51 protein-coding genes and 1 pseudogene (1 of these 52 cut by a window edge) are annotated in these 57,487 nt (G+C 73.3%); 18 read left to right on the forward strand and 34 right to left on the reverse strand.

Annotated features, from left to right (window positions below):
- Both BM414_RS14230 and BM414_RS14235 read right to left on the reverse strand, forming a co-directional pair.
- Window positions 1-269 (reverse strand): transposase (locus BM414_RS14230; RefSeq protein ID WP_139245732.1); only part of this gene is annotated, 269 nt, incomplete at its 3' end.
- 1,189 nt (window positions 270-1,458) lie between these two features.
- On the reverse strand, window positions 1,459-1,998 hold the full coding sequence (locus BM414_RS14235) for a glycoside hydrolase family 6 protein (protein WP_093580157.1): 540 nt from the start codon (window positions 1,996-1,998) through the stop codon (window positions 1,459-1,461).
- Window positions 1,999-2,082: 84 nt separating this feature from the next.
- Here BM414_RS14235 and BM414_RS14240 point away from each other — a divergent pair, with 84 nt between their 5' ends.
- Window positions 2,083-2,391: a hypothetical protein gene (locus tag BM414_RS14240; protein WP_093580159.1), complete on the forward strand. Its 309-nt coding sequence runs from the start codon at window positions 2,083-2,085 to the stop codon at window positions 2,389-2,391.
- Between the two features lie 305 nt (window positions 2,392-2,696).
- On the opposite strand, the gene BM414_RS14245 is transcribed toward BM414_RS14240, so the two are convergent.
- The 4 genes from BM414_RS14245 to BM414_RS14265 all read right to left on the reverse strand — a co-directional run bounded on the left by BM414_RS14245 (window position 2,697) and on the right by BM414_RS14265 (window position 8,463).
- Window positions 2,697-4,475: an ArnT family glycosyltransferase gene (locus BM414_RS14245; RefSeq protein ID WP_093580160.1), complete on the reverse strand. Its 1,779-nt coding sequence runs from the start codon at window positions 4,473-4,475 to the stop codon at window positions 2,697-2,699.
- Window positions 4,472-5,773 carry a glycosyltransferase gene (locus BM414_RS14250; RefSeq protein ID WP_217644726.1) on the reverse strand — a complete coding sequence of 434 codons (1,302 nt, stop codon included), beginning with the start codon at window positions 5,771-5,773 and terminating at the stop codon, window positions 4,472-4,474. Before BM414_RS14250 ends, BM414_RS14245 begins: the two co-directional genes overlap by 4 nt.
- Before the next feature lie 2 nt (window positions 5,774-5,775).
- Window positions 5,776-7,044 (reverse strand): glycosyltransferase, encoded by a 1,269-nt coding sequence (locus BM414_RS14255; protein WP_217644727.1) that lies wholly within the window; start codon window positions 7,042-7,044, stop codon window positions 5,776-5,778.
- A 777-nt stretch (window positions 7,045-7,821) separates the two neighbouring features.
- Complete coding sequence (locus BM414_RS14265) at window positions 7,822-8,463, reverse strand: hypothetical protein (RefSeq protein WP_093580164.1); 642 nt, start codon at window positions 8,461-8,463, stop codon at window positions 7,822-7,824.
- Window positions 8,464-9,314: 851 nt separating this feature from the next.
- Between BM414_RS14265 and mobF the strand changes: the two are divergent.
- From mobF to BM414_RS14290, 5 genes and pseudogenes are all read left to right on the forward strand, one after another.
- Window positions 9,315-12,980, forward strand: a pseudogene (gene mobF / locus BM414_RS14270) (MobF family relaxase).
- Between the two features lie 317 nt (window positions 12,981-13,297).
- Window positions 13,298-13,519, forward strand: a complete 222-nt coding sequence (locus BM414_RS14275) for a helix-turn-helix transcriptional regulator (protein ID WP_093580165.1) — start codon at window positions 13,298-13,300, stop codon at window positions 13,517-13,519.
- 11 nt (window positions 13,520-13,530) lie between these two features.
- Entirely contained in the window at window positions 13,531-13,806 is a 276-nt protein-coding gene (locus tag BM414_RS14280) for a hypothetical protein (protein ID WP_093580167.1), read from the forward strand.
- Window positions 13,803-14,126, forward strand: coding sequence for a hypothetical protein (locus BM414_RS14285; RefSeq protein ID WP_093580169.1), 324 nt, complete (start codon window positions 13,803-13,805; stop codon window positions 14,124-14,126). Before BM414_RS14280 ends, BM414_RS14285 begins: the two co-directional genes overlap by 4 nt.
- Window positions 14,127-14,174: 48 nt before the next feature.
- A complete protein-coding gene (locus BM414_RS14290; protein ID WP_093580171.1) occupies window positions 14,175-15,341 on the forward strand; it encodes a site-specific integrase in 1,167 nt (388 codons plus the stop codon).
- A gap of 6 nt (window positions 15,342-15,347) precedes the next feature.
- On the opposite strand, the gene glnA is transcribed toward BM414_RS14290, so the two are convergent.
- Entirely contained in the window at window positions 15,348-16,784 is a 1,437-nt protein-coding gene (glnA, locus tag BM414_RS14295) for a type I glutamate--ammonia ligase (RefSeq protein ID WP_093580173.1), read from the reverse strand.
- A gap of 168 nt (window positions 16,785-16,952) precedes the next feature.
- Between glnA and BM414_RS14300 the strand changes: the two genes are divergently transcribed.
- Together BM414_RS14300 and BM414_RS14305 are read left to right on the forward strand one after the other, a co-directional pair.
- On the forward strand, window positions 16,953-17,375 hold the full coding sequence (locus tag BM414_RS14300) for an RDD family protein (RefSeq protein WP_093580395.1): 423 nt from the start codon (window positions 16,953-16,955) through the stop codon (window positions 17,373-17,375).
- Complete coding sequence (locus BM414_RS14305; protein WP_093580175.1) at window positions 17,372-17,869, forward strand: GNAT family N-acetyltransferase; 498 nt, start codon at window positions 17,372-17,374, stop codon at window positions 17,867-17,869. Before BM414_RS14300 ends, BM414_RS14305 begins: the two co-directional genes overlap by 4 nt.
- A 60-nt stretch (window positions 17,870-17,929) precedes the next feature.
- On the opposite strand, the gene BM414_RS14310 is transcribed toward BM414_RS14305, so the two are convergent.
- The 4 genes from BM414_RS14310 to BM414_RS14325 form a co-directional block, all read right to left on the reverse strand.
- Complete coding sequence (locus BM414_RS14310; protein ID WP_093580177.1) at window positions 17,930-18,781, reverse strand: DUF4191 domain-containing protein; 852 nt, start codon at window positions 18,779-18,781, stop codon at window positions 17,930-17,932.
- A 51-nt stretch (window positions 18,782-18,832) separates the two neighbouring features.
- Window positions 18,833-19,807: a lipoyl synthase gene (lipA, locus tag BM414_RS14315; protein ID WP_093580397.1), complete on the reverse strand. Its 975-nt coding sequence runs from the start codon at window positions 19,805-19,807 to the stop codon at window positions 18,833-18,835.
- Between the two features lie 82 nt (window positions 19,808-19,889).
- Window positions 19,890-20,957 carry a hypothetical protein gene (locus tag BM414_RS29425; protein ID WP_093580179.1) on the reverse strand — a complete coding sequence of 356 codons (1,068 nt, stop codon included), beginning with the start codon at window positions 20,955-20,957 and terminating at the stop codon, window positions 19,890-19,892.
- 75 nt (window positions 20,958-21,032) lie between these two features.
- Window positions 21,033-23,231, reverse strand: coding sequence for a putative bifunctional diguanylate cyclase/phosphodiesterase (locus BM414_RS14325; protein ID WP_245784727.1), 2,199 nt, complete (start codon window positions 23,229-23,231; stop codon window positions 21,033-21,035).
- A gap of 289 nt (window positions 23,232-23,520) precedes the next feature.
- Between BM414_RS14325 and leuS the strand changes: the two genes are divergently transcribed.
- A complete protein-coding gene (gene leuS / locus BM414_RS14330; protein WP_093580182.1) occupies window positions 23,521-26,412 on the forward strand; it encodes a leucine--tRNA ligase in 2,892 nt (963 codons plus the stop codon).
- A 24-nt stretch (window positions 26,413-26,436) separates the two neighbouring features.
- Here the strand turns inward: leuS and BM414_RS14335 are convergent, their stop codons facing one another.
- The 4 genes from BM414_RS14335 to BM414_RS14350 are packed head-to-tail and all read right to left on the reverse strand — an operon-like array spanning window position 26,437 to window position 29,515.
- On the reverse strand, window positions 26,437-26,820 hold the full coding sequence (locus BM414_RS14335) for a PPOX class F420-dependent oxidoreductase (RefSeq protein ID WP_093580184.1): 384 nt from the start codon (window positions 26,818-26,820) through the stop codon (window positions 26,437-26,439).
- A gap of 7 nt (window positions 26,821-26,827) precedes the next feature.
- On the reverse strand, window positions 26,828-27,487 hold the full coding sequence (lipB, locus tag BM414_RS14340) for a lipoyl(octanoyl) transferase LipB (RefSeq protein ID WP_093580186.1): 660 nt from the start codon (window positions 27,485-27,487) through the stop codon (window positions 26,828-26,830).
- Window positions 27,488-27,509: 22 nt separating this feature from the next.
- Window positions 27,510-28,244 (reverse strand): Type 1 glutamine amidotransferase-like domain-containing protein, encoded by a 735-nt coding sequence (locus tag BM414_RS14345; protein WP_093580187.1) that lies wholly within the window; start codon window positions 28,242-28,244, stop codon window positions 27,510-27,512.
- The gene (locus BM414_RS14350; RefSeq protein WP_093580189.1) at window positions 28,244-29,515 is read right to left on the reverse strand and encodes an NAD(P)/FAD-dependent oxidoreductase; all 1,272 of its coding nucleotides are present in this window, start codon (window positions 29,513-29,515) and stop codon (window positions 28,244-28,246) included. The genes BM414_RS14345 and BM414_RS14350 overlap by 1 nt, the downstream gene beginning before the upstream one ends.
- A gap of 118 nt (window positions 29,516-29,633) precedes the next feature.
- Here BM414_RS14350 and BM414_RS14355 point away from each other — a divergent pair, with 118 nt between their 5' ends.
- A complete protein-coding gene (locus tag BM414_RS14355; protein ID WP_093580399.1) occupies window positions 29,634-31,307 on the forward strand; it encodes a serine/threonine-protein kinase in 1,674 nt (557 codons plus the stop codon).
- Between the two features lie 14 nt (window positions 31,308-31,321).
- On the opposite strand, the gene BM414_RS14360 is transcribed toward BM414_RS14355, so the two are convergent.
- The 4 genes from BM414_RS14360 to BM414_RS14375 all read right to left on the reverse strand — a co-directional run bounded on the left by BM414_RS14360 (window position 31,322) and on the right by BM414_RS14375 (window position 37,317).
- Window positions 31,322-32,233, reverse strand: coding sequence for a TIGR01777 family oxidoreductase (locus BM414_RS14360; RefSeq protein WP_093580191.1), 912 nt, complete (start codon window positions 32,231-32,233; stop codon window positions 31,322-31,324).
- 70 nt (window positions 32,234-32,303) lie between these two features.
- Window positions 32,304-34,229, reverse strand: coding sequence for a 2-oxoglutarate dehydrogenase, E2 component, dihydrolipoamide succinyltransferase (gene sucB / locus BM414_RS14365; RefSeq protein ID WP_093580193.1), 1,926 nt, complete (start codon window positions 34,227-34,229; stop codon window positions 32,304-32,306).
- 54 nt (window positions 34,230-34,283) lie between these two features.
- Complete coding sequence (gene lpdA, locus BM414_RS14370) at window positions 34,284-35,663, reverse strand: dihydrolipoyl dehydrogenase (protein ID WP_217644728.1); 1,380 nt, start codon at window positions 35,661-35,663, stop codon at window positions 34,284-34,286.
- Window positions 35,664-35,805: 142 nt separating this feature from the next.
- Window positions 35,806-37,317 (reverse strand): leucyl aminopeptidase, encoded by a 1,512-nt coding sequence (locus BM414_RS14375; RefSeq protein ID WP_093580197.1) that lies wholly within the window; start codon window positions 37,315-37,317, stop codon window positions 35,806-35,808.
- Window positions 37,318-37,397: 80 nt separating this feature from the next.
- On the opposite strand from BM414_RS14375, the gene gcvT reads away from it, so the two are divergent.
- Window positions 37,398-38,507, forward strand: a complete 1,110-nt coding sequence (gcvT, locus tag BM414_RS14380) for a glycine cleavage system aminomethyltransferase GcvT (RefSeq protein WP_093580401.1) — start codon at window positions 37,398-37,400, stop codon at window positions 38,505-38,507.
- Window positions 38,508-38,519: 12 nt separating this feature from the next.
- On the opposite strand, the gene BM414_RS14385 is transcribed toward gcvT, so the two are convergent.
- The 4 genes from BM414_RS14385 to BM414_RS14400 are packed head-to-tail and all read right to left on the reverse strand — an operon-like array spanning window position 38,520 to window position 40,897.
- Window positions 38,520-39,656, reverse strand: coding sequence for a YihY/virulence factor BrkB family protein (locus BM414_RS14385; RefSeq protein WP_093580199.1), 1,137 nt, complete (start codon window positions 39,654-39,656; stop codon window positions 38,520-38,522).
- Window positions 39,657-39,687: 31 nt separating this feature from the next.
- Window positions 39,688-39,966 carry a DUF4235 domain-containing protein gene (locus BM414_RS14390; protein WP_093580201.1) on the reverse strand — a complete coding sequence of 93 codons (279 nt, stop codon included), beginning with the start codon at window positions 39,964-39,966 and terminating at the stop codon, window positions 39,688-39,690.
- Entirely contained in the window at window positions 39,963-40,460 is a 498-nt protein-coding gene (locus BM414_RS14395) for a DUF3618 domain-containing protein (protein ID WP_093580203.1), read from the reverse strand. The genes BM414_RS14390 and BM414_RS14395 overlap by 4 nt, the downstream gene beginning before the upstream one ends.
- Complete coding sequence (locus BM414_RS14400; protein WP_093580205.1) at window positions 40,457-40,897, reverse strand: phage holin family protein; 441 nt, start codon at window positions 40,895-40,897, stop codon at window positions 40,457-40,459. Before BM414_RS14400 ends, BM414_RS14395 begins: the two co-directional genes overlap by 4 nt.
- Before the next feature lie 138 nt (window positions 40,898-41,035).
- On the opposite strand from BM414_RS14400, the gene BM414_RS14405 reads away from it, so the two are divergent.
- Entirely contained in the window at window positions 41,036-41,248 is a 213-nt protein-coding gene (locus tag BM414_RS14405; RefSeq protein WP_093580207.1) for a hypothetical protein, read from the forward strand.
- A gap of 36 nt (window positions 41,249-41,284) precedes the next feature.
- Here BM414_RS14405 and BM414_RS14410 read toward each other — a convergent pair whose 3' ends face one another.
- Window positions 41,285-42,268, reverse strand: coding sequence for an aldo/keto reductase family protein (locus tag BM414_RS14410; RefSeq protein WP_093580209.1), 984 nt, complete (start codon window positions 42,266-42,268; stop codon window positions 41,285-41,287).
- Between the two features lie 37 nt (window positions 42,269-42,305).
- A complete protein-coding gene (locus tag BM414_RS14415; protein WP_093580211.1) occupies window positions 42,306-42,917 on the reverse strand; it encodes a DUF3043 domain-containing protein in 612 nt (203 codons plus the stop codon).
- 155 nt (window positions 42,918-43,072) lie between these two features.
- Between BM414_RS14415 and BM414_RS14420 the strand changes: the two genes are divergently transcribed.
- A complete protein-coding gene (locus BM414_RS14420; RefSeq protein ID WP_093580213.1) occupies window positions 43,073-43,429 on the forward strand; it encodes a HesB/IscA family protein in 357 nt (118 codons plus the stop codon).
- Between the two features lie 82 nt (window positions 43,430-43,511).
- Here the strand turns inward: BM414_RS14420 and asnB are convergent, their stop codons facing one another.
- From asnB to BM414_RS14435, 3 genes are read right to left on the reverse strand one after another with little or no spacing between them, the layout of a single operon-like run.
- Window positions 43,512-45,446 carry an asparagine synthase (glutamine-hydrolyzing) gene (gene asnB, locus BM414_RS14425; RefSeq protein WP_093580214.1) on the reverse strand — a complete coding sequence of 645 codons (1,935 nt, stop codon included), beginning with the start codon at window positions 45,444-45,446 and terminating at the stop codon, window positions 43,512-43,514.
- Window positions 45,447-45,503: 57 nt separating this feature from the next.
- Window positions 45,504-45,851 (reverse strand): DUF3817 domain-containing protein, encoded by a 348-nt coding sequence (locus BM414_RS14430; RefSeq protein ID WP_245784728.1) that lies wholly within the window; start codon window positions 45,849-45,851, stop codon window positions 45,504-45,506.
- Window positions 45,841-46,206 (reverse strand): metalloprotease, encoded by a 366-nt coding sequence (locus BM414_RS14435; RefSeq protein ID WP_093580216.1) that lies wholly within the window; start codon window positions 46,204-46,206, stop codon window positions 45,841-45,843. Before BM414_RS14435 ends, BM414_RS14430 begins: the two co-directional genes overlap by 11 nt.
- A gap of 255 nt (window positions 46,207-46,461) precedes the next feature.
- Here BM414_RS14435 and ctaC point away from each other — a divergent pair, with 255 nt between their 5' ends.
- Both ctaC and BM414_RS14445 read left to right on the forward strand, forming a co-directional pair.
- A complete protein-coding gene (gene ctaC / locus BM414_RS14440; RefSeq protein WP_093580218.1) occupies window positions 46,462-47,334 on the forward strand; it encodes an aa3-type cytochrome oxidase subunit II in 873 nt (290 codons plus the stop codon).
- Window positions 47,335-47,388: 54 nt separating this feature from the next.
- Window positions 47,389-47,793, forward strand: a complete 405-nt coding sequence (locus tag BM414_RS14445) for a cytochrome c oxidase subunit 4 (RefSeq protein WP_093580220.1) — start codon at window positions 47,389-47,391, stop codon at window positions 47,791-47,793.
- Between the two features lie 588 nt (window positions 47,794-48,381).
- Here the strand turns inward: BM414_RS14445 and qcrB are convergent.
- Genes qcrB through ctaE form a run of 4 tightly spaced genes read right to left on the reverse strand, consistent with a single transcriptional unit; the run spans window position 48,382 to window position 52,706 of the window.
- On the reverse strand, window positions 48,382-50,100 hold the full coding sequence (qcrB, locus tag BM414_RS14455; protein WP_093580224.1) for a cytochrome bc1 complex cytochrome b subunit: 1,719 nt from the start codon (window positions 50,098-50,100) through the stop codon (window positions 48,382-48,384).
- Window positions 50,100-51,212: a cytochrome bc1 complex Rieske iron-sulfur subunit gene (gene qcrA / locus BM414_RS14460; RefSeq protein ID WP_093580226.1), complete on the reverse strand. Its 1,113-nt coding sequence runs from the start codon at window positions 51,210-51,212 to the stop codon at window positions 50,100-50,102. The genes qcrB and qcrA overlap by 1 nt, the downstream gene beginning before the upstream one ends.
- Window positions 51,209-52,084, reverse strand: a complete 876-nt coding sequence (qcrC, locus tag BM414_RS31380; protein ID WP_093580228.1) for a cytochrome bc1 complex diheme cytochrome c subunit — start codon at window positions 52,082-52,084, stop codon at window positions 51,209-51,211. The genes qcrA and qcrC overlap by 4 nt, the downstream gene beginning before the upstream one ends.
- Window positions 52,085-52,091: 7 nt before the next feature.
- Complete coding sequence (ctaE, locus tag BM414_RS14470) at window positions 52,092-52,706, reverse strand: aa3-type cytochrome oxidase subunit III (protein WP_163476726.1); 615 nt, start codon at window positions 52,704-52,706, stop codon at window positions 52,092-52,094.
- 143 nt (window positions 52,707-52,849) lie between these two features.
- On the opposite strand from ctaE, the gene BM414_RS14475 reads away from it, so the two are divergent.
- Together BM414_RS14475 and trpD are read left to right on the forward strand one after the other, a co-directional pair.
- Complete coding sequence (locus tag BM414_RS14475) at window positions 52,850-53,269, forward strand: hypothetical protein (RefSeq protein WP_093580231.1); 420 nt, start codon at window positions 52,850-52,852, stop codon at window positions 53,267-53,269.
- Entirely contained in the window at window positions 53,266-54,324 is a 1,059-nt protein-coding gene (gene trpD / locus BM414_RS14480; protein WP_093580233.1) for an anthranilate phosphoribosyltransferase, read from the forward strand. The genes BM414_RS14475 and trpD overlap by 4 nt, the downstream gene beginning before the upstream one ends.
- A gap of 4 nt (window positions 54,325-54,328) precedes the next feature.
- Here the strand turns inward: trpD and BM414_RS14485 are convergent, their stop codons facing one another.
- Together BM414_RS14485 and BM414_RS14490 are read right to left on the reverse strand one after the other, a co-directional pair.
- The gene (locus BM414_RS14485) at window positions 54,329-54,616 is read right to left on the reverse strand and encodes an Lrp/AsnC family transcriptional regulator (RefSeq protein ID WP_093580235.1); all 288 of its coding nucleotides are present in this window, start codon (window positions 54,614-54,616) and stop codon (window positions 54,329-54,331) included.
- Window positions 54,613-56,541 (reverse strand): DEDD exonuclease domain-containing protein, encoded by a 1,929-nt coding sequence (locus BM414_RS14490; RefSeq protein ID WP_245784729.1) that lies wholly within the window; start codon window positions 56,539-56,541, stop codon window positions 54,613-54,615. Before BM414_RS14490 ends, BM414_RS14485 begins: the two co-directional genes overlap by 4 nt.
- 175 nt (window positions 56,542-56,716) lie before the next feature.
- Here BM414_RS14490 and BM414_RS14495 point away from each other — a divergent pair, with 175 nt between their 5' ends.
- Window positions 56,717-57,487 carry the 5' end (the start) of an NlpC/P60 family protein gene (locus BM414_RS14495; protein ID WP_139245852.1) on the forward strand. The gene runs 972 nt beyond the window's last position, so the window shows 771 of its 1,743 coding nt (coding positions 1-771); it begins with the start codon at window positions 56,717-56,719; its stop codon lies beyond the right edge, outside the window.

Raw genomic sequence — 57,487 nt, forward strand, 5'->3', positions numbered from 1 at the left:
GCCAGTAGCTGTTCGTGCAGCGCCGGCCAGACACCGGCCTCGGTCCAGTCCCGCAGCCGCCGCCAGCAGGTCACCCCCGAGCAGCCGACCAGCGAGGTGGGCAGCTGGTTCCAGGTGATCCCGGTCTTGAGCACGAAGACGATGCCGGCCAACGCGGCGCGGTCATCGATCGGCCGGCGGCCGGGATGGCGATAGCGGCGTGGCCTTGGCGGTGGGAGCAGTGGTGCGATCCGCTTCCACAGCTCATCCGGCACGAGCTCCTCGATCACCCACCACAGCCTCGGCAGGTCGGGCAGATCACCGCGGGAGGCACGCCGAGCTCATCTTGAAACGATCTCTTAGTCAGCGAAGATCATCGGCGCTGAGAGCAGATTGAGAGCACGAGAAGGGCCGGTGACCTGTCCACGCAGGTCACCGGCCCAGTCCGGATCAGATGTCGTAGTACATCGCGAACTCCCCCCACGTGATTGGTCAACCGCGACTGTTGGTGGATATGACGCTTGACCTGCGCTTTTGTGTTGGCCAGCCTTGGCTGAGAATGGTCCGAGCTGAGCGTCTTGGGGACTGGACGGGGACTGGCGGCAGGTCTCCGAGGATGACGCGGTGGCGATCGGCTGTCTCGCGGACTGGCTTCCGACCGGCGTCCTCTGCTCGTCCGTCGGCCCACTCTCGGAGTGGGTGACCCGCTTCCCACCCCGTTCAGCCTGCCGGCTGTCTCGGTCGCCGGAAGGGCGCTGCGCGTCCCTGCGGAATGGGCCTCCGGCCCACCCTTCCCCCGCCCTGCGACAGCTAGAGGAGCGCCGGTTGTGGGGAAGCAGACAGGGATGGGGACGCGCCTAGTAGTGCTTCGTTAGGACGCTCGGGCGTGGCTGCTGATGCGTTGTCCCGGTAGGTGCGACCGGGATGTTCTGACTAGCACGATCAAGGCAGACTTGTGGCCTGAGCTGCGAAGACACACATTGGCCAATCAGTGCCGAACAGGACCGATCACAAGGTCGTGTGCCCCAAATGTGCCCCAGCGGAGTCAGACCTCACGAAGGGGCAACGCAGCAACCGGCCGTCAATGCCGTCTCTGACCCAGGCCTTCGGCCTCTTGTCCCTTGGGTCTCGTCCGTCGGCCCTGGCTGCCAGCCGGATGTGTTGCGCTTCCGGGTGGGCGTGCTGCAGGTTGTCCCGGCACCTGCCCGCGGAGGCGGCACCCGCCCCCACCTCACGGGAGCGTCTCCGACTGCGCTGGCCGCCGGAAGGGCGCTGCGCGTCCCTGCGGGATGAGCCTGCGGCCCACCCTTCCCCCGGCTGGTGCAGCCGGAGGGGAGCTGGTTATGGGAAGCGAGGTGAAGCCTCGGCTGACTTCCAGCGTCCTCCGTGACGCGGCAGGCCCGGCGCCCGCCTCCGGAGAGCGGGAGGAGGTGGAATGATCATGCTTGGCAGCTGCTGGCTGGCCCCCATCTATCCAGGTCAGTCACCTGGGGGCGGTCCAGTCGGAGTGCCCGGCGTCGAGGTACGTGCGGTCCGACGATTGGCCTCGAGGGCGTCGACCGCGTCCTGCAGCATCCGCACGCGCTGTGCCGGGTCGCCGCACAGGAGCGCCAGCGTGTCGGGCTCCACGATCACAATCGCGTCCGCGGTACCGATCGCGGCCGCCACCGCCCGGATCCAGCCGGCGTACGCCTCCGGTGAGGGCGCACCCCCCGCCGAGTACCCGCCGCAGTCGAGGTCGGGCACGTTGTAGACGACGAAGACCGGGACGCCACCGGCCGCTCCGGCCTCGGCCATCCGCTGCCGGACCGTCGCCGCAACGTCACCGCTCCAGTTCCCCAGCCAGGTGGCCGTCGGCACCTTCGCCAGGTCAGCGAGCAGCCTCGCGTCCTCGGGGCTCCTGGCCTGCCACTCGGCCGCCGCCCGGGCCGCGCCGGTGTTCGTGCCGACGAGGGTGACCCTGGCCAGGGGGTTGCCGGTCGGTGCGCCGTGCGACTGGCCGTCATCGGCCACCGGCACGGACGGCGGGGCACCTGCAGCGCCTCGGCCGTCGAGGACGGAGACACCGACGGGGACGGGTCGGTCGTCGGCGCGGGAGAGTCGGTGGGAGTCGTCGGCGTCGCGGAGTCCCCGGCCGGCCGGGGTGTGCTGCTGCCGGCGTCCGGGCCGGTCGGCGTCGGGGACGGGGCCTCAGCCGATCCGGACGACGCGACCGGCGCCGCCGCCACGACTTCGACCCCGGTCGCGTCCGGCGGCGCGCTCACCAGCGGGGTGCACGCCATGAGCGTGGGAGCGATCGCCGCCGCGGCCAGTGCGGACCGCCACGACCGCCGCCCGGTGGGCCGGTGGCTGCCCGCGCCACCGCAGGAGGTCCGCGGCCGTGTCGCCTGGGCGCGAGCCGACGGCGGCTGAGGGAGGCGACGGAACGGCAGCTCGAGCGGATCGAGCCGATCGAACGATGAAGAGATCACCGATTGTGACGCATAGAGCATGAGCGAGGAGTAATCAGTCAAAGTCTTTAAGTTAGTACATTATGGCCAGCGGCTCACCCCGCCTGTACCGCCGGCCGCTCGATGGGCACCGTCTTCCGCACGGTGGCGGAGCCGGTCCCGGCGCGGTGTGCGCCCGGACCGGCTCCTCCCGACGCCCTACGCGGCCGGCACGGCGCGGAGTCGGCGCCGTGACGGTTCTCCGCGGCGCACCGCCGCGGGGAGTCCTCACTCGTCGAGGATGGTGAGGATCGTCTCCTGCGACGTCACGTACTTGGCCGCTAGTTCCGGGACGGACAGGGTGGCCTGGTCCACCTTGATCCCCTCGATCTGGCCGTTGGTCAGGTCGGTGAACTCGGCACTGGGCGCGGTCAGGAACGCCTCGAGCCGCTGCCGCTCGGCCTCGTCCTCTACTGCCTGGATGCGGGCCTGCTCCGCCAGGGGCAGCACGCGGCGCACCTCGATGCGCGCGTCCCCCTCGCCCGCGGTCCGGAGCAGCTCGCTGTGGTCGTAGGCCTCGACGACGATCGGGCCGGCGTTTCGGGCGACGTTGTCGGACCACACGAGGTAGTCGATGCCGAGGTAGTCGCCGCCGAGCTGCTCCATGACCGCTCCGTCGGAGTCGACCTTGTAGAACCAGACGACGTCCTCGGTCGCCCAGCCGGCGTCCACCAGGTCGTTCCACAGGGTGTTGTCGACCACGATCGTCGCGTCTCGCGGGAGGTCGTCCTCCACGTAGGCCGCGGTCGCCGACCGGACGTCGTTGGTGTCTGCGGTCCAAGCCGTCGCGTAGTCGTAGCGCCAGTCCGCGAGCGGCACCGTGGCCGCGGCCAGCGCGGCCAGCATCGACGCAGCGGAGATCACCCGGACCGGGGCGGTCCGCGCCCGCATGAGCCACCGCCACGCCACGTCGAGGAGCCCGGCGAGCGCCAGGGCGCAGAACGGGAGGACGGCGACGACGTACATCTGCGGGAGGTATCCGGACGGGCGCAGTGCCACCAGGGTCACGACGAGGACCGCGATCCCCACGGGACGCAGCCGTCGCACGGCGAGGGTGACCAGCGCCGCTGCGACGCCGCCCACGACCAGCACGCCATCGTCGAAGTGCAGCCACCCGCTTAGGGCGTCGTATGCGCCGTCGCTCGGGCCGTCGGGGTCCAGCAGCCAGCCGGAGCCCTCCCGACCGCCGAGCTGAAAGGCCAGGGCGTCCCAGATCGAGACGTGGTCCGGGCCGGGGAACAGCTCGTCGCGGATGAGCGCGTACAGCAGGTACGTCGAGCCCGAGATCGCCACGACGGCGGAGAAGCCCATGATGGCGAAGGGCCGGGTCGGGCGGTAGGCGGACTGCCAGAGCGCCACCAGGAGCGCCGGCAGGAACACCAGGACGGTCTCCTTGCTCAGCACCGCGACGCCGAAGCACAGTCCTCCCGCCATATGGTGGCCCAGGTGCCGCCTGCGGTCGAGGACCAGGACGAACGCGCCCACCAGCCACGGGAGGGCGATGTTGTCGAGGAAGACCTGGCGGCCCTCGTAGACCACGAGCGGGTTGAGTGCCCACAGCAGCATGGCCGCCAGCGCCCAGCCCCGTGCCATCCCCAGGCGCTTCGCGAGCACGTACAACAGCAGTGCTGTGACCAGCGTGTAGGCCACCATGAGGATCCGGCCGGCCAGCAGGTCGGAGTTGACGTCGTCAGCCAGCAACGCCTCCGGCAGCCAGGAGAACAGGGCCATCTGCAGCCAGCCGGCCGGCGGGTGGTCGTACCAGTAGGTGTAGGGCGCGAGGGAGCCCATGTTCAGGACCGACCACGCCTGGGAGTAGTAGGTCCCCTCGTCGTCGAAGTACCGCGGCCAGCCGGCCAGGTTGAGGGAGTGGGCGACGCCGATGACGATCAGCGCGAGGCCAACCCGGAGTCGCTCGCTACCTCGCCGTGGCGCCGCGTGCGCGGGCCCGGCCGGCCGTGCCTCGTCTGGTTCGACGACGTCGATGTGCTCGAGAACCGTGCTCACGCGGCCTTCTCCTGCTGTCCGACCAGCGTCAGCTGGGGCGTGATGTGGGAGCCGGCATGGGCTGTCTTCTCCCAGGCGAAGTCGCCGGTGAAGTACTTCCAGGCTGCCCGCAGGACCGCGACAGCCAGGAGCAGTTGGTAGAAGGGCAGGGACAGCACCAGGCGGAGGTAGTCCCGCGGCCGCACGTCGAGGTGCATCTCCCGGCTCCACTCGCGCAGGATGAGCATCTCGAAGCCGAGCATGGTCAGCGTCGGCGCCAGCGGCAGGAAGGTGATCAGCACCACCAGCGGCGGCACGTCGACGAGGAACCCGGTGAGGACGGCCAGCGGCAGGGCGATTCCCGAAAAGGCGACCGCGTGCTGTTGCACCAGCGTCCACCAGGCGTGGAAGCGCTGCGACCGCGTCGGCAGCTTCTTCCACTCACCCTTGGCGAGCACCTGCATGAAGCCCAGGGCCCAGCGCGTGCGCTGCTTGATCAGCTGCGGGATGCGCTCCGGGGTCTCCTCCTGCGTAGCGAGCCGCGAGTCGTAGCCGACCACGATCTTCTTGCCGAGGCAGGACAGCCGCACGCCGATCTCGCAGTCCTCGGCCAGGCAGTCGCCGTCCCAGCCGCCGACTTCCTCCAGCAGCGCCCGCTTCATGAACACGGTGTTGCCGCCGAGGGGGATGAAGCCGGACAGGGCGTGACCGTGCAGCCGTGACCGGAACCAGATCCGGTACTCCATGCAGTTGCGGAGGCTGAACCAGGAGTCGCGGTAGTTCATCAGGTGCACGGCGCCCTGGACCACGTCGGCGTCGGTTCCCTGGAAGGTCGCGTCGACGTGCCGGAGCAGTCCCGGCTGGGTGAGGGACTCCGCGTCGATGATGCCGACGATCTCCTTGGTGCAGTCCAGCAGCGTGCTGTTCAACTGCCGCGGCTTGTTCTTGACCGCGTCGTGGTTGATCGAGACCTTGACCCGGGTCGGCCAGCGCCGGGCCAGCGCCTGGGCGATCTCCACCGTGGAGAGGCCGTCGGTCATCGGCTTGGCGTCGTCGTGGCCGACCGACAGGATGACCTCCAGATCCGGGTGGTCCTGGGCCAGCAGGCGCTGGACCGTCGCCCGCATGACCGGCTCGGTCTCCTCGCGGCACGGCACGATGAGGCTGAAGGAGTACCTCGCCCGGACCGGGACCTCGAAACCCACCGACCGGAACGAACGGGGGGAGGACCAGGCGTGCATCTGCCACCACAGGGTGGCGCCCGCGATCACCAGCAGGGCCACGGCGACGAGGGTGAGAACGGCGGAGACGAACACCACGGTCAGACCTCCACGGTCGTGCGCAGGGGGCGGGCGGACGGCTCGGACCGCGGGGACCGGTACACCACACGGGAGGCGAAGAGGAACCGCGCCAAGAAGGCGACGGCGAGGGTGATCCCCTGCGCGAGCACCGCCCAGACGTGCACGGTCTCGACGAGCAGGACCAACAACGGCAGGCGAATCAGCGCCTCGACGCTGTTGAACGCCAGGTGGTGCGCCAACCGGCGTGGCCAGCGGTAGGTGCCGTCTCGCAGGTCGCTGAAGACGAACCGTTCCTGGAGGACGAAGTTGTGCAGCATCGAGACCTCGGCGGCCACGATCGCGGCGAGGACGTAGCCGACCTCCAGCGGCCCGTTCACCAGCAGCGCCATGGCCCCGAGGTTGACCAGCGTGCCGAGCGCTCCCACCGCGGCGAACCGGCTCATCCGGCCCATTCGCAGGTTGACCATCTGGTGGACGAATGCCACCCCGTTCCGCCATGAGGCCTTGCTCTCACCGGCCAGTCGCTCGGCGAAGGTGAAAGGCAGCTCCCGGACCCGCAGGTCATGCCGCGCCAGGATCTCGAGCAGGATCTTGAAGCCGCGCGGACGTAGACGTGACATCTCGATCGCCGACCGGCGGAAGCAGAAGAACCCGGTCATGGGATCCGTGCAGACCCGTCCCACCCGGCGCGGGAAGCAGGCCTGGACGATGAGCGTGCTGGAACGTGACACCCAGCGCCGGTAGGTGCTGGCCAGGCCGGAAGGCCGGCCGTCCCCCGCGTAGCGCGAGGCCACGGACAGGTCCCCGTGGCCGACGGCATCACGCAGGGCGGGCACCAGCTCGGGCGGGTGCTGGAGGTCGCCGTCCATGACGACGACGAAGTCGCTGTCGGAGGCGAGGATGCCGGCACTCACCGCGCCGGACAGGCCGCCGACCCGCTCGGCCGGCTCCCGGTGGATCATCCGTACCGGGAGCTCGGCCCAGGCGGCCGCCCGGGAGACCTGCTCGGGAGTGTCGTCGGTGCTGTCGTCGACGACGACGATCTCGGCGCTCCGCCCGCGCAGGGCGGCACAGAGGCGGGTGACCAGGGAGACGACGTTGGTACCCTCGTTGAACGTCGGGACGACGACGGTCACGTCGAGTCGGGAACCGGCCCGCGCGTCCTCGTCGTCGGCGGGCGGTGCCCAGATGGTCGCAGTCGCGCCTGCGATGTGGTTCCCGGTCATGACGACCGGCCGATCGAGGATCGACGACACCCCGGAGGGGTCGCGATCGGATCGCAAGTGCATGGAAGTCCTCGTCTGGAGAAGACGCACGGCGCAGGTCGACGCCTAGGAGGCAGCCGGTGGGCGCGCGAACGTCGGGCCTGCGGGCGGAGATGGAGCAGGGCTGTCGGCGGGAGAGCGGCGACAGCAGCGCTGCTGTGGACCTCCGCCGAGGTGGCGGCTCTCCTAGGTGTACGCGCCGATCGCAGGATCGCAGTCTGTCAATTCGTGATAATCCGACTGCTTTCGGTAAGGCTTGATCCACTGTGTGTCTGCAGCGGGTATGAGCATGGCCGGCGGGTCGACCGAGCTTGCGAGCCGTCGCTGTCCGGACCCCTATAGGCACATGCTGTGTAATGGCATCAAGTGCTACACCTCACGCGGATTGCATCTATCCCCGAGGACACGGCTGCGAGCTCATCGACTTGCGCGACCCGCAGGCTCCCGGCTGGGCGACCGCAGCGACGGGTCACCGGCGGCCGCGTCCTCTACTCCCAGCAGACCGGCACCAGCTCTGCTCTGCTGGACGAGGCCGCGCTGACTGCCCTGTACGAGCAGGCGTTCACCACCTGCAGCAGGGTTGAGCCGACGGCCGACGACACAGCTTCGATGACGACCTGTCGTCACATCTCGGCCCGCCACCTGAATTGCCAGGCCGGGCTGCTCGGCTTCCTGGAGTGATGACAGGACGGAGCCCCGGCCCCGTGGCCCGGGGCTTCGCCCGGTCGTCGGGGTCGGCGGTGAGGCCGTCGACCCCGACGGGTGTCAGCGGGCGGAGCCGCTCTCGCGGCTGCTGTCGCTTCAGCCGTTGGTCCACTTGATCGTGATGTCGTCCTTGACCCGCTCGTCGCGGCAGCCGTTGGCGTCGGCATCGGCGCACCAGACGACGTACTGGGTGCCCGCCGTGGTGTTGTTGTTGAGCCGGGCGTGGAACTCGAGGTCACCCGCGGCGCCGGTCATCTGGTAGCTGGACTGGAAGCACAGGTCGTTGCGGCCGTCACGGTTGGTGTCGCTGAGCCGGGAGTACTCCGGTCCTGCGCCGTCGGGGTCGGGGCAGGCGCTGATGAACCCGACGCCGGAGCTCTGGAAGGAGGCGGGCCCGTTGACCTTCTGGCCCTGCCGGTCGAGGAAGCAGGCGTCGTTGTGCACGTTGCGGTTCGCGGTGCCGGGGTCGCTGAGCCGCTGCCGGTCGTACTGGTCGGGGTTGGCGCAGGAGGAGCCGCGGTTGACGTCGGGGTTCTCCGTCGTCGCTCCGGTGTCGCGGTTGATGTAGGAGGCGGCGCGGACGCCGTCGCGGCCGTCGCCACGGTCGTAGCTGGCGCCGTAGCTGCCCCCACTGCTGGCGCTGCCTCCCTCGCCGTGGGCGAGGGCGAGGGGGGTACCCAGGCCCATGGCGGTCACGCTCAGGGTGGCGATGGCTGCGGTGCGGACGGCTGCTCGCATGAGGAACTCCTGGTGATGTCGGCCGTGGCCGGACCCGGCTCTGCGAGTCACCTGTACGTACGGGGCGCCGGTGTGGTCCGTTCAACACCGCGCAACCTTTTTCACCGAGCTGGCTGCCCTCGCGCTCCTCATCCCGCACGCGGATGGGCACCCGAGCCGCCGAGGACGCGGCAGGATCGACCCTCCCGGGCCGGAGTCGGGGGAGAGACCGGTCCTCGAGGTCGACGTCTCCGTTCAGCGCCACAGGCGATGACCGCGAGCGGATCACCGAGCGGCCCGCCCGATGAAGGATCCAGACGCGGTCGAGGGGCTCGTGAGGGCCCTCGGGCAGCTCGACCGTTATGACGTCATTGTGGCGACGTCCCCACCAGCCGCCACGACGCTCAGATCCCGGCCTGGCGCACAATGGATTTGTCAGCGACGCGATGAACAACCAATCTCAGTAGTCGTGGCCTGAGCGTGTCGATCTGCGCGCACGGGTTGCGTAGCCCAGTCACCTCGACGACGGCCGTTGCGCCGATCTGTAGCCGGGTACCGAGAGGCAGGGCCAGCAGCTCGCGGTCGCGCGTAGTGGTGTTATGGCTGAGCTGAGCTCACGTTGTCAACACGAGCAGCCAGGCAGTCCGCATCCTGCATCGAATCAGTGATTGCCAACAATGACCAATGAGATAGCCCTACAACGACTGCCGCTCGTGATATTCAACCCCTGTCAATAACCCCCAGGACTTTGCTGAACAACGGCACGCATGCTACCAATGGCGGTAGTCCGGGCCCCGCTTCGCGGGGCCCACTGCCGTTTCTGGGGGTGACGTGTTGGTCGTTGTTGGCAGGTATTGAAAATGCGCGGCGGAATGAAGATCTACGCTGGCGCCCCTGCCGCGGCCCGCCACTACGTAGAGGCCGACCGGGGCCGGGCCGATGACTACTACCTGACCGAGGGCACCGGGCTCGCCCGCCGCTACACCGCCACAGACGGCAGGGTGGCCGAGCTCGCGCCGCTCGCCGGGGACGGCTACCAGGAGTGGGTCGCCGGCACCGATCCCGATACCGGTGAGCTACGCGGTTGGCTGCGCACCGATGACCGGGCGGTGCGGTTCGTCGAGGTGATCGTCAACGGGCCGAAGTCCTGGTCGCTGGCCGCCGCCCTGCACCCGGACATCGCCGTCGTCTACGACGCCGCCCAGGACAGCGCCGCGGTCCAGATCATCGGCTGGCTCGCGCAGCACGCCACCACCCGGGTCGGCCCGCGCGGCGGGCAGGTGCAGGTACCGGTCGAGCGCCTGGAGGCGGTGACCATGCGGCACCACACCTCCCGGGCTGGGGATCCGCACCGGCACCTGCACCTGCAGATCAACGCGCGGGTGTTCGCCGCCGGCCGGTGGCGGGGGCTGCACACCGTCGGGGTGCGCGACTTCCTTGCCGCGATCAACGGCATCGGCCACGCGGCAGTGGCCACCGATCCGCAGTTCCGGGCCGCGCTGGCCGCGCACGGGTACACGATGGACGCAACCGCAGATGTACCGGAGCTGGCCGCCTACGCTGCGGCGTTCAGCGCCCGCGCGGCCCAGATCGGCCGCAATATCGACCGTTACGAGCGGCAGTGGGCGGCCGCGCACCCCGGCCAGACGCCGGGTCCGGGGCTGCGGCGGGCCTGGGACGCGCGGGCGTGGGCCGAGGGCCGCCCGGACAAGGTCACCTCACGACCGGGCGCCGACTTGACCGTCCGCTGGGTGGGCGAGTTGGCCGCCCTGGGCTACCGCGACCCCGGGCGACCGGTCGACCTGACCCCGGCTCCGGTTGGCGGGCTGGACCGAAATGACGCGGTCGAGCGCGTGCTGGCCCGGTTGGCCGCCGCCCGCTCGGCGTGGAACGCCGCTGACGTCCGCGGGGAGGTCGAGCAGCTGCTCGCCGCCGCCGGCGTTGTCGCCGACGCCGGCGTGCGCGCCGAGCTGGCCGAGGACCTCACCGCCCGGGCCATGGCCCGGTGCGTACCGCTGCTGGACCGGGACGGCGCCGGCGTTCCCGAGCACATCCGGGCCTGGACCTCCCAGCCGGTGCTCGATGTCGAGGCCGACCTGACCGACCGGTTGGCCGCCCGCAGCACCCCGGCACCAGCCGACAAGCGGCGAGACCTGGAGCCGGAACTGCCTGACGCGGTGCGCGGACGGCTGGATGCCGGGCAGGCGGCGGCGGTCACCGCACTGGCCGGGAACCGGCCGCTGGTGGTGCTCGAGGGGGCGGCCGGGGCGGGCAAGACCACCACCCTGGCCGCCACCCGGACGCTGCTGCACGCGAACGGCCGCGGCCTGGTGGTCGTCACCCCCACACTCAAGGCGGCCAAGGTCGCCTCCCTCGAGGTCGGCGCGCACACCGGGTCGGCGGCGGGGCTGGCCTATCAGCACGGCTGGCGCTGGAGCGATCACGGCGCCTGGACCCGACTGGCCCTCGGCGAGGTCGATCCGGTCACCGGCGTGCCCTACGCCGGCCCGCGCGAGGCGGCGCGCCTGGGCGCAGGAGACCTGCTGGTGGTGGACGAGGCCGGGATGCTGGACCAGGACACCGCCCGCGCGCTGCTGACCGTCGCCGACGAGACCGGCGCCCGGCTGGCGCTGCTGGGCGACCGGCACCAGCTGGCCGCAGTCGGCCGCGGCGGCGTGCTGGACCTCGCCGTGCGTCAGGTCGACCCGGCAGCCCACCTGGTGCTCGACGGGGTTCATCGCTTCGTCCGCACCGACGACGCCGGCCGGGCGACCCCGGACACGGAGTACGCCGAGCTGACCCTGGCCATGCGCACCGGGGAGGATTCGAGCGCGGTGTTCGACGCCCTGGTTGCCCGCGGCCAGATCCGCGTGCACGCCGACCCGCCGGCGCTGCGGGAGGCGCTGGCCACAACCGCCGCCGCCCATCACCGCGACGGCGAGCAAGTGGCCTTGGTGGTCGACACCCGCGAGCAGGCCACCGAGCTCAGCGACGCCATCCGCGAGCGGCTGGTCGCCGACGGCCGCGTCGGCGACACCCGGGTCGCGGTCACCGGGGCCGGGCAGCGGATCGGTGCCGGGGACCAGATCGCCACCCGGCGCAACGACCGCGACCTCGGCGTGGCCAACCGCGACACTTGGACCGTCGTCGCCGTCGGCTGCGACGGGGCTCTGGCCGTCGTCCCGACCGAGGTCGCCCCAAGAAATGCTCTCCCTGCCCCTGTCACCACGACCGGCACCGCTCCTGGTGCTGTCACCCCACCGGAGGCGGGGCAGCGGGTGCTGCCCGCCGGCTACGTCAGCTCGCACGTCGAGCTGGCCTACGCCTCCACCGCACACGGCGCGCAGGGTGACACCGTGTCGACCGGACACCTGGTGGTGGGTGAGCACACCGGCGCGGCGGCCGCCTATGTCGGGATGACCCGCGGCCGCACCGCCAACACCGCCCACCTGGTCGCTGCCGACCTGACCGAGGCGCGGGAGCAGTGGATCGCCGTGTGCGCCCGGGACCGGGCCGACCTCGGACCCGCCCACGCCGCCGACCTGGCTGCCGCCGAGGCCGCCCGATACGCCGCACCCCGCCCGTTCGAGCAGGTGCTGGCCGACCTGCAGCAGGTCTGGACGGTCGAGCAGCGCAGCCTGGACCGGCTGGCCGTCCTGCAGCCCTGGTGCGAGGACCTGCGCCGGGCCGTGGCGCTTCAGGCCGCCCACGGTGGCGAACTGACCCGGCTGGAGGACCACGCCCGCCGGGCAACCCACATTGCTGAGCAGGCGACGCAGCGGGTGCAGGCCGCCGACGCCGTCCTCGCCGAGGAGGCCAAGCGGATCCGCGAGGGCCTGCTCACCGCCTGGGACGACGACCGCGGCGCCGCCCGCGCCGCGGCGAAGGTGGTGCTCGACGGGCCCGGCTGGTGGAGGCTCAAGCGCGCACGGGTCGCCCGGGCCGAGGAGCAGTTGGCCGGCTGGGCCGACCGGTGGCGCCTCCACCTGCCCGACCTGCCCACGAATCCCGAGCAGCTGGCCCGGGTGGCCGACCGGTTCGACGACTGGCCGGCGCTGTCCCGAGCATTCAATGCCACCGCCCACCACGCCGCCGAACGAGACCACCCCGACCGCGCCGGGCTGCACGCCGCCGCCGAGGCCGCCGTCCGGGCCGGCGAACAGGCCCAAGCCGCCCTGACCAAGGCTTAACGCCAGCAGAGGGAGCGGCTGACCGCGCTCGGACCGCTCGCCTTCACATCCGACCCGACCGGGTCGCTGGCCCACTTCGAGGGCTACGCCGCCACCGCTCGGGACGCGCTGGCCGACGCACAGACGCGCATCACCAATCTGCGGGCCGAGCCGGCTCTCCTCGGTCAGTCGCCCGACCTACTCACCGCAGCCAAAGACGCCTGGTGTACCCGGTACGCCGCCGAGCATCAGCAGCGCCCAGCCGTGACGCCGAACCCGGCCGGCTACCCGGCGGGTATCCCGCGGCCCGGGGCCGAGCGCTATGGGCCACGGAGCGCGCGGGATGTCACCCCGAGCGTGGGGCGGTGAGCCGGGCTGTTCGCCACCGGACCGCTGTCAGCCAGGTGAGCGGGCACTGCAGGAGAACTGAAGCACCACCGCAGGCCCGCCGACCTCGGGCAGGTCACCGCCGCAGCGAGCCTCCAGGACGCCCTCACCGGCGCCGGTCTCGGCGCCGAGCGGTGACCTCAAGCGCTCCCGTCCCGGCGACGCTCGGAGGGTGTCAACAGGAGGAAAACAGGAGCTCGACTGAAGAACTTGGCTGTGGGCTGTCAGCAACGACCACGAAACGGCGCCTTCTAGGGCTGGGCAGCCGCCCCCATCCGTCGAGCCTCCGGAGACAAGCCATGACCGACCCCACCCCCGGCCTTGAGCACCCCGCCGAGCTGCTCACCATCGGCGAAGCCGCTCAGCTGCTGCGCGCCCCGGTCGCCACACTGCGGTACTGGCGCCACCTGGGCACCGGTCCGCACTCCTTCCGGCTCGGCCGCCGCGTCGTCTACCGCCGGGACGACCTGCACGCCTGGATCGACGCCGAGCGCCGGCAGACCGCTACCGACCACCCTTGACCGAGCCAGTTGTGTCACACAATACTGAGTCCTTAGAGATCCGGTTCACCCAGTCGGCGCGCAAGCACCGCATCGGCCGGGCCTCCGCCCGGTACGTCCTGGCCACCGCCGAACCGACCGCCGTCACTACGACCAGCGGTGCCGACGCCTGGCTGTACGTGGGACCCGACGAACGGGGGCGGGAACTGGAGATCATCGCCCTCGAGGTGCACCCGGCCGACGGCCGGCAGCCCTACCTGCTGGTCATCCACGTCATGCCGACCCAGCTCCGAGGAGACCGCTCATGAACGACGAGCACCGGCCCGCCGTCACTCCTGACTCGCCGATCGGCCCGGACGTCGACCTCGACGCCGAGGACGTCCGGCTGGCCGACGGGACCCGGCTGACCGAGCAGCGCGCCGCCGAGATCGTCGACGAAGTCCGCCGCCGCGGCGGCCGGCCCTCCCTGACCGGAGAGGCGGCCCCTTCTCCGCGGATCGTCTTCCGCGTCACCCCCGCCGTCCGCGACCGCGCCGCCGAGATCGCCGCCCGCGAGGGCAAGACCATCTCCCAGCTCGCCCGGGAGGCACTCGAGGCGCGAGTCGCAACCGAACCGCACGCCACCTGACGGAGCTCGACAACCGCCCCGCCCTTGTGCCGGAGATCGGACAAGCTCGTGACCTTTCGCAGCATCCAGGACCGGTGGTACGTCACCGACCCTGCCACGGGGAAGCGCATCCCGAGCGCCCGGCACGGGGAGGGGATGCGCTACCGCGCGCGCTACAAGGACACCGCCGGCAACGAGGTCACCCGAGCGTTCTCGGACAAGGAGAAGTCCAAGGCGCAACGGTGGCTCGACGAGGTCACGACCAGTCAGGTGACCGGCACCTACGTCGATCCGAAGACCGCCCGGACGACGGTCGCCGAGTGGTGCGAGACGTGGACGGCCGGCTACGCCACCCGGCGTCCGAGCACCGTGCGGCAGGCGCAGGTGCACCTCGCCCAGATCACCGCCGCGTTCGGCTCGCTGCCGCTCTCGGCCGTTCGACCGTCAGCGATCCGCTCGTGGACGGTCAAGCTCAAGGCCGACGGCCTGGCCGACAGTTACGTCTACGCCCTGCACTCCAGGCTCTCGCAGGTCATGAGCGACGCCGTGCACGACGGGTTGCTGGCGCGCAACCCGTGCTCCCGCCGCACCTCGCCCGGAGCCGGTGGCCAGCGCCCGTACGTCGCCACGACCGAACAGGTCTGGGCGCTGCACGACACGGTCGCCGAGCACCTGCGCCCGGCGATCCTGCTCGGTGCGTTCGTCGGGCTTCGGACCGCCGAGGTGGTGGGGCTGCGGGTCGCGGACGTCGACTTCATGCGCGGCGTCGTCCGGCCGGTGGAGCAGGGCAACGGGGAGCCGCTGAAGAGCGAGACGTCCTGTACGGCTCTGCCCATCCCGCAGGAGCTGGCCGCGGTGCTGTCGGCTGCGGTGGCTCGGTGGGGCGGGGACCACGTCGTCACCGATGGCACCGGCCGGCAGACCTCGACGTGGGCCATCGAGCGGGCGATCCGATCGGCTCGGCCGAAGGTCGCCGGGCTGCCCGCTGCGTTCCGCTTCCACGATCTGAGGCACTACCTGGCCAGCCTGCTCATCGGCAGCGGCCCCGACGTCAAGGTCGTCCAGCACCGCCTCCGGCACGGCTCGGCCAAGACGACGCTCGACACCTACGGGCACCTGTGGCCCGACAGCGACGAGTCCGCACGGGCGGCCGTCGGTGCTGTGCTCGCCGCTCGTGGGGACTGGTTGGGGACTGAGCGGGCTGACCTGCAGCAAAACCGCAGGTCAGCCCGCTAGTCGACATCAGATGTCGTAGTACATCGCGAACTCGTGCGGGTGCGGGCGGAGGCGGATCGGGTCGATCTCGTTCTCCCGCTTGTACTCGATCCACGTCTCGATCAGGTCGGGGGTGAACACCCCGCCGTCGATGAGGTAGTCGTGGTCGACCTCGAGCCGGTCGAGGACGGCGTCCAGCGACGCGGGCACCTTGTCGATGCCCATGGCCTCCTCGGGCGGCAGCTCGTAGAGGTCCTTGTCCACCGGTGCCGGCGGCTCGATCTTGTTCTTGATGCCGTCGAGGCCGGCCATCAGCATCGCCGAGAAGGCGAGGTAGGGGTTGGCCGACGGGTCGGGCACGCGGAACTCGATGCGCTTGGCCTTGGGGTTGTCCCCGGAGATCGGGATGCGGCAGCAGGCCGAGCGGTTGCGGGCCGAGTAGACGAGGTTGATCGGGGCCTCGTAGCCGGGCACCAGGCGGTGGTAGCTGTTGACCGTCGGGTTGGTGAAGGCCAGCAGTGACGGCGCGTGGGCCAGCAGACCGCCGATGTAGTGGCGGGCGGTGTCGGACAGGCCCGCGTAGCCGGTCTCGGCGTGGAAGAGCGGCTCGCCGTCCCGCCAGAGGCTCTGGTGACAGTGCATCCCCGAGCCGTTGTCGCCGAACAGCGGCTTGGGCATGAACGTCGCGGTCTTGCCGTGCGCCCAGGCGGTGTTCTTGATGACGTACTTGAACAGCATCAGGCTGTCGGCCGACCGCAGCAGCGTGTCGAACTTGTAGTTGATCTCGGCCTGGCCGCCGGTGCCGACCTCGTGGTGCCCGCGCTCGAGCTGCAGCCCCACGCCGGCGAGGTTCTTCATCATGTCGGCGCGCAGGTCGCTCTGCTGGTCGTAGGGCTCGACCGGGAAGTAGCCGCCCTTCATCCGCGCCTTGTAGCCGCGGTTGGCGCCCACGCCGTTCTCGCCGGTCAGGGAGCCGGTGTTCCAGGAACCCTCGACCGAGTCGACGTGGTAGTAGCCCTCGTTGATGCCGGTGTCGTACCGGACGGAGTCGAAGACGTAGAACTCCGCCTCCGGCCCGAAGTAGGCGGTGTCGGCGATCCCGCTGCTGGCGAGGTACGCCTCGGCCTTCTTCGCCACGTTGCGCGGGTCACGGCTGTAGGCCTCGCGCGTGATCGGGTCGTGGATGAAGAAGTTGACGTTCAGCGTCCGGTGCTTGCGGAACGGGTCGAGGAAGGCGCTGTTGGCGTCGGGCAGCAGCAGCATGTCCGACTCGTTGATCGCCTGGAAACCGCGGATCGACGAGCCGTCGAAGCCGAGCCCGTCGGAGAAGGTGTCCTCACCGAACGTCGACGCCGGGATGGTGAAGTGCTGCATGACGCCGGGCAGGTCGCAGAAGCGGACGTCGACGAACTCGACGTCGTTGTCGCGGATGTAGGCGGCGACCTCGTCGGGACTGGTGAACATCGATCCTCCGGGAGTGGGCGGACAGCCACAGACGAACCTATGGCCGGGGGGTTGCCCCGGGGTGTCCCGTCTGTTTCGGGGCGGTAACAACGGCTCCGGCGTGTCGGGCCGGGCGGCGTCGTCGCTGGTCGTACGGGTCCGCGGCGGGCGGGTCCTACGCTGGTGGACATGGTCGGGGACGCGCAGCCACCCTCTCAGGAGCGACGGCGGGGCGCTTCGCTGGGCCTGCCCGGGAGCGGCCCCGGCTCGCTGGCGCCCTTCGGCACGCGGGTGCTCGCCTTCCTGGTCGACGCCTTCCTCTCCGCCGTCGTCGCGGGCTTCTTCACCGCGCCGGACCTGCCGGGCAACTGGAGCCTGCTGTCCTTCGCCGTGGTCTACGTCCTGTTCCTCGTGGCGATGGGGCAGACGCCGGGCATGAAGGTGTTCGGGCTGCGGATGGCGCACCCGCACCCGGCGGCCCGGCTGGCGCCCTGGCGCGCCGTCGTCCGCACGGGGCTGCTCATGCTGCTGGTGCCGGCGCTGGTCGTCGACGCCGACGGCCGCGGTCTGCACGACCGCATCACCGACACCGCCGTCGTCCTCGACCGGTGATCGTCCGGCGCGAGCGGCCGGCCGACTCCCGCGGCGTCGACGCCGTGCACCGCGCGGCGTTCCCCACGGACGTCGAGGCCCGCCTGCTCGCGGAGCTGCGGGAGGACACCGGTTTCCTGCCGCACCTGGCGCTGGTCGCCGTCGACGGCGGGGACGTCGTCGGCTCCGTCGTAGCCACCCGCGGGTGGCTCGAGCCCGTCGGCGCCGCGGCGCTCGGGCTGGGCCCGGTCGGCGTCCTGCCGACCCAGCAGGGGAGGGGCGTCGGGACGGTGCTGGTGCACGCGTTGCTCGCCGTCGCCGAGGCCGCGGGGGAGCGCCTGGTCGCACTGCTCGGGGACCCGGCGTACTACCGGCGGTTCGGCTTCGTCGTCTCGACCGAGCTGGGGGTCGACCCGCCCGACCCCACCTGGGGCGTGCACTTCCAGGCGCGGGCGCTCGCCGACCCCACGCCGCGCGGCACCTTCCGCTACGCCGTGCCCTTCAGCCGCCTGTGACGGCCCCCCTGCAGGGGCCTGCCGCGAGTTCGCGAGCGGCAGGGACAGGGGGGTCCTCTCTCAGCGGCGGCGGACCTGTCGCTGGCTTACCGACATCTGCCGGCCGCCGGGCAGCGGGCCACCGGGGACCGGGGGACGCGGTCCGCCGAGGGCGGCCAGGCGCCGGCCGAGGGTGTTGACCTCACCGGCGGAGAGGTTGCGCGGCAGCTTCATCACGTGGGTGCTGAGCTTGCGCAGGGGCACCTGTCCCTCCTCCTCGCCGACGACGATGTCGTAGATCGGGGTGTCACCGACGACGCGGGCGATCCGCTTCTTCTCCTGCGCGAGCAGGCCGCGCACGCGGGCCGGCGAGCCCTCGGCGACCAGGACGACGCCGGGGCGGCCCAGGACCCGGTGCACCGAGTCCAGCTGCGCGGTCCCGGCGACGCCGGCCGACACCCGCCAGTCACCGCGCATGCCCTCGAGCACCCAGGCGGCGGCGCCGGGCTGGCCCTCGACCTGGCGGTAGGCCGAGCCCTGCGCGCGGCGGCCGAACACGATCATCGCGGCCATCAGGCCCAGGACGACCGCGATCGGGATGAACAGGAACGGCGCACCGAAGAGGATCGCCAGGAGCTCGATCAGGCCGGCCACCACCACGAAGGCGATGAGCATGAGCCAGGGCAGCCTGGGGTCGTTCTTCTGGGTGAGCGTGTACGCCTGCTTGATCAGGCGGACCTGGTTGCCGACCTTCTTCAGCCGGCCGACCTTCGGCTGGCCGTCCTTGCCGACCTTCGCCGACTTGCCGGCCTTGATCTTGCTGACCGCGGTGGCGCCGGCTGCAGCCCCCGAGGACCGGCCGCGTCCCGCGGCGGGGCCCCGCCCGGCGTTGCCGGAGGGAGCGGGGGAGTCTGTGGGCTTGCTGCGTGCCATGCCCCCAGGATAGGGGCGCGGCGCGACGGTCCCGGGGAGCCGGCGGGCCGGTCAGCCCCGAGTGGTGAGGCCGCGGGCCTCGACGGCCTGCTGGTAGAGCCGCCCGGCCCGGTAGGAGCTGCGCACCAGCGGCCCGGCGAGCACACCCGGGAAGCCGATCTCCTCCGCCTGCTGCTGGAAGCCGACGAACTCCTCGGGCTTGACCCAGCGGACGACGGGGTGGTGCCGCGGCGAGGGCCGCAGGTACTGGGTGATCGTCAGCAGGTCGCAGCCGGCGTCGTGCAGCGCCCGCATGGTCTCGACGACCTCACCGGGCTCCTCGCCCATCCCGAGGATGAGGTTGGACTTGGTGACCAGCCCGGCCTCGCGGGCGGCGGTGATGACCGACAGGGACCGCTCGAAGCGGAAACCGGGCCGGATGCGCTTGAAGATCCGCGGCACCGTCTCGACGTTGTGCGCGAGGACCTCGGGCCGGGAGGAGAAGACCTCGGCGAGCTGGGCCGGGTCGGCGTTGAAGTCGGGGATCAGCAGCTCGACGCCACAGCCGGGGACGGCGGCGTGGATCTGGCGGACCGTCTCGGCGTAGAGCCACGCACCGCCGTCGGGCAGGTCGTCGCGGGCGACGCCGGTGACGGTCGCGTAGCGCAGCTGCATCGTTGCGACGCTCTCGGCCACGCGGCGGGGCTCGTCGGCGTCGAAGTCGGCGGGCTTGCCGGTGTCGATCTGGCAGAAGTCGCAGCGCCGGGTGCACTGGTCGCCACCGATGAGGAAGGTGGCCTCCCGGTCCTCCCAGCACTCGTAGATGTTGGGGCAGCCGGCCTCTTCGCAGACGGTGTGCAGACCCTCGCGGCGGACCAGCGACTTGAGCTCGGTGTACTCCGGCCCCGTCTTGAGCCGGGTCTTGATCCACTCGGGCTTGCGCTCGATCGGGACCTGGGCGTTGCGGACCTCGAGACGGAGCAGCTTGCGGCCCGAGGGGCCGATCTGGGACGGGTCGGAGGTACTGGTCGTCACCGTCTCGCTCATGATCCCCACGGTACCCCCGGACGCAGACCGCCCCCGCTGCCTCGAGGGGCGGCGGGGGCGGTCTGGGGAGTGCCGGGTCGGCTCAGGCCTGGCCGGCCGCCGGACCTGCGGTCGGGCCCTCGTCGGACCCGCCGCCCGCGGTGAACGGCTCGGGAGCGGTCTGGGTGGGGTCGGTGGCGCCGGCGTCGTCGTCACCGGCGACGAGCTGGGCATCACGGATGCCCATGTCGGACTCGGCGGGCGCCGAGTCACCGGCCACGAACATCGCGTCGGAGACGGTCTTGCCGGAATCGTCGTTGCTCGGGGAGCTGGGCACGGGGTCCTCTCGGTAGCTCGGCACGGGCCCGTCACCGGCCGGGGCCGGCGTCCACGGGTCCGCCTTCTTGCGACGCGTGAGCACCGTCGCAGCGGCGACCGCCGCGACCATGGCCAGCAGCCACGGCCAGCGCCGTGACCCCTGCTCGACAGCCACCTTCCGCTTCGCCTTCGCGGCCTTGCTCGCGGTCCTCCGCTTGGCCTTCTTGCCCGCCTTCGTGGTCCCCGACACCAGTTCGGCGCGGCGGCTCTCCAGCTCACCGAGCGCGGTGCTGATGCCGGCCACCAGGGTCCCGCGCGCGTTGTCCAGCGCGGGGACCACGGTGTCCCTCGCGGCGGCCACGCGCGGCGCGACGTCGGCGGCCAGCTTGCGGCTGGCGGCCGAGGCGGCCTCGACGCGCGGCGCGAGGTCGGCGGCGGCCCTGGCGGCGGCGGCACCGGCGGCGGTCAGGGCCGTGGTGACGGTGGGACCGGCGGCCTCGCGGGCCGCGACGACGCGCGGCGTCAGCGCGATGACGGCGGCGTCGACCCGCTCGCGGGCGGCCTCGAGGACGGGGCTCGTCGCGTCGCGGGCGGCGTCCACGCGGGGCGTGAGGGCCTCACGGGCGGAGGCGACGGCGGGCGCGGCCACGGCGACCGCGGCGGCGACCTTGGGGGCGACCGCCACGCGGGCGGCGTCGAGCACCGGTCCGGCCGCCTCGAACGCGGCGTCCAGCCGGGGGCCGAGCTGCTCCGCGGCGGCGCGGCCCGCCTCGGTGACGGCGGCGCCGAGGTGGCTCAGCCCCTCCTGGAGCTCGGCCTGGATGACCTGGCCGCGGGACTGTGTGCGGAACACGTGAAGCACCTCCGGGTTGATCGACTCCGGCCATCCTGCCCGCTGCCGCTGGCCGGCACACCCCCGGGCAGGCGCTCAGACGGAGCGGAGCAGCCCGCTGCGCTCGCCCGCCAGCCAGCGCAGGAGGTCCTCGACGGGCATCGGCCGGGCGACGGCGTAGCCCTGCGCGACGTCGCAGCCCAGCGCCGCGAGCCGCCGGGCGGTGGCGACGTCCTCGACGCCCTCGGCGACCAGGCTCAGGCCCAGGTCGTGGGCGAGCGCGACCGTGTGCCGGACGATCGCCGCGGCCCGCTCGTCGGTGTCGACGTCGGCGGTGAGGCTGCGGTCGAGCTTGAGCTCGTCGGCGGGCAGCCGGCGCAGGTAGGCCAACGAGCTGTAGCCGGTGCCGTAGTCGTCGATGGAGGTGCGCACGCCGAGGCGGCGCAGCTCGCCGAGCACGGAGCGGCCGCGCTCGGGATCGGCCATGAGGGTGTCCTCGACCAGCTCCAGGGTGAGCGCGGCGGCCGGCAGCCCGCGCCGGGCCAGCTTCGCGGCGACCTTGCCGGGCAGGTCGATGTCGGCGACGTTGGCCGCGGACAGGTTCACCGACACCGGCACCCGGTGCTCGTCCCACCACTGCGCCACCGCGTCGAGCGAGCGCTCGAGCACGGTGTCGGTGAGCGGGCGCATCAGGCCGGCCTGCTCGGCGGCGGGCAGGACGTGCCCAGGGGAGAGCAGCCCTCGCTCGGGGTGGTGCCAGCGCAGCAGCGCCTCGACGCCGACGACGCGGCCGTCGTCCATGGCGACCTGCGGCTGCAGGTGGACGTCGAGCTGGTCCGCGACGAGGGCGGTGCGCAGCTCCTCCATCGTGCGCAGCCGCTCGCCCGAGCCGCTGTTCGGGTCCGGGACGTAGACGTGCACGCCGGTGCGCTCGGTCTTGGCGGCGTACATGGCGACGTCAGCGCAGCGCAGCAGCTCCTGGACGTCGTCCGCGGGCACCGGCGCGGTCGAGACGCCGATGCTCACACCGACGTGCAACCGGATGCCGTCGACCTCGAAGGGCTGCCGCAGCAGGTCGTGCACGATGCCGGCGCGCTCGGCGGCGGCGTCGAGGTCGACGTCGGGCAGCAGGACGGCGAACTCGTCGCCGCCGAGCCGGGCGAGCACCTCACCCGGGCGCAGCGCCGGTTCCAGCCGCGGGCCGACCTGGCACAGCAGCTGGTCGCCGGCGCCGTGCCCCAGGCTGTCGTTGACCTCCTTGAAGCCGTCGAGGTCGAGCAGCAGCAGCGCCGCCGGGGAGCCGGTGGTCGCCCCGGCGACGACGACCCGGGCCCGCTCGAGCAGCGCACGCCGGTTGGGCAGCCCGGTGAGCTCGTCGGTGCGCGCCTCCTGCCGGACGACCGCGAAGAAGCGGACCTCGCGGAAGGTGACCGCGGTGCGGGTGAGCGCGGCCAGGACGCAGCCGACTGCCAGCCACCCGGCGGAGTCGGGGAGGTCGTCGCCGTAGCCGGCGGCGAGGACGGCGAGGGCGGCCAGCGTGCCGGCCAGCGGCAGCGCGACCAGCCGCCAGGTGATGCGGACGCCCTCCTGGCCGTCGCGGGGCTGCGGGTCGCCGGTCGTGCTCCGCGCGGCGAGGGCGGCGAGCAGGATGCCGGCCTGCCACAACAGCTCCAGCGGCCCGCCGTCGGCGTAGCGGCCCTCGGCGCTCAGCACGAACAGGGTGGCGTCGGCGACGCAGAACAGCGCGACCGCACCGCCGACGCACAGCAGGGTGCGGTCGAGGTGCACGCCGAGGATGGCGCTGACCCCGACGAGCAGCGAGAGCAGCAGGACGTCGGCGCCGGGCCAGGCGAGCTGGGCGACCGACACGTGGCCGCCGGCGGTGAGGTAGGGGCCGAGCAGGAAGCCGGTGCCGACCGCGGTGGTCCCGAGGACACCGACGACGCCGTCGAGCCACATGCTGGGCAGGAAGCGGGGGACGCGGGCGCGGATGAGGACGAACAGCGCGACGTAGAGGCTCGCGTAGGCGACGGCCACGCAGGTGTCGGCCACCGGCGCCGGGGTGGTGCCGGCCTGGCCGGTCTCGATGATCCGGGCGACGTTGCCCGCGGCACCTGCGACCAGCGTGGTCGCCAGCGCCCGCCAGGCCAGGGCCTCGCGGGGCGCCCGGCGGGCGGTCAGCCAGCACGCGGTGCCGGCCGCCAGCCAGGCCACGTGGTAGAGGACGACGTCGTACAGGACGTCCCAGGCCGCGCCGGCCGGGCGCGGGCCGACGCCGGTGGCGAAGGCGGCCACGGCGAGCACCGCGACCCCCAGGAGGAGGTCACGGGGATCGGTCCCCGGAGGCCGGGGGGACTGCGGACCGCGTCGCACGCTTGCGACAACGGCAGATGCGGCCCCGGAGTGCAGTCCGGAGCCCCGCGACGACCCGTCCGGGTGAGCCGCCGGGCGCTAGACTCGCGGTGTGACCGGCGGGCAGCTGCTTCTCCGGCCGTGCTGACCTGATCTCTCAGGCAGCACGGCGACCCCTCCTGCGTGAGGGGTCTTTTCATGTCCGCCGACGGATGACCCCGGGAGCACCGCGATGAGCCAGACGGCCAGCCAGCCCACCACCGAGCCGGCCGAGGAGGGCGTCCCCCCGCACCGCTACACCCCGGCCCTCGCCCAGCGCATCGAGCTCGAGTGGCAGGACCGGTGGGAGCGGGAGGGGACCTTCCACACACCGAACCCGGTGGGCCGGCTCTCGGCGGGCTTCGACCGGGTCGCCGACCGGCCCAAGACCTTCCTCATGGACATGTTCCCGTACCCCTCGGGCGCGGGCCTGCACGTGGGGCACCCGCTGGGCTACCTGGGCACCGACGTCACCAGCCGGTTCCGCCGCATGGACGGCGACAACGTGCTGCACCCGATGGGCTACGACGCCTTCGGCCTGCCCGCCGAGCAGTACGCCGTCCAGACCGGGCAGCACCCGCGGGTCACCACCGAGGCCAACATCGCGGCGATCCGGGCGCAGCTGCGCCGCCTCGGCGTCGACCACGACGAGCGCCGCACCTTCGCCACGATCGACCCGGGCTACTACCGGTGGACCCAGTGGATCTTCCTGAAGATCTTCGGCTCCTGGTTCGACGAGGAGGCCGGGCGGGCCCGCCCGGTCGAGGAGCTGGTGGCCGAGCTGGACGCCGGCACGCGCGAGCCCGCGCCCGGCACCGACCCGTCGGGGCGGCCGTGGGCGGAGCTGTCCGACGTCGACAAGCGGAAGGTCGTCGACGCCCACCGGCTGGCCTACCTGCACGAGGCGCCGGTCAACTGGTGCCCGGGCCTGGGCACGGTGCTCTCCAACGAGGAGGTCACCCCCGACGGGCGCTCCGAGCGCGGCAACTTCCCGGTGTTCCGGCGCCCGCTGACCCAGTGGATGATGCGGATCACCGCCTACGCCGAGCGGCTGCTGGCCGACCTCGACCGGCTGGACTGGTCGGACTCGGTCAAGCAGATGCAGCGCAACTGGATCGGCCGCTCGACCGGTGCCCGGATCCGCTTCGCGGCCGGCGACTCGGCGATCGAGGTCTTCACCACCCGCCCCGACACGCTGTTCGGCGCCACGTACATGGTGCTGGCGCCCGAGCACCCGATGGTGGCGGAGCTGACCGCGGACGCGTGGCCCGACGGCACCGACCCGCGGTGGACCGCCGGCGCGGCGACCCCGCGCGAGGCGGTCGAGGCCTACCAGCGGCAGGCGTCGCGGCGCTCGGAGCTCGACCGGCAGAACGAGAGCCGGGAGAAGACCGGCGTCTGGCTGGGCGCGACCGCCGTCAACCCGGTCACCGGCCGGGAGCTGCCGGTGTTCATCGCCGACTACGTCCTGACCGGCTACGGCACCGGCGCGATCATGGCCGTCCCCGGCGAGGACACCCGCGACTGGGAGTTCGCGCAGGCGTTCGGCCTGCCGGTGGTGCGCACGGTGCAGCCGCCGGCCGACTTCGACGGCGGCGCGTACACCGGCAGCGGCCCAATGATCAACTCGTCGAACGAGCAGGTGTCGCTGGACGGGCTGACCGACAAGGCCGATGCCATCGCGGCGATGACCGACTGGCTGGTCGCCTCCGGGCACGGCGAGGCAACGACCACCTACAAGCTGCGCGACTGGCTGTTCAGCCGTCAGCGCTACTGGGGCGAGCCGTTCCCGGTCGTCTACGACGCCGACGGCCTGCCGCGTGCGGTGCCCGAGTCGCTGCTGCCGGTGCTGCTGCCCGACGTCGACGACTACTCGCCGAAGACCTTCGCCGACGACGACGCCACGTCCGTGCCCGAGCCGCCGCTGTCGCGGGTGAGCGAGTGGACGACCGTCGAGCTCGACCTGGGCGACGGGCCCAAGCCCTACCGCCGCGAGACCAACACGATGCCCAACTGGGCCGGCTCGTGCTGGTACTACCTGCGCTACCTGGACCCGGGCGACGACGCGCAGATGGTCGACCCGGAGCTGGAGCGCTACTGGCTGGGGCCGCGCACTTCGGGCGACGTCGGCGGCGTGGACCTCTACGTCGGCGGCATGGAGCACGCCGTCCTGCACCTGCTCTACGCGCGCTTCTGGCACAAGGTGCTGCACGACCTGGGCTACGTGTCCAGCGAGGAGCCGTTCCGGCGGCTGGTGAACCAGGGGTACATCTCGGCCTACGCCTACACCGACGAGCGCGGCTTCTACGTGCCCGCCGCCGAGGTGGTGGAGGAGGGCGGGCAGTTCCTGTTCGAGGGCAAGCCGGTCAACCGGGAGTACGGGAAGATCGGCAAGTCCCTGAAGAACATGGTCACGCCCGACGAGATGATCGGCGCCTACGGGGCCGACACGTTCCGCGTCTACGAGATGTCGACCGGTCCGCTGGAGCAGTCGCGGCCGTGGGACACCAAGGCCGTGGTCGGCTCGCAGCGGCTGCTGCAGCGGATCTGGCGGGTCGTCGTCGACGAGGGGACCGGCGCGGTCCGGGTCTCCGACGAGGCCCCGGGCGAGGACGTGCTGCGGGCGCTGCACAAGGCGATCGCCGGCGTGCGCGACGGCATGACGACGCTGCGGTTCAACGTCGCGATCGCCCGGATCGCCGAGCTGACCAACGTGCTGACCGCTGCCCACGGTGCCGACGTCCCCGTCCCGCGGTCGGTGGCCGAGCCGCTGGTGCTGCTGGTGGCGCCGCTGGCCCCGCACCTGGCCGAGGAGCTGTGGGCGCGGCTGGGGCACGGCGAGTCGGTGGCGTGGGCGCCGTTCCCGGTGGCCGACGAGCGCTGGCTGGTCGAGGACACCGTGCAGGTCGCCGTGCAGGTCAACGGCAAGGTGCGCGCGCAGGTCACCGTGCCGGCCGACGCCGACGCCGACGCCCTCGAGGCGGCGGCGCGCGACGAGGACAAGGTCGCCGCGCAGCTGGCCGGCAAGACCGTGCGGCGCGTCATCGCGGTGCCCGGCCGGCTGGTCAACTTCGTCGTCTCGTGAGGCACCCCCCTCCCGACCCGGGGGTCAGGAGGGGCTTATGCGCAGGAGCTCGTGGCGCTCGGTGCCCGGCTTCGTGAACCGGGTCCACAGCCGCGAGGTGACGTACTCGGCCTGGAAGCGGAAGCCGTAGGTCCGGCGGAGCGCGGCGAGCGCCTGCGGCCAGTCGGCGTGGTCGACGAAGTCGGCGGTCGCCTCGACGGCGGGACCGCGCACCCGGCCCCGCATGTCGCACGGCGCCACGGTGACCCGGGCGGTGTGCCGCAGCCGCTTGACCTTGTCGGAGTCCGCTCGGGTCCACACCACCAGGTCCTCGCCGTCGGGCGCGGCCCACACCGGCGTGGGCACCGGCTGCCCGGTGCGGCGGAAGGTGGTCAGGCTGACGTAGGTGCTGCGCGGGAGGTCGGCCACCGACCGGTCAGACGGCCGGCGCCATCGTGAGGACCCGCCGCATCGCGGCCTCGACCGCGTCGATCACCTCGGCGACGGGGACGTCGCGGCCCAGCTCGGCGGAGAGCGAGGTGACGCCGGCGTCGGCGATGCCGCACGGGACGATCGCGCCGAACGCGCCCAGGTCGGGGTCGCAGTTGAGCGCGAAGCCGTGCATGGTCACTCCGCGGGCGACCCGCACGCCGATCGCGGCGATCTTGCGTTCTAGCCGGGACCGGCTGTCCGGTCCGGGAGCGTCGGCGGGCAGCCAGACGCCGCTGCGGCCGTCGACGCGCTGCGTCTCGACACCGAGGGAGCCGCAGACCTGCATGAGCGCGTCCTCGAGCCGGCGCACGTGCGCCACGACGTCGACCGGGTCGGGCAGCGCGATGATCGGGTAGCCGACCAGCTGGCCGGGACCGTGCCAGGTGATCTTGCCGCCGCGGTCGACGTCGACGACCGGCGTGCCGTCGAACGGGCGCTCGTGCGGCTCGGTGCGCCGGCCGGCGGTGTAGACCGACGGGTGCTCGAGCAGCAGCAGCGTGTCCGGCCCCTCTCCGGCGACCCGGGCGGCGTGGACCTCGCGCTGGCGCGCCCACGCCTCCTCGTAGGGGACGGTGCCGGCCCGGACGACGCGCAACTCGGTCACGGTGCCCAGCCTAGGCCGGTCCTCAGCGGAGCCGCCGCGGCTCGATGCGGGTCTCGACGGCGGTGCCGTCGGGGCCGCGTTCGACCCGGTAGGCGGCCGCGCCCGGCCGGTCGGCGACGGCCTCGACCAGCGCGGTGCCGCGGTAGAGGAGGCCCACGCCGTCGTCGGTGGCGTGCCCTGCCGGGAGCGTGCCGTCGGCGACCAGCCGGTGGTACAGCGGCCGCCGCTCCCGCTCGGAGTCGTAGTGCACGCCGTTCGACGTCGGGATCAGCCCCAGGCCGTTGGTCACCGGCCGCAGGTCGGGGCCGAAGGAGTCGGTGGTGCCGCCGACGTGCCAGCACAGCGACCCCGCGGACACCCCGCCGAGCACCACCCCGGCGCGCCAGCACTCGGCGAGCACCTCGTCCAGGCCGTGCACGCGCCAGACGGCCAGCAGGTTGGCGACGCTCCCGCCGCCGACCCAGACGACGTCCTGCGCGAGCAGGTGGGCCCGCACGTCGGGGACGGTCGGCATCGGGAACAGGCTCAGGTGGCTGACCTGCACCCGGCTGCCGGCGAACGCGCCGTAGACGCCGGCGATGCGGACCGGGTCGTCACCGGTCGCGGTACCGAGGTGGCACAGCCGCGGCCGCTCCGGCGCCCCGGCCAGCTCGACGGCCAGGTCGAACACCGGGCCCGGCGCCCAGTCGTGGGGACCGCGGCCGCGGGAGTCGAAGCCGATGCTGGTGGCCAGGATGGTCGGCGACGCCGCGGGCATCAGGCGGCTCCCGGCCCGGCGGCCGCCCGGCCGCCGGGCGCCGGAGTGGACCGCAGCGCGCGCAGCACGGCCGCGGCGGTGCGCCGGCCGCTGGCCATGGCCCCCTGGATCGACGGGGTGTCCCGGTGGTCGCCGCAGACGTAGAGGCCGCCGCCGAGGTCCACCGCACGGCGGTGCCGCAGCGGGGGGAGCGCGGCCGGCTGCGCGCCGGTCACCGTCACCGTGGTCAGGTGCTCGAGGTCGCCCGTGGCGACGTCGTGCAGCCGGGCCACCTCCTCGCGCACCTCGGCCTCCCGCGTCGGGGCGAGGGTGTTGCTGGCCAGCAGGGCGCGTCCGTCGGGGGAGTAGGCGGGCTGCGCGTCGCTGAGCACGACGCTGTTGACCAGGCGGCCCTCGGGCGTCCCGAGCACGATGAGCGGCTCGGTCCAGGGCGAGGCCGGCAGCACGTGGTAGTGCGTCGTCACCTGCCGGGGAGCGGCGGCCTCGACGGCCGGGACGAGGTCGGCGGCGGTGCCCGGGTCGGTGGCCACGACGACGGCGTCCGCGCGCACCCGGCCGGTGCCGCTGTCGACCGAGGTCCCGGAGACGGCGGTGACGCGCACGCGGTGGTGGACGCGGCCCTCGCCGACCCGGGCGGCCAGCTGCTCGCCGATCGCCTGGATGCCCCGCGCCGGCAGGGCCGTCCCGCCGCGGGCGAAGCTGCGCCAGAGCAGGTCGAGGTAGCGGCTGGAGGTCTCGAGCCGGTCCTCGAGGAGCACCCCGGCGAGGAACGGGCCGAAGAAGCGCTCGAGCGCCACCTCCCCGACCCCCGCCTGCTCCAGGTGGGCGGCGGCCGAGGTCTCGCGGGCGGCGAGCAGGCGGGAGACCGGCCAGTACCCGGCCCGCGCGGAGAAGGCGGCGATGGCCACCTTGTGCGGCAGGGAGCCGAGCGGCGCGCGCAGGGTGTCCACCAGCGCCGACGGCCGGCGGCGGGGGTCGGCCACCCGGTGCGCCCGGTCCCCGACCCGCACCACGGCTCCCGGCGTGAAGAACCCGAGGTCGAGGGCGGGCAGGTCGAGGTCGGCGGCGCGGGGGTAGCCGGTGTTGAACACCTGGAAGCCCCGGTCGACCACGAAGCCGTCGACCTGCTCGGTGGCCAGCCGGCCACCCGCGTGCGTGGAGGCCTCCAGGACGTGCACGTCGCAGCCGGCGGCTGCCAGCCGGGTCGCCACCGAGAGCCCGGCCAGCCCCGCGCCCACGACGACGACCTCGGCACGGGCGGGGAGCGGCATGCTCCGAACCTAGGCGCAGCCGGGCGGGCGCACCCGTCCGGGACCGCGCCTGTGGACGCCTCCCGCGCCTGTGGACGGACGGCACGCCAGCGGCGCCCGGCGGCATACGGTCCCCGCCGTGCCCGCCTCTCCCGAGCCCAACGACGCGCCCGCAGACGCCCCGCCCGGTGCCGGTGCAGGTGCCGCGCCGGTGCCGCCCGTCGTGCCCGGCTACCGGCTCGAGCGGCTGCTCGGCCGCGGCGGGTCCGGGGAGGTCTGGCGGGCCCGCCCGCGGGACGGCGGCGCGCCGGTGGCCGTCAAGTTGCTCGTCGCCGGCGACGGCGAACGCCAGGCGCGCGAGGCGGCGCTCCTCGGCGCCCTCGACCACCCGCACCTGGTCCGGCTGCACGAGGTGGTCCACCAGCCGCGGCGTGGCGGTCCGGCCCGGGTCGCCCTGGTGCTCGACCTGCTCGAGGGCGGCAGCCTGGCCGCGTTGCTGGCCCGGCGTGGGCGGCTGCGTCCCGGCGAGGTGGTGACCGCGCTGGCCCCGGTGGCCGCGGCGCTGGCGTGCGCGCACGAGCAGGGCGTCGTCCACGGCGACCTGTCCCCGGGCAACGTCGTCTTCACCGCCGAGGGGCGCCCGGTGCTCACCGACCTCGGCGTCGCCCGGGTGCTGGGGGAGGACGCCGACGGCGAGGTGACGCCCGCCTACGTCGACCCCGCCGTCGCGCGCGGCGGTGCGCCGGGGCCGGCCTCCGACGTCTTCGGCGTCGCCGCGGCCGCCTTCCACGCGCTCACCGGCGTCCCGCCGTGGAACGCCGCCTCGCCCGCCGACACCCTCGCCGTCGCCGCCACCGGGGAGCTGCCCGACCTCGCCGGGCTCGCGCCCGGCGCGCCACCGGCGCTGCTCGACGTGGTCGCCCGCGGCCTGGCGGCCGATCCGCACGCCCGGGGGTCGGCCGCGGCGTTCGCGCTGGACCTGCGGCACGCCTGCCGGCCGGAACCCGTGCGGCTGCCCACCCCGGGGATCCCGGATGCCGAACTCGCCGGGACCGGCCGTGGGCACCGGACCGAGCTCACCCACCAGGTGCCCGCACGGCACCGCCGCGAGGCGCCACCGGAGGTGCACGTCCGGTCCGGCCGGTCCTGGGCGTGGGCCGGGTTCCTGGCGCGGCGGGCCGCCGCCGGGATCGCCGTCGCGGCCCTGGTGCTCGGCGCGATCGCACTCGGGCTGGCGCTGACGCGGTCGGGGCCGGGTGGAGGAGCGGTCCCCGCGGCGACGGGCAGCGCCGCTGCGACCGAGGCCCTGACGCCCCCCGCACCGACTGCCCCGACCCCGACACCGGCCCCGACCCCCACCTCGGCCCCGGGCCCGGCGCCGACCCCGGCTCCCGCGCCACCGGCCGAGGCCGATGCCGTCGACTGGACCGCCGTCCTCACGGAGCTCTACGCGCGCCGGGCCCGGGCCTTCACCACGGGTGACGTGGCGCTGCTCGGGGAGGTCTACACGGCCGACAGCCCACTGCTGGTCGCCGACCGCGCCTACCTGCAGGCGCTCACCGCGGCCGGTGAGGTGCTGCGCGGCTTCGCCCCGTCGGTGTCGGCAGTGTCGGTGGCCGCCGGTCCGGCCGGCGACGGGACGGTGCAGGTGCAGCTGGTCGACAGCCGGCCGGAGTGCGCGGTCGTGTCCGCGGCGGCTCCGGACGGCACGCCGCTGCGCACCGAGCCCGGCCGAGGAGAGGTCGCGGTGGCGATGGTGCTGGTGCCCGGGCCCGGAGGCTGGCGGATCGGGACCGCGGGACGGCTGGCGTGAGACCCGCGGTGCCGTCAGCGGCGGCCCAGCGCTTCCCGCAGGGCGGAGGGCAGGTCCCCGTGACGGAACTCGTAGCCGGCGGCCTGCAGCCGCGCGGGCACGGCCCGCTGCCCGGCCAGGACGCTGGAGCGCCCGAACTCGCCGAGGGCCAGCCGGATGGCCGGAGCGGGCACCGGCAGCACCGCCGGCCGCCGGACGGCGCGGGCGAGCTCGCGCACGAACTCGCTGTTGCGCACCGGCTCGGGGCCGGTGAGGTTCACCGGGCCGGACACGTCGTCGGCGGTCAGCAGGAACTGCAGGGCGCTGATCTCGTCGGCCAGGCTCACCCAGGGCCAGAACTGCCGGCCCGACCCCATGCGGCCGCCGAGGCCGAACCGGAAGATCGTGCCGAGGATCTGCACCAGCATGGCGCCCCGCCCGATGACCAGGCCGGTCCGCACGGTGACCACCCGGACCCCGGCGTCGGAGGCGGGCCGGGTGGCCTCCTCCCACTGCACGCAGACCCGGGCGAGGAAGTCCTCCCCGGGCGGGGCGTCCTCCTCCACGACCCGGTCGCCGGTGTCGCCGTAGTAGCCGACCGCCGATGCCGAGACCAGCACCCGCCGGCGCCTGGGGTCGACCGCGGCCGCGGCGGCCAGGGCCTCGCTGATGGTCGTGGTGCTGTCGAGCCGGCTGGTCAGCAGGTCCCGCCGGTAGCCCTCCGTGAAGGGCCGCGGCCGGATCGGCGTGCCGGCGAGGTTCACCACCGCGTCGACGTCGAGCAGCAGCGTCGGGTCGATCCGCCGGTGCTGCGGGTCCCAGCGGTCCTCGTCGGCCGTGCGCGGCGTGCGGCGCACCAGCCGGACCACCTCGTGCCCGTCGGCGCGCAGTGCCGGGACCAGCGTCGACCCGATGAGGCCGGAGGCCCCCGTGACCGCGATCTTCATGACCCTCCTCGTCCCCTGCCCACTACGACGTCGGGCCCCGGCGCACGCGCCGGGGCCCGACCGGGGGACGTCAGCCCAGCCCGAGCTCGCCCTCGAACTGCCCGGCCTCGAGCCGCTCCTTCACGGTGCCGAGGAAGCGCGCGGCGTCGGCGCCGTCGACGATCCGGTGGTCGTAGGTGAGGGCCAGGTAGATCATCGACCGCACCGCGATGACCTCGCCGAGGTCGGGGTCCTGGACGACGACCGGCCGCTTGACCACGGTGCCGGTGCCCAGGATCGCCACCTGCGGCTGGTTGATGATCGGCGTGTCGAACAGCGCGCCGCGGCTGCCGGTGTTGGTGAGCGTGAAGGTGCCGCCACCGAGCTCGTCCGGCGTGACCTTGTTGAGCCGGGTCCGCTCCGCCAGGTCGGAGATCTTGCGGGCGAGCCCGCCGATGCTCAGGTCGCCGGCGCCGCGGATGACCGGTACGAGCAGGCCGCGCTCGGTGTCGACGGCGACGCCGAGGTTCTCCGCGTCGTGGTAGGCGACCGTGCCTGCCTCCATGTCCACCGAGGAGTTCACGGCCGGGTGGGCCTTGAGCGCCTCGACGGCCGCCTTCGCGAAGAACGGCAGGAAGGACAGCTTCACGCCCTCGCGGGCCTCGAAGTCCCGCTTGGCCCGGTCGCGCAGCTTGGCGATGCGGGTGACGTCGACCTCGACCACGGTGGTCAGCTGCGCACTGATCGCCAGGGACTCGACCATCCGCCGGGCGATGACCCCGCGCAGCCGGGACATCTTCTCCGTGCGCCCGCGCAGCGAGGTGTCGGCCTGGGCCGCCGGGGACGGCGTCGTGGGACGGCCGGCGGTGGCCGCGGGGGCGGGAGCGGCGGCCGGAGCCGGAGCGGCAGCCGGAGCGGCGGACTCGGCGGCGGCGAGGACGTCCTGCTTGCGGATCCGCCCGCCGACCCCGGTGCCGGTGACGCTGGACAGGTCCACGCCGTGCTCGGTGGCCAGGCGGCGCACCAGCGGCGTCACGTAGGTGCCGGAACCGTCGGCCGGGGAGGCGCTCGGCGCCGGAGCCGGTGCCGGCGCCTGGGCCGGTGCCTGGGCCGGTGCCTCCGCCCGCGAGGGCTGCGAGGGCTGGTTGCTCTGCTGCGCCCGGACGGTCTCGGCCTCACCGGACCCGTAGTCGGCGCCGGCGGGCACCGACGGCGGGGCGCCCGGCGGCTGCGACGCGGGCTGCTGCTCCTGGCGCGGCGCCGGAGCCGGAGCGGGCGCCGGCTCGGGAGCGGGGGCCTCCTGCGGGGCGGGCGCCGGAGCGGCCGCAGCGGGAGCCCCGCCACCGGCCGCGCCGGAGCCGATCACGGCCAGCTGCGCGCCGACCTCGACCGTCTCGTCCTCGTTGACGCTGATCGACAGGAGCGTCCCCGACACCGGTGCCGGGATCTCGGTGTCGACCTTGTCGGTCGAGACCTCGAGCAGCGGCTCGTCCGCGGTGACCTCGTCGCCGACCGCCTTGAGCCAGCGGGTGACGGTGCCCTCGGTGACGCTCTCGCCGAGCGCCGGCATGGTCACCGGCGTCCCCTCGCCGCCACCCTGACCGCCGCCCTGGTCGCCGCCCTGGTCGCTCTGGCCGTCGGATGCGGGGGCCTCGGCGGCGGGCGCGGGCGTCGGCTCCTCGGACGGACCGGGGCCGGCGTCCTCCACCTGGTCGACCGGGGTCTGCGGGGTGGTGGCGTCGTCGGCCGACGCGGGCGTGCCCGCGTCCCCACCGTCGCCGTCCCCGCCGATCACCGCAAGCTCGGCGCCGACTTCGACGGTCTCGTCCTCGGACACGAGGATCTTGGTGAGCACGCCCGCGGCGGGCGAGGGGATCTCGGTGTCGACCTTGTCGGTCGAGACCTCGAGCAGCGGCTCGTCGACCTCGACCTGCTCACCCTCCTGCTTCAACCATCGGGTGACCGTGCCCTCGGTGACGCTCTCGCCCAGGGCGGGCATGGTGACGGAGGTCGGCATCGGGGCAGGGCTCCTTCGTGGCGGCGCGGGTGGGGGAGAGCGGACCGGGCGGGGTCAGCTGTGGGCGTGCAGCGGCTTGCCGGCCAGGGCCAGGTGGGCCTCGCCGATCGCCTCGCTCTGCGTGGGGTGCGGGTGGATCAGGGCGGCGACCTCGTCGGGCAGCGCCTCCCAGTTGAAGATCAGCTGCGCCTCGGCGACGAGCTCGCCGACCCGGCTGCCGACCATGTGCACGCCGACGACCGGGCCGTCCTTCTGGCGGATCAGCTTGACCGCGCCCTGCGTCTTGAGGATCTGGCTGCGGCCGTTGCCGCCCAGGTCGTACACGAGGGTCTCCACCTCGCCGTACTTCTCGCGGGCCTGGACCTCGGTGAGACCGACGGAGGCGACCTCGGGCTCGGAGTAGGTGACCCGGGGGACGCCGGCGTAGTCGATCGGGACGACGGGGAGACCGGCCAGGCGCTCGGCGACGAGGATGCCCTCGCCGAACCCGACGTGCGCGAGCTGGAGGGTGGGGATGAGGTCGCCGACGGCGGAGATGGTCGGGACGTTGGTCTGGCAGTACTCGTCGACGAGCACGTAGCCGCGGTCCATCGTGACCCCGGCCTCCTCGTAGCCGAGGCCCTGGCTGACCGGGCCGCGGCCGACGGCGACCAGGACGATCTCGGCCTCGAAGTCCTTGCCGTTCTGCAGGCTGACCTTGACGCCGTTCTCGGTGTGCTCGACGGAGGACACCAGGTTGCCCAGCTCGAAGTTGATCTTCCGGCGGCGGAACGCCCGCTCCAGGAGCTTGGAGGAGCTCTCGTCCTCGAGCGGCACGAGGTGCTTGAGGCCCTCGATGATCGTGACGTCGACGCCGAAGGACTTCCAGGCGCTGGCGAACTCGCAGCCGATCACGCCGCCGCCCAGGATGATCGCCGACGTCGGCACGCGGTCGAGCTGCAGCGCCTGCTCGCTGTCGATGACGCGGACGCCGTCGAGCTCGACGCCCGGGATGCTGCGGGAGTAGGAGCCGGTGGCCAGCAGGACGTGGCGGCCCTCGTAGGTCTGGCCGTTCACCGACACCGTCGTGGGGGAGACCAGCCGGCCCTCGCCCTCGATGTAGTTGATCTTACGGCTCTTGATCAGGCCCTGCAGGCCCTTGTACAGCCGCGAGACGACGCCGTCCTTGTAGGCGTTGACGCCGTCCATGTCGATGCCGGCCAGCGAGGTCTTGACGCCGAACTGCTCGCCCTCGCGGGCCTGGTCGGCGATCTCACCGCTGTGCAGCAGGGCCTTGGTCGGGATGCACCCGCGGTGCAGGCAGGTGCCGCCGACCTTGTCCTTCTCGATCAGGACGACCGACAACCCGAGCTCGGCGGCCCGCAGCGCGGCGGCATAGCCACCCGAGCCACCACCGAGGATGACCAGGTCGGCGGGGGTGGTGGGTGCGCTCACGACGTGCTCCTCGATGCTCTCGGCCTGCCCCACCCGAACGGGTGGGGGATGGTCCTCGTCCATCCTGCCACTCCGCGGAGCAGGGGGAGCCGAGGGCGGCTGTGCGCCGTGCGCGACCGGGCGTCCCGGCCGCGCACGGCGGTCAGCGGGCGAGCAGGTCCTCGATGGTCGCCAGCAGAGTCCGGACCGGCACCCCGGTGCCGCCCTTGGGCGTGTAGCCCCAGGGTGCGCCGGTGTTGTAGCTCGGGCCGGCGATGTCGACGTGCGCCCACGGCAGACCGGCGGGCACGAACTCGGCGAGGAAGTGCGCCCCGACGAGCATCCCGCCCATGCGGTCGGCGTTGGCGTTGACGAAGTCAGCGACGGGGGAGTCGATGCCGCGCCGCAGCTCCTCGGGCATGGGCATCGGCCACATCGGCTCGCCGCTGCGACGGCTGGCCGCGACGACGGCGTCGCGCAGGTCGTCGCTGCCCATGACGCCGGCGGTGCGCGACCCCAGCGCGACCAGCTGCGCACCGGTGAGCGTCGAGGTCTCGAGCAGGAGGTCGGGGGAGTCCTCGGCCGCCCGGGCGATGGCGTCGGCCAGGACCACGCGGCCCTCGGCGTCGGTGTTGGTGATCTCGGCCTTCTTGCCGTTGCGGAAGGTCACCACGTCGGCCGGCCGGTAGGCGGTGCCGCTGGGCAGGTTCTCCGCGATCGGCACGGTGGCGGTCACCTCGACGGGCAGGCCGAGCCGGGCGACCAGGCACGCGGTGGCGATCACGGCGGCGGCGCCGGCCATGTCGCTGGTCATGTGGTGCATGTTCGCGGCCGGCTTGATCGACAGGCCGCCGCTGTCGAAGGTGATGCCCTTGCCGACGAGGGCGACCTTCTTCTGCGCCTTCTTGCCGCTGTAGCTCAGCCGCAGCAGGCGCGGGCCGCGGGCCGAGCCGCTGCCGACGGCCAGGATGCCGCCGTAGCCGCCGGCCACGAGGTCGTCCTCGTCGAGCACCTCGACCGACAGGCCGGCCGCCTTGCCGGCGGCCGCCCCGCGGGCGGTCAGCTCGGCGGGGTGGAGGTCGTTGGGAGGGGTGTTGACCAGGTCGCGCACCAGCGTGACGGCGTCGACGACGGCACGGACCCGCGCCAGCGGCGCCTTGGCCGCACCGGCGTCGGGGACGACGACGGTGAACTCGCGCGGCGGCGCGGGCCGGTCCGCCGGCAGGTCGGACTTGTACTCGGTGAACTCGTAGGCGCCGAGCAGCGCGCCCTCGCCGACGGCGTGCAGCCGCTCGGCGTCCGGCGTCCCGCCGACGGCGGCGAGCAGCGTCACCACCGAGGTCCGGCCGGTCAGCGCGCGGCTGGCAGCTCCCGCGGCGCGGCGGACCGTCTCGGGGGAGTACCCGCCGGTGGCCTCGGGAGCGCCGAGCCCGACGGCGGCGACCACGGGGAACGGTCCCTGGCCGAGGGTGGCCACCCGGGTGACCTCGTCCTGGCCGCCGCGCGCGCCGAGGTCGGCCAGCGCGGGGAGCAGCCGGCCGCCGAGCAGCCGGTCCACGGCCTCCGCACCTGGTGTGAGCAGCGGGCCGGAGGCACCCTTCCCGATCCCGACGACGACGGCGTCGGCGGGCGTCTTCTCGAGCGGGCGGTCGGTGGCGGTGATCGTCGGCGGCACCGCTCGATCCTAGGTGTCCGGTTCCGGACGGTAGTGAGGACGGCGAAGGGTCGGGGGCCGCCGTCGCTACGGTGCCCCGTGTGACCGCGCGGACCTCGCCCCTGCACGACCGCCACGTCGCGGCCGGCGCCAAGCTGGCCGACTTCGGTGGCTGGTCGATGCCGATCGAGTACGCCGGCGGCGGGGTGCTCGCCGAGCACGCCGCCGTGCGCGAGGCGGCCGGCCTGTTCGACGTGTCGCACCTGGGCACCGGCACCGTGCGCGGCTCCGGGGCCGCGGCCCTGGTCGACGCCTGCCTCACCAACGACCTGGGCCGGATCGGTCCCGGCCAGGCGCAGTACACGCTGTGCTGCGTCCCTGACGACGAGGACGACGCCGGCGGTGTGGTCGACGACCTGATCGTCTACCTGCACGGTCCCGACGACGTGCTGCTGGTGCCGAACGCGGCCAACGCGGCGGAGGTCCTCGCCCGGCTGGCCGCCGCGGCGCCGGCGGGGGTCACGGTGACCGACCGGCACGAGGAGGTGGCCGTCCTCGCCGTGCAGGGGCCGTGCTCGGCCGCCGTCCTGGAGGCCGCGGGGCTGGCCGCCGACCTGGCCTACATGGCCTTCGCGGGCGGGGAGCGGCGGGAGATCACCGTCTGCCGCACCGGCTACACCGGCGAGCACGGCTACGAGCTCCTCGTCGCCGCCGACGAGGCCGGTGCGCTGTGGGACCGGCTGCTCGAGGCCGGTGCCGCCGAGGGCATCCGGCCCTGCGGGTTGGGCGCGCGCGACACCCTGCGCACCGAGATGGGCTACCCGCTGCACGGTCACGAGCTGTCCCGGCACATCACGCCGAACCAGGCGCGCAGCGGCTGGGCGGTCGGCTGGCGCAAGCCCGCGTTCTGGGGACGCGAGGCACTGCTGGCGGAGAAGCAGGCCGGCCCGTCGCGGCTGCTGTGGGGTCTGCGGGCACCGGGCCGGGGCATCCCGCGCCCCGGGATGGCCGTGCTCGACGGGAACGGCGCGCGGGTCGGCGAGGTCACCAGCGGCACCTTCTCGCCGACCCTGCGCACCGGCATCGCGCTGGCCCTGCTCGACACCGGTGCCGGTGTCGCGGAGGGCGGCGAGCTCGCCGTCGACGTCCGGGGCCGTCCCCAGCCGGTCGAGGTGGTCGAGCCGCCGTTCGTGCCCTCGCACGTGCGCTGAGGCAGGGTCCTGCTACTGCTTGGGGTGCGACTCCTTGGTCGGCTCCGGCGGGTCGGGCAGCTCGTCGGCCATGGTGGCGTTGCGCTCACCCATCGGGACCGGAGGCCCCTCGGTGGTGTCCTCGGCCGTCTGGTGCTCGGACTCGGAGTTGATCTCCGCGCCGAGCAGCACCAGGTAGCAGGTCAGGTACAGCCACAGCATCAGGACGATGACGCCGGCGATGGTCCCGTAGGTCTTGTCGTAGGACCCGAAGTTGTTGACGTAGAAACTGAAACCGAGGCTGACCAGCGCCCAGATGACGGTGACGAAGATCGCGCCCAGGCTCACCCATTTCAGCTGCGGGGCGTCGCGGTCGGGGGCGACCCGGTAGAGGACGGCCAGCGACCCGGCGAAGACGCCGAGCAGCAGCACCCACCGCAGCACCTGCGCCAGGACGCTGCCGACCACGCCCAGCGGCAGCATGTCGAGCACCGCCGGCACGACCGCGACCAGGGCGAAGGTCACGAGCACGAACAGGATCGCGCCGAGCGTCAACCCGAGGGCCAGCGCCTTCCGCTTGACGAACGAGCGGGTCTCGACCTCGTCGTAGGCGATGTTGACCGCCGTGAGGAGGTTGCCGGTGCCGCCGGAGGCCGACCACAGCGCGCCGAGCACGGAGATCGCCAGCGAGATCGACAGCGCCCCGCCGCTGTTCTGTGTGATGGAGGTCAGCTGGTCGCCGATGAGGCTGGCCGCGCTCTCGGGCAGCTGCGCGGAGAGCTCGGTGATCTGGCGCTCGACCGTCTCCGGGGAGGCGACGAGGCCGTAGATCGAGATCGTCGCGATCAGCGCCGGGAAGATCGCGAGGAAGGCGAAGAACGCGACGCCGCCGGCGATGATCGGCATGTTGTCGGCGTTGTTCTCGGCCCACGCGCGCTTGACGATCTGCTTCCAGCCCCGCGCCGGGATCTGTGTGGGCGCCTCCGCGTGGACGCCGGGCAGATCCGCGTGACTCGGGCCGCCGGGCGGGACCCTGCCGGGGTCGGCTGTCCGCTCCCCGCGCTCGGCCCGCTCGGCCGCCTCCCGGGCGGCGGCCCGCCGGGCGGCCTTCTCCTCGACCCGTTCCCGGATCCGGTCGACGGCGCTGTCGCGCTGCCTGGTCCCTGCCATGCCCGGCCCCCTCTGTCCCGTCGCGGTCGCGTCAGTCGCCCGGCCAGCTGCCGGTGAGCTTGGTGAACCCCCGGGCCCCCGCCCGGTCGATGGCCGCCTTCGTCGCGGCGAAGAGCGCGCCCTGGATCGCCGCGGCGAGGACCACCTCGCGCATGCCGTACTCGCTCTGCAGGGCGTCCGGGGCGTCGTCCTCCCCGGAGACCCGCTTCCAGACCTGCTTGAAGATCGCGCCGGAGACGACACCGGCGAGGACGCCGCCGATCAGTCCGACCGGGCGGTAGACCAGCTTGGCGCCCTTGCTGCCGCTCACTTCCGCACCTTCCTCGTGGCCTTGCGCGTCCGCTTCCTGCTCCGCTGGGCGTTCCGCGCCACCGCCTTGCGTGCCCGGGCCGCCTCGCGTGCCGCCTTCTTGCGGGCGACGCGGGCCTCCGCACGTGCCTGGGCCAGTGCGGCGTTGCTCCCGGCGGCGGTGGCGGTGGCAGCGGCCCGGCGGCGCTTGCGGCGCCGCCGCCACACCACGAGGCCGATCAGCCCGACCAGCCCGGCACCCGCGCCGACGACGGCCGGCGGGCTCTCCCGGTAGGTCTCCACCGCGGTGTCCTTGGCGCGGGCCGCGCCTTCCTTGGCCCGGGCCGGGACGTCGAGTCGGTGGCTCAGCTCGTCGACGGTGCGGCCCAACTGCTCGCGGGTCGCCTCGATCTCGGCCTTGATGGCGTCGGGGTCGGTGGGGCCGTTGGTCTCGCCGGACGCCGCGTCGGTGCGTGCGGCGTCGTCGGGACGGGAGCTCCCGGAGGGGGTACTCATCGGCGCGCGTTCTCCTTCACGGTCGCGATGTCGGCCTTCGTGCTGGCGATCGCCTCGGTGGGCACCGGCGGCGACCCCTTCTGCACGTCCTTCTTGCCGACCAGGGCGAGGACCCCGGCGACGGCGAACAGCACGACCGCCACGATCAGCGCGGCCAGCCAGGCCGGCAGGACGACGTCGAGCGCGAGGACGGCGGTGGCGACCAGCACGCACAGCCCGAGGAAGCCGAACAGGCCGGCGCCGCCGAACAGGCCGGCACCGACGCCGAGGCGCTTGGCCTTCTGGGTCATCTCGGCCTGGGCGAGGCGGGCCTCGTCCCGCACCAGGCGGGAGACCTGCTCGGTCAGCTGGCTGATCAGCTGACCGGTCGAGGAGTCCTCGGTGGTCGGGGGCGGTGGGGTGGCGCGGGAGGCGCCCCCCGTCTGGGGCACGGTCATCGGTCCTCCGAGCGATCGGGGCGGTCGATGACCTCCTGTGCCCCCGATGATCGCCCGCATAACCCGGCCGGTGGTCACACCCCGGACACGGCGAGGACCACGGGACGCGGGGAGGGCGCCGTCACTACCCTCGCGGCCATGACCTGGACGTGGCGGCTCGAGGACCCGAACGGCGCGACGCTGGACCCGGCCACCCTCGGCGTCGAGGTCCCGCCGGCGGACAACCAGGGCGACGCCGAGTCCTGGCTGGGGGAGAACTGGCGCGACCTGCTGGCCCGCGGCGTGGCCCAGGTCAGCCTGTTCGACGGCGACACCAAGGCGTACGGCCCGATGGGCCTGGCCCCGGCCTGAACCTCGACTCGAGGTCGAGGTCCAGACCGGGGACGTTCAGCCCCGGGCCGTCTTCTCCGGGTCGCGCTCGACGACCTCGCCGAGCACCTCGTCGATGCGCGCCATGACGTCGTCCTCGAGGCGGACGCCGGCGGCCTTCACGTTGTCGTGCACCTGCTCGGGCCGGGTGGCCCCGATGATCGCCGCGGCCACGTTCTCGTTCCGCAGCACCCACGCGACGGCCAGCTGCGCCATCGACAGGCCGAGGTCGTCGGCGACCGGCCGCAGGTCCTGCACGCGCGACAGAACGTCGTCGGTCATGAACCGGCGGATGAAGCGCCCGGCCTCCGGGTCGGTGGCACGGCTGCCGGCCGGCGGCTGCTCGCCGGGGAGGTACTTGCCGGTGAGCACGCCCTGGGCCAGCGGCGACCAGACGATCTGCGAGACGCCCTCGCGCTCCGACGTCGGGACGACCTCGTCCTCGATGACCCGCCACAGCATCGAGTACTGCGGCTGGTTGCTGATGAGCTGGATGCCGAGCTCGCGGGCGAGGGCGGCACCGGCGGCGATCTCGTCCGCCCGCCACTCCGAGACGCCGACGTAGAGCACCTTGCCGGCCCGCACGAGGTCGGCGAAGGCGGTCATCGTCTCCTCCAACGGCACCGTCGCGTCGTAGCGGTGCGCCTGGTAGAGGTCGATGTGGTCGGTCTGCAGCCGCCGCAGCGAGGCGTCGCAGCTCTCGCTGACGTGCTTGCGGCCCAGGCCGCGGTCGTTCGGGCCGGGGCCGGTGGGCCAGTAGACCTTGGTGAAGATCTCCAGGCCCTCGCGGCGCTGGCCGGCCAGGGCCCGGCCGAGCACCGACTCGGCGCGGGTGCCGGCGTAGACGTCGGCGGTGTCGAAGGTGGTGATGCCGGCGTCGAGGGCGGCGCGCACGCAGGCCTGCGCGGCGTCCTCCTCGACCTGGCCACCGTGGGTGAGCCAGTTGCCGTAGGCGATCTCGGAGATGGTCAGGCCGGAACGGCCGAGGCGTCGGTACTCCACGTGCCCCGACGCTAGTGCCGAGGGGGGTGTGGCGCTCTCAGACCTGGGCGCCCATCGGGACCTCGGGCTTCGGGAAGCGCCAGCGGCGGATCATCGTGGCCCGGCTGACGCCGTACCAGGTGAGCGACTTCATCCGGTGCGGCTGGTCGGGGAAGCGCTGCCGCACCGTCCGGGAGATCCGCCGGCCCAGGAACACCGAGTCGACGATGATCACCAGGAAGAAGAGGAACCAGACGAAGACCGTGTAGTTCTGCACCGCCGGGTTCGGGATGAAGTACCCGACCAGGACCAGCGCGGCCACCGGCAGGAAGAAGCTGCCGGCGTTGCGGCGGGTGTCGACGAGGTCGCGCACGAGCTTGCGCACCGGGCCGCGGTCGCGCGCCGGGAGGTAGGAGTCGTCGCCGCGCGCCATGCCCGCCCGGGTGTCGGCCCGGCGCTGCGCCTGCTGCTGGCGCTGGCGGGCGTAGGCCTCCTTGCGCGTGGTCGGCGGCGGCAGGGGCGGGCCGGGACGGCGGCCCTGCGCCTCGGAGCGCCGGGGGGTCGGACGGCCCTTGCCGCCGGCCTTCACCAGCTGGGGCGTCAGGCCGGCAGCGGTGTCCGGGGCGGTCTCGGCGGCGGGGGTCCGGCGCCCGGGCAGGCGGAGCTTCACGACCGGGGAGTCTACGTGCGTCCACGCGGGGGACTGGTCCTCGCGCGCTCGCGCCGTACAGTTGTCCCCGGCCATGGAACAGCGTCGGCTCCGGCGCTGTTGGTCCGCTGCAGGGAGTGCCGCAACGGACGCCCTCGGATGTGGGAGGACAACACATGACGGTGCAGGACACCCAGACCGCCGGCAGCACCGGCGTGCTGCTCAGCGACCCGGCGGCGTCGAAGGTCAAGGCGCTGCTGGACCAGGAGGGCCGTGACGACCTGCGTCTGCGCATCGCCGTCCAGCCCGGTGGCTGCTCCGGCCTGCGCTACCAGCTCTTCTTCGACGAGCGGTTCCTCGACGGCGACCAGACCTACGAGTTCGGTGGCGTCGAGGTCATCGTGGACCGGATGAGCGGCCCGTACCTGGGCGGCGCGGTGATCGACTTCGTCGACACCATCGAGAAGCAGGGCTTCACGATCGACAACCCGAACGCGCAGGGCTCCTGCGCCTGCGGGGACTCGTTCTCCTGAGCTCCACCGCCTGACGCAGAACGGCGCCCGCCCCCAGGGGCGGGCGCCGTTCTGCGTCCACGGCCCGGCCGGGGCCGGGCGCCTACAGCTTGACCGGGTAGACCGTCTCCGGGACGTCGACGGCGATCCGGTCCTCGACGAAGATCCCGTGCCACACCATGAAGACCAGCACCGACCACAGCTGACGGGCGACCCGCTTGCTCGGGACCTCCTCGGCGCGGAGCCGGTCGAGCAGGCCGAGGACGACGTCGCGGTCGAGCCACTGCTGCGTCTGGCTCTCGGTGACGATCCCGCGGGCCCAGTCGTGCAGCGGGCCGGCGAGGAAGTCCGCCGTCGGCACGGGGAAGCCGAGCTTGCGCCGGTTCATGATCCGCGGCGGCACGATCTGGCGCATCGCCTGGCGCAGCGCGTACTTGGTCGCGTCCCCGCGCCGCGGGACCCGCTGCTCGACCGGCAGGGAGCTCGCGATGGCGAACACCTCGGGGTCGAGGAAGGGCACCCGCAGCTCGAGGGAGTTGGCCATGGTCATCTTGTCGGCCTTGACCAGGATGTCGCCGCGCAGCCAGGTGAACAGGTCGACGTACTGCATCGCCGTCACGTCGTCGTACCCGGCCTCGCGGGTGCGCCGGTAGAGGTCCTCGGTGACCGCGACGTGCGACAGGTCGGGATCGCGGCCGGGCAGCAGCGCGGCCAGCTCGTCGTCGCGCATGTTCCGGGCGTTGCCGTAGTACCGCTGCTCGAGCGGGGTGGCGGCGCGCCGCAGCAGGTCCTGGCCGCGGACGCCCTCCGGCAGCAGGTCTGCGATGCGCGCCATCGCGCGGCGGCCGGCCGGCGGCAGGTTCGAGGCCCAGGCCAGGCTGATCGGCTCGCGGTAGATGGTGTAGCCGCCGAACAGCTCGTCGGCGCCCTCGCCGGAGAGCACCACCTTGACGTGCTTGCGCGCCTCGCGGGCCACGAAGTACAGCGGCACGAGCGCGGGGTCGGCGACCGGGTCGTCGAGGTACCAGACCACCTCGGGGATGGCCGCCGCGAACTCCTCGGCGGTCACCTCCACCGGCACGTGCTCGACCCCGAGGATCGACGCCGACTCCGCGGCGATCTCGATCTCCGACTGCGCCTGCCGCTGGAAGCCGACCGTGAAGGTCATCAGGTCGGGGTTGTAGCGGTGCGCCAGCGCGGCGATCGCCGTCGAGTCGATGCCGCTGGACAGGAACGACCCGACCGTGACGTCGGCGCGCATGTGCTTGGCCACCGACTCGTCGAGGACGTCGGCGATGCGCTCGTAGAGCTCCTGCTCACCGCCGGCCGGCACCGGCCGCGGCGTCCACGCCGGGTGGAAGTAGCGGGCGGTGGTCAGCTCGCCGTCGACGACGGTGAAGCTCGTGCCGCTCTCGATCCGGCGGATGCCCCGGTGCAGCGTCGCCGGCTCGGGCACGTACTGCAGCGTCAGGTAGTGCTGCAGCGACGCCGGGTCGACGCCGCCCGCGGCCGCGCTGCCGCCGAGCAGCTGCAGCACCGCCTTCTTCTCCGAGCTGAAGACCAGCCCGCCGTCGGCCAGGCGCGCGGTGAACAGCGGCTTGATGCCGAACGGGTCCCGGGCCCCGAAGGCGGTGCGGGTCTGGGTGTCCCAGATGACGAAGGAGAACATCCCGCGCAGTCGCCGGACGACGTCCTGGCCCCACAGGTGGTAGCCCGCGACGATCGTCTCGGTGTCGCCGTGCGTGGCCAGCTGCGCTCCGGCCGCCTGCAGCTCCTCGCGCAGTTCGACGTAGTTGTAGATCTCGCCGTTGAAGAGGATCCGGTAGCGGTCACCGGCGTAGGGGAGCGGCTGCGGGCTGCCCTCGACGTCGATGATCGACAGCCGGTTGAAGCCGAGGACGACGTGCTCGTCGGACCACACCGCGGTGTCGTCCGGGCCGCGGTGGTGCAGGCAGTGCAACGCCTCGGAGACGTCGTCGACGTGCGCCTCGGCGACCCGGGGGACGTCGGTGGACAGGTAGGCGAGCAGGCCACACATGGGACGGGGGTCCTCCGGGGTCGGGGGGCGTCGCGGCGGGCGGGACGACGTCGGGCGTCAGACCCGCTCGCCGGCGCGGGTGCGTCGGGTGACCCAGCGCTCGGCGACGAAGGACAGGAACGGGATCGTCCCGGCCAGCAGCACCAGGACGGTGCCCTTGGCGCTCCAGCGGGCGCGCAGGGCCAGGTCGAAGGCCGTCAGCAGGTAGACGGCGTAGAGGAAACCGTGCGCGGGGCCGATGACCGCCACCGGGCCGGGGACGTCGGCGAGGTACTTCAGCGGCATGGCGACCAGCACCAGCAGCAGGAGCATGACGCCGACGACGTAGGCGAGGACGCGGTAGCGGGTCAGGGCGGCGGGCACGCCACGGCCGGTGGCCGGGCGCACGGTGCGCTCAGTGGCCACCCGGACCCCGCTGACCCAGTGCCTTCTCGTTGAGCTCGGCGAGGTAGGCGTTGTACGCGGCCAGCTCCGGGTCGCCGGTGGTGTCGACCCGCGGCCGCTGGTACAGCACGACGGCGGAGCTGGGCTCCTCCTCGTCGGGGTCGCGGTTGAGCTCGACGCGCACCATGCGGACGTAGAACCACAGGCCCATGAACCCGTAGAGCGGCCACTGCAGCGCGTAGCTCCAGTTGACCGCGCCGCCGCCGTTCTCGGCCTTGGTCAGCTGCCAGTAGCCGAGGAAGAACGTGGCGACGAACAGCACCGCGACCAGCAGGTGCAGCAGGACCCACCGGGGGGTCAGCAGCCGCGTCCACACGACTCCGACTCTAACCGCCCGCACGCGCGGGCAGGCGTCACGGTGAGCAGCCCCACGGGCCACCCGGTCACCCGTGTCCCGGCCGCCCCGGCCGACCCGCCGGTCCCTGGTCTCCGGTGCTCGGCCGCCGTGCGAGGTCGGCTAGTCTCGGCTCAGACTGTGGTCGGCGCACCAGCCGGCGCGGGGTACCCGCCGCCGGACGCGCCGGAGAGCCGCCCGGGGTCCCCCGGGCGGAGGACGAGGAGGCAGCGAGCAGTGGCTCGACGCAGCAGGCTCGCGCGGGTCGCCGCGCTCGGTCTCCTGGGGGTGCTCACCCTCACCGGGTGCGACCTGAACAACGAGTTCTGGCGCTTCGGCTTCCCCGAGGGCGTCACCGAGGAAGCCACCGCGGTCCGCCAGCTGTGGACCGGTTCGGTCATCGCAGCGCTGATCATCGGCTTCATCGTGTGGGGCCTGATCGTCTGGTCGGTGATCATGCACCGGAAGAAGGGCGATGAGCTCCCGCGGCAGACGGCCTACAATCTGCCGCTGGAGATCGCGTACTCGATCTTCCCGTTCATCATCATCGCCGGCCTGTTCTTCTTCACCGTGACCGTCCAGAACGACGTCATGGAGCGCAGCGACGAACCCGACACCACCATCGCGGTCAACGCCTTCAAGTGGAACTGGCAGTTCGTCTACCCCGACACCACCGGTGCCGACGGCGAGCCGGTGAACACCGTCGGCGCGACCGACGAGATCCCGATCCTGGTGATCCCGGTCGACCAGGACGTCCGGTTCGAGGTCGCCTCCGCCGACGTCATCCACTCGTTCTGGGTGCCGGAGTTCCTCTTCAAGCTCGACGTCATCCCGGGCAACGAGAACGGCCGGGACAACGTCTTCGAGGTGCACCCCAACGAGGAGGGCGCCTACGTGGGCCGGTGTGCCGAGCTGTGCGGGAGCTACCACGCGTACATGAACTTCGAGGTCCGCGTGGTCAGCGCCGACGACTACGACTCCTACCTGGCCGCCCGCGAGCAGGGTCAGAGCACCCGTGAGGCGCTGGAGAGCATCGGCCAGGAGGGCGAGGCCACGACCACCCGGCCGTTCCGCGTCGGCGACGGCTACTACCAGCGTGCGGCCGACTGACGTGACCGCCGGAACCGATCACCACCGCACCGCCACTGCGCAGGGAGGACGACCGTGAAGGTCGAGGCGCTCATCTTCAACCTCATCGCGGTCTTCTGCGTCGTCACGGCAGCCGTGTACGGCGTCTGGTCCCGTGAGCCGATCGGCACGACCGCGCTGGTCCTGTCCGGTGCGCTCTGCGGCCTGATCGGCGGCTTCTTCTGGTTCGTCGCGCGACGCATCGACGCCCGCCCCGAGGACCGCAAGGACGCCGAAATCGCCGAGGGCTCCGGCGAGCTGGGCTTCTTCAGCCCGGCCAGCTACTGGCCCTTCGCTCTCGCCTCCTCCGCCGCGCTCACCGGCCTGGGCCTGGGCTTCTGGTACGACTGGCTGATCCTCCTCGGCCTGGTCAGCGTGCTCATCACCGTCGGTGGCCTGCTCTTCGAGTACTACACGGGGCAGAACGCGCAGTCGAGCTGACGTCCCCGAGCTCACGAGGGCCCCTCCCGCACCCGCGGGAGGGGCCCTCGTCGCGTTCCCGGTCAGCAGGGCGCTCCCGGTCGGCAGTGCGTTCCCGGTCGGCTGGGTGACCGATGAGCGACCCCCTCCCGCCCTCGGGTGACCCTGCGGGCGCCCCCTGCTGCTCCGTCACCGGGCCAGGGCCGCTGGAGGGCGCTCAGGGGGCGCTGTGCCGGTGCCGGGCCATCCGGGTGCCGGTGGCGGTCACTCCGCCCGGACCGGGAGCCGCTGAGAGGTCCGAGGTGACCGGCGGGTGCACGGTCGCCGTGGACGGACCGCTGGGGCGCTCGGGACGCCATGGGGGCCGCCGGCCGACAGCGTGATCACCACGCGTCGGTGGCTGACCCAGGGACTCCCGGGACGACCGTGGACGCGTCGTCGTCGTCACCGCGCTGCTGGGCCGGCCCGTGCTCGGACGCTGCCGGCGTAGGGGAGCTCGCCGCCCGCCGGGACTCCGCACGATCGCCCCGCGTCCGCACGAAGCCCCAGAGATGCAGCAGGGCCCCGGTGGAGTGCTCCACCGGGGCCCTGCTGGGTCGTGCGATCGCGCTAGTCGCGCGGCTCCTGCGGACGGCCGCCCTCGGAGGGGCGTCCACCCTCGGCGGGACGGCCACCCTCGGCGGGACGGCCACCCTCAGCGGGCCGGCCGCTGCTGGTCAGCTCGCGCTGGGTTTCGGCCGACGCGAGGCCCCGCTCCTCACCGCGCTGCTCGAGCTCGACGGCCGTCGGCTCCTCGATCGGCGAGAAGAACCCGCGGATGGCGCGACGGGCACCGCCGACCTGGTTCATCTTCTTGGGCACCGGAGCGCCGCCGTAGGCCAGCTGGCCGTGGCCGTGGGCGTCCACCGGGCCGAGGGGCTGGTGGACCTCGATGAACTCACCGTGCGGGAGCCGGCGGATGACACCGGTCTCGATGCCGTGCTCGAGGACCTCGCGGTCGTGCTGCTGCAGACCGAGGCAGATCCGGTAGGTGATCACGTACGCGATGGGCGGCAGGATGATCAGGCCGATGCGCCCGACCCAGGTCATCGCGTTGAGGCTGATGTCGAACTTGTCGGCGATGACGTCGTTGCCACCCGACAGCAGCAGCACCAGGTAGAAGGTGATGGCCATCAGGCCCAGCGAGGTGCGGACCGGGACGTCGCGCGGCCGCTGCAGCAGGTGGTGCGACGCGGTGTCGCCGGTGAGCTTCCGCTCCAGCATGGGATAGGCCAGCAGCAGCGTGAAGAGGATCCCGGGCAGGACCAGTGTCGGCCAGAACAGCGCCGGGATGTTGTAGTTGCCCGGCAGGTAGATGTCCCACGCGGGGAACAGTCGCGTCGACCCGTCCAGGAACATGACGTACCAGTCGGGCTGGGAGGCGGCAGACACCTGCGCCGGGTTGTACGGGCCCCACAGCCAGACCGGGTTGATCTGGACCAGCCCGCCCAGAGCGGCGACGACACCGAAGACCACGAGCAGCAGCCCGGTCGCCTTGCCCGCGAAGGCGGGGAAGAGGCGGTTGCCGACCACGTTGTGCTCGGTGCGGCCCGGGCCGGGGAACTGCGTGTGCTTCTGCTTGACCAGGATGAGCAGGTGCAGCGCGATCAGCCCGAGCAGGATCGCCGGGATCAGCAGCACGTGGACGATGTAGAACCGGCCGACGATGAGCTCACCGACGTAGTCGCCGCCGAACACGGCCCAGTGCGCCCAGGTCCCGATCACCGGGATGGACAGGATGATCGCGCTGATGATCCGGAGACCGGTGCCGGAGAGCAGGTCGTCGGGCATGGTGTAGCCGGTCATGCCCTCGACCAGGGCCAGCACCAGCAGTGCGACACCGATCAGCCAGTTGGTCTCCCGCGGCCGGCGGAAGGCGCCGGTGAAGAAGATCCGCAGCATGTGGACGACGATCGAGGCGACGAAGAGCAGAGCCGCCCAGTGGTGCATCTGCCGGATCAGCAGACCGCCGCGGACGTCGAAGGAGAGGTCCAGCGTCGAGGCGTAGGCGATCGACATCTCGACGCCCCGCAGCGGCGCGTACGAGCCCTCGTAGGTGACCTCGGTCATCGCGGCCTGGAAGAAGAACGTCAGGTACGTGCCGGTCAGCAGCAGGATGATGAACGAGTAGAGCGCGATCTCCCCGAGCAGGAACGACCAGTGGTCGGGGAAGACCTTGTTCAGCGTGCGGCGCAGCGGACCGGCGACGATGAGCCGGTCGTCGACCTCGAGAGCGGCCTTGCCGAGGGCCGTCTTCGGCGCACCCGGCGAGGTGGCAGTACGAGCCATCAGATGCGCTCCCGGTTCCAGTAAGTGGGACCCACAGCCTCAATGTAGTCGCTGCGCGCCACGAAGAATCCCTCGTCGTCGACCGTGATCGGCAGCTGCGGGAGCGAGCGGGTCGCGGGGCCGAAGATGGGCTTGGCGCCCTGGGTGACGTCGAACTGCGACTGGTGGCACGGGCAGAGGATCCGGCTGGTCTCCTGCTCGTACAGCGACACCGGACAGCCGGCGTGGGTGCAGATCTTCGAGTACGCGACGTAGTCGCCGTAGCCGAAGTCCTCCTGGCCCTGGCGCGGCACCGCCTGGTCCTGCTGCGAGGGGCGCAGCCGGATGAGCATGGTGGCGGCGTCGGTCAGGTGGTTGCCGCCGGGGACGGCGGGGAAGACGGTCTCCAGCGAGCCGGGCTCCTGGTCGCCGGGGCGGACCGGGGTGCCGTCGTCACGGACGAGGCGCACACCCTCGGCCCAGTCGGTGGTGCCCAGCGGGTTCCCGCGGCTGGGGTTCTTGATGAGGCCGCCCAGGGGGGCGATCAGCATCAGGCCGAGGCCGCCGCCCATGAAGAGCAGCGAGCGGGTGATCAGCTTGCGGCGCTTCAGGCCGCTGTTGTGCAGGCCGCCCACGAGGGTCGCGCCGGTGGTGACGCGGTCGAAGTGCGAGCCGTCGTGCTTGTCCTGCACGGCGGTCTCGTGCGGCAGCAGCTTCTTGGTGTAGAGCACGAGGCCCACGCCGAAGAAGGTGAACGCCAGGCCCATGAGCGCACCGAGCAGCGGGGTGTACAGCGCGCTGAAGGTGCTGCTGCCCAGCTCCCACTGCCAGTCGGGGAGGAACCAGCCGGCACCGGCGTAGACGACGCAGAAGGCGAAGGCGGACAGGCCGGCGAGGGCGAACAGCAACCCGACCTGGCGCACCGCGCGCTTCTCCATCGCCGAGCCCGGCTCGGGGCCCGGCTCGACGTGCAGGATCTCCACGCCGTCGTACCGGGCGCCGAGGCGGTCGAGGTCCTCGCGAGAAAGGGCGGCGAGCTGCTCGGGGGTGTGGTCGTCGTCCGGACCGCCGTGCAGCGGGCCCGGCGTGTCCGCCCCGCCGGTGGTGCCGGGGCGGGTGTCGTGCGTGGTCACGCCTTGCTCCCCATCCAGAAGATCCCGAACAGCAGTGCGGAGATGCCCACGGTCCAGATGACCAGGCCCTCGCTGACCGGGCCGATGCGGCCGATGCCGGCGCCACCCGGGTCCGGCATGTCGGTGATCGTCTGGATGTAGTTGATGATCGCCCGCTTCTCCTCGGGGGTCAGCTGGTTGTCCCCGAAGACCGGCATGTTCTCGGGCCCGCTCAGCATCGCGGAGTAGATCTCGAGGTCGTTGGAGTCCTCGAGGCTGGGCGCGTACTTGCCGGAGGACAGCGCGCCGCCCTGGCCGACGAAGTTGTGGCACTGCGCGCAGTTGAGCCGGAACAGCTCACCGCCGGCGGCGAGGTCGCCGTCGCGCAGGTCGCCGGAGGGGAGTACCGGGCCCCCGCCGTTGGCCTGGACGTAGGCCATCAGCTGGTCGATCTCCTCGTCGGAGAAGATGGCCGGCTTGTCGGGGGCCTGGGAGCCCTGGCGCACGAGCGGCATGCGGCCGGTGTGCACCTGGAAGTAGACGGAGGCTTCGCCGACGCCGATCAGCGACGGGCCGCGGTTGGGCACGCCCTCGAGGTTCTCGCCGTGGCAGCTGATGCAGCTGCGCTCGTAGAGCTCGCGGCCGGCGGCCTCGGCGGTGGACTCGCTGCCCTCGTCGGCGGCCTGGGCCGGGGCGAAGGTGGAGTACAGCGCACCGGTCAGGACCAGGCCGGCCATGAGCGCCGCGACGTTGCCGATCCGGCGCCGCTGCTTGGAGCGGCGGCGGGCGCGGGCGGCAGCGGCCGGGGTGCCCTCGGCCGGGCGGCGCGACCAGCGCGAGCGCCGCGGCCCCTCGTCGGGCTGGGTGTCGGACTGGGGGTTCGTGGTGGACACCGGTTCCCTAGCGGATCAGGTAGATCGTGGCGAAGAGCCCGACCCACACGACGTCGACGAAGTGCCAGTAGTAGGAGACCACGATGGCCGAGGTCGCCTGCGCGGGCGTGAACCGGCCCATGGTGGACCGGATGAGCACGTAGACGAAGGCCACGAGGCCCCCGATGACGTGGAGCGCGTGGAACCCGGTCGTCAGGTAGAAGACCGAGCCGTAGGTGCTGCTCGAGAGGGTGGTGCCGTGCTCGGTGACGAGCACGCGGTACTCGTTCATCTGGGCGAGCACGAAGACCAGGCCCATGACGAAGGTGATCGTGAACCAGCGGCGCAGGCCGTAGACGTTGCCGCTCTCCGCGGCGAACACGCCGATCTGGCAGGTGACCGACGAGGCCACGAGGACCAGCGTGAAGACCAGCGCGTACGGCAGGTTCAGCTCGGTGGGTTCCGGCGGCCAGCCTTCGGTCGCGCGCGCCCGCGCGGTGAAGTACATGGCGAACAGTCCGGCGAAGAACATCAGCTCGCTCGAGAGCCAGATGATCGTGCCGACGCTGACCATGTTCGGACGGGTCAGGGAGTGCACCCGCGAGGTGTCGAAGGTGCTGCTCGCCACGGGGGCCGTTGTCACGACGCCCATCATGGCACCGGCTGTCGACACGCACCGACCGTGGGTGGCACGGCGTGCCCGCACCGTGACCGCTCCGAGACCGTCCCCCGGACGGGGGCCGCGTCCACCCGGACGGGAGCCGCGTGGGCACTAGGCTGCCGGGCGTGAGCGACGCGCCCGCGACCGTCCTGGTCTACAGCTCCCGCCCCGAGGTCCGCGAGGCCGTCCGCACCGCCGTCGGCCGCCGCCCGGCACCCGACGTCGGCCCGTTGACCTGGGTGGAGTGCGCCACCGGCGACGACGTCGTCGACACCGTCGACGGCGGCGGGGTGGACCTGTGCATCCTCGACGGCGAGGCCCAGCCGACCGGCGGCCTGGCGCTGTCCCGCCAGATCACCGTGGAGGTCGCCGACCGCCCGGCCCTGTGCGTGGTCATCGCCCGGCAGCCCGACCGCTGGCTGGCGCACTGGTCGCAGGCCGACGCCACCCTCGCGTTCCCGGTCGACCCGCTGATCGCCCCTCAGGTGGTCGCCGACCTGCTGCGCGCGCACGCGGCCCGGGGCCGCCGTCCCGTCATCCGGTGAGCGCCGGCACGACCGCCGGGCCGACGTGGCCCGGCCTGCTGACGCGCCTGCTGGCCCGCGAGGACCTCAGCGCCGCCGACACGGCCTGGGCCATGCGCGAGGTGATGACCGGCGAGGCGACGCCGGCGCAGGTGGCCGGGTTCGCCGTCGCGCTGCGCGCCAAGGGCGAGGCGCCGGAGGAGGTCGCCGGCCTGGCGGCCACGATGCTCCAGCAGGCGACGCCGGTCGACCTGCCCGTGGCCACCGTCGACATCGTGGGCACCGGCGGCGACGGCGCGCACACCGTGAACATCTCCACGATGGCCGCCGTGGTCACCGCGGCCGCGGGCGTGCCGGTGGCCAAGCACGGCAACCGGGCGGCGTCGTCGTCGTCCGGGGCCGCGGACGTGCTGGAGGCCCTCGGCGTCGTCATCGACCTGCCCGCCGCGGCCGTGGCCCGCTGCGTGCGCGAGGCCGGCATCGGCTTCTTCTTCGCGCCGGTCTTCCACCCCGGCTACCGGCACACCGCGGCGCCGCGCCGGGAGATGGGCATCGGCACGGTCTTCAACTTCCTCGGGCCGCTCACCAACCCGGCGCGGCCGGTGGCCGCCGCGATCGGCTGCGCGGACGCCCGGATGGCGCCGGTGCTGGCCCAGGTGGTGGCCGGCCGCGACGCCCGCGCCCTGGTCTTCCGCGGCGACGACGGCCTCGACGAGCTCACCACCGCGACGACGTCGCGGGTGTGGGTGGCCCGCGACGGCGCGGTGACCCCGGGGCGGGTCGACCCGGCCGCCCTCGGGATCGCGGCGGCCGGCCCGGACGCCCTGCGCGGCGGGGACCCGGCGCACAACGCGGCGGTCTTCCGGCGGGTCCTCGACGGCGAGCGCGGGCCGGTGCGCGACGCCGTCCTGCTCAACGCCGCGGCCGCGCTGGCCGCCTTCGACGAGCGCGGCGGTGAGCTCCACGACGTGCTCGCCGTCGGCCTGCAGCGGGCGGCCGCCGCGGTCGACGACGGCCGGGCCGCCGCGCTGCTCGACCGGTGGGTCGCGGTCAGCCGTGAGGCCGCCGGTCGCTGACGGCCTAGCCGGTGCCCTCGAGGCCCAGGGAGAAGGCCGCCTCGAGGTCGTGGCGGGAGTAGGCCCGGAACGCGATGTGCGTCTCGGTCTCGAGCACGCCCGGCACCTTGTTGATGCGGCCGGCGATCACCTCGGCGACCTGGTCGAACTCGCGGACCCGTACCAGCGCGATCAGGTCGACCTCCCCGGCGGTCGAGTAGACCTCGCTGACGCCGTCGAGGTCGGCGATCGCGGCCGCCACCTCGGGGATCGCGTCGGTGGCGGCGTCGATCATCACGATGGCGGTGATCACGCCGGGGATGCTAGCGGCGGCACGGGACCGCCGCCGACCGCCGGAGAGCCGCCGGTCACCCGCTCCGGACGGGACCGGGTGCCCAGCTGGCGGCCGTCGGCGAACGGGTCGCGCAGCGCGCGGCCGGCCTCGACCCGGGCGAGGAAGCCGCTGAACCCGCCGGTGCCGGGGGCGACGCAGGCCAGCGTGCCGGTGACCTCGACCAGCCGGGTGCCGGGCTTCTCCATCCAGCGCATGACCAGCTCGGTCTCGTCGACCGTCGCCGCCAGCTCGCCGTCGTCGTCCGGGGTGGTCTCGGCGGTGGCGCGCAGGCCGACGAGGGTGTCGCGCACCGACGTCCCGCGCGGGGCGCACCCGGCGGCGACCAGCCGGCCCCGGCGCACGACCGACAGCGCCCACCCGCCCTCGCCGTCGGGCCGGGCGATCGCCAGCTCCGGGACGGCGGCCAGCGACTGCAGCCGCTGCCGCCGGCGCACCGCGCGCAGCAGGACCGTGACCCGGTCGCGCAGGACCCCGGCGTCCTCGAAGCGGTGCTCGGCCGACAGCCGGTCGACGCGGGTGAGCAGCGGCTCGACCAGGGCGCTCGGGTCCCCGTCGACGGCGGCACGCAGCACGGCGGCGATCCGCGCGTACTCCTCGACCGACTGGTGGCCTGCGCACGGCGCTCCGCAGCGGCCCATCCCGAACAGGGCGCAGGCGCTGGTGGGCACCCGCGGGGACAGCCGGCTGGTGCACTGCCGCAGCGGGAGCGCCTCGTGGATCGCGGCGGTGGCCATGTCGGCGGCGCGCCGGTCGGCGAAGGGGCCGAGGAACACGCCCGCGCCGGGCCGGACCCGCCGGACCGTGGACAGCCGGGGGAAGTGCTCCTCGGTGAGGCGCAGCCACAGCGCGCGCTCGGGGAAGCGCGAGCGGCGGTTGTAGCGCGGCTTGTGCTCGGCGATCAGCCGCAGCTCCCGGACGGCGGCCTCGAGGTCGTGCGCGCAGGACAGCGCCTCGATGCGCTGGGCCAGCGCCACCATCTCGGTCATCCGGCTGCGCTGCTCCCCGGAGGAGAAGTAGCTGCGGACGCGGGTGCGCAGGTCGTTCGACGTCCCGACGTAGAGCGGCTCGTCGCGCGGGCCGCGGAACACGTAGACGCCGGGGCCGGAGGGGACGTGCTCGGCGAGGTGGCGTTTCCCGCGGCGCACCGGGTCGACCTGCCGGGTCAGGCCGTGCAGCTCCTCCAGCGACGTCACCCCGAGGGGCCCGAGTCGTTCGAACAGGCCGTGCAGGACGTCGACGGTCGCGCGGGCGTCGTCGAGGGCGCGGTGGCACGGCGAGGTCGTGGCGGAGAAGTAGGGCGCCAGGGTGGCGAGTTTGCAGTTGGGCACCTCGTCGCGGGACAGCAGCCGCCGGGCGAGGACCGCGGTGTCGACCGAGGCGGCCGCGGGCCACGCGGTGCCGGTCTGCTCGCAGGCCGCCCTGAGGAAGCCGAGGTCGAAGGGGGCGTTGTGCGCCACGAGCACCGCGCCGCGGGCGAACTCCAGGAAGGCCGGCAGCACCGCGCCGATCCGCGGAGCGGTGGCGACCATCGCCGTCGTGATCCCGGTGAGCACGCTGATGTAGGGCGGGACCTCGCAGCCGGGGTCGACCAGCGTCTGGAACTCCCCGAGCACCTCGCCCCCGCGGACCTTGACCGCCCCGATCTCGGTGATCGCGCTGTCCTTGGGCGATCCGCCGGTGGTCTCGAGGTCGACGACGACGAAGGTCGTGCCGGCCAGCGGCGTCCCGAGGTCGTCGATGCTCGCCTGCACGTACCGGGCCGGGCCGGCGGGCTCCCGGACGGGGGGAGCCGGGCGGGAGCGGGGGAGCGGCCGCTCGCCGTGGGCCGGGGCCTGCTCGTGGCGCGGCAGCGAGGAACCCGTGCCGCTGGCGGGGAAGAGCACGGCGGGACGGTAGGCCGGGGGTCGGACAGTCCCGGGGACGCGCGCCCTGCGACCCGCCCGGGGGGACTCGCCCGGGTGGGGGACCGGCGGTGCCACACCCGGTTGCCAGGGTGGCCGGACGCGGACGACCATCGGCGGGCGGACCAGGGGGGTCCGCCGCGGCAGAGGGAGTCCGATGCGCCCGCGCTCCCCGTGGCGCACCCGCCGGGGACCGGCGTCGGTGCTGGTCACGGTGGCGGCCGCCGTCCTGCTGGCGGTGCCGCTCGCGGGTCCGGCGGGCGCGGAGCCGAGCGACCAGCCCGGCGGTACCAGCGGCGTCCTCGACAGCGAGGCGCTCGACCGCCTGCAGCAGCGTGCCGCCGAGGTCCAGGCCGACCTGCAGCAGCGGCAGACGGAGGTCGCCGCGGCGCGGCAGCAGCTGGCCGGCGCGCAGGCCGAGGTCGACGCCGCCCGCGCCACGGTGGACGCGGCCGAGGGTGTGCTGGCGCAGGACCAGGCGCTGGTGGCCCGGTACGCCTCGGCGGTCTACCGCGACGGCGGCGCGCTCACCCCGCTCACGGTGCTGCTCAGCGGCGGCGACCCCGCCGACGTCGTCTCGGCACTGGGCTACCTCGAGGCCGTCGACGACCACACCGCCGCGGTGGTCGGGGCCGCCGAGGAGCAGCGGCAGGCCGCGCTGGCGCAGCAGGCCACCGCGGACGCCGCCCTCACCGGGGCGCGGCAGCGCGCGGACGAGCTGGCCGCGGAGGTGGCCGACCTCGAGGCCGCCGCCGACGCGGTGACCGCCGAGCTCGACGTGGCCCTCGGCGACGTCGACCGGCAGCTGTCGGACCTGCAGCGGCAGCAGGTCGACGTCAACACCCAGACGGCGGCCAACTGGCGTGCCTACGTCGACCAGCTGGGCGAGGCCGGGGTCGTCCCGCCGCCGGCGGCGGAGATGCTCGAC

The sequence above is a fragment of the Geodermatophilus amargosae genome, assembly GCF_900116515.1.
Taxonomy (GTDB): domain Bacteria; phylum Actinomycetota; class Actinomycetes; order Mycobacteriales; family Geodermatophilaceae; genus Geodermatophilus; species Geodermatophilus amargosae.

What these genes read in the sequence shown, in the direction of transcription:
- lipA (WP_093580397.1), bottom strand. Translation starts at nt 19,807, where the DNA reads ATGAGCGAGACGGTGACGACCAGTACCTCCGACCCGTCCCAGATCGGC.
- BM414_RS14265 (WP_093580164.1), bottom strand. Translation starts at nt 8,463, where the DNA reads ATGCGAGCAGCCGTCCGCACCGCAGCCATCGCCACCCTGAGCGTGACC.
- BM414_RS14300 (WP_093580395.1), top strand. Translation starts at nt 16,953, where the DNA reads ATGGTCGGGGACGCGCAGCCACCCTCTCAGGAGCGACGGCGGGGCGCT.
- sucB (WP_093580193.1), bottom strand. Translation starts at nt 34,229, where the DNA reads ATGCCGACCTCCGTCACCATGCCCGCCCTGGGCGAGAGCGTCACCGAG.
- BM414_RS14350 (WP_093580189.1), bottom strand. Translation starts at nt 29,515, where the DNA reads ATGCCGCTCCCCGCCCGTGCCGAGGTCGTCGTCGTGGGCGCGGGGCTG.
- leuS (WP_093580182.1), top strand. Translation starts at nt 23,521, where the DNA reads ATGAGCCAGACGGCCAGCCAGCCCACCACCGAGCCGGCCGAGGAGGGC.
- qcrB (WP_093580224.1), bottom strand. Translation starts at nt 50,100, where the DNA reads ATGGCTCGTACTGCCACCTCGCCGGGTGCGCCGAAGACGGCCCTCGGC.
- BM414_RS14310 (WP_093580177.1), bottom strand. Translation starts at nt 18,781, where the DNA reads ATGGCACGCAGCAAGCCCACAGACTCCCCCGCTCCCTCCGGCAACGCC.
- BM414_RS14255 (WP_217644727.1), bottom strand. Translation starts at nt 7,044, where the DNA reads ATGCACTTGCGATCCGATCGCGACCCCTCCGGGGTGTCGTCGATCCTC.
- BM414_RS14385 (WP_093580199.1), bottom strand. Translation starts at nt 39,656, where the DNA reads ATGGCAGGGACCAGGCAGCGCGACAGCGCCGTCGACCGGATCCGGGAA.
- BM414_RS14360 (WP_093580191.1), bottom strand. Translation starts at nt 32,233, where the DNA reads ATGAAGATCGCGGTCACGGGGGCCTCCGGCCTCATCGGGTCGACGCTG.
- BM414_RS14400 (WP_093580205.1), bottom strand. Translation starts at nt 40,897, where the DNA reads ATGACCGTGCCCCAGACGGGGGGCGCCTCCCGCGCCACCCCACCGCCC.
- BM414_RS14275 (WP_093580165.1), top strand. Translation starts at nt 13,298, where the DNA reads ATGACCGACCCCACCCCCGGCCTTGAGCACCCCGCCGAGCTGCTCACC.
- glnA (WP_093580173.1), bottom strand. Translation starts at nt 16,784, where the DNA reads ATGTTCACCAGTCCCGACGAGGTCGCCGCCTACATCCGCGACAACGAC.
- BM414_RS14420 (WP_093580213.1), top strand. Translation starts at nt 43,073, where the DNA reads ATGACGGTGCAGGACACCCAGACCGCCGGCAGCACCGGCGTGCTGCTC.
- BM414_RS14285 (WP_093580169.1), top strand. Translation starts at nt 13,803, where the DNA reads ATGAACGACGAGCACCGGCCCGCCGTCACTCCTGACTCGCCGATCGGC.
- BM414_RS14405 (WP_093580207.1), top strand. Translation starts at nt 41,036, where the DNA reads ATGACCTGGACGTGGCGGCTCGAGGACCCGAACGGCGCGACGCTGGAC.
- BM414_RS14345 (WP_093580187.1), bottom strand. Translation starts at nt 28,244, where the DNA reads ATGCCCGCGGCGTCGCCGACCATCCTGGCCACCAGCATCGGCTTCGAC.
- BM414_RS14395 (WP_093580203.1), bottom strand. Translation starts at nt 40,460, where the DNA reads ATGAGTACCCCCTCCGGGAGCTCCCGTCCCGACGACGCCGCACGCACC.
- asnB (WP_093580214.1), bottom strand. Translation starts at nt 45,446, where the DNA reads ATGTGTGGCCTGCTCGCCTACCTGTCCACCGACGTCCCCCGGGTCGCC.